Below are 56,060 nucleotides of genomic sequence, written 5' to 3'. Positions count from 1 at the left end.
TGGTGGCCTGGTGGCCCGGCGAGTGCCCGCAGGTGCCCGCCAAGGACCCGATCGGGCTGCTGGCCCAGCGCCGGATCACCGACGCCAGGGCGTCCGCCGACTCGGTCAAGGCGATCATGAGCAGGTCCCGGGGCTACGTCCCCGGTGACACCGATCTGGCCTGGACCCGGATCACGCCCTGGCGCAGCCTGCTGGCCACCGCGTTCGACCAGCCGGTGGGCACGGTCGAGTCGGGTGTGGTGGAGGGCTCGCCCGGGCACGCCAGCGCGCCGCTGCTCGCGGCGTGGCTGTCGGAGCGGCTGGACGCGCCGATCGAGATCGCCGAGTCGGAGGGGCCGGGCCTGACCAGCGTACGGCTGGCGACCTCCGCGGGCGACGTGTCGGTGACCAGGTCCGATTCCCGCCTGGCCACGCTGGTCCGGCCGGGCCAGCCCGACCGCAGGGTGGCGCTCGCCCGGCGGCCGACCTCGGAGCTGCTGGCCGAGGAGCTGCGCAGGCTCGACCCCGACGACCTGTACGGGTCGGCGATCCGCCACCTGGCCGCCTGACCGCCCGCGAAACCACCTTGTGAAAGGCACCACCGTGAACCTGCCCGGCGTTGTCGTCCACCGGGACGCCGACGTGCTCGCCAAGGCCGTCGCCGCCCGCCTGATCACCCGTCTGGTGGACCGCCAGTCCGCCGCGGGTACCGCCTCGGTGGTGCTCACCGGCGGCGGGGTGGGGCACGCGACGCTCGCCGAGGTGGCCGCCACCCCGGCGCGGGACGCGGTGGACTGGCGGAAGCTGGACGTCTGGTGGGGCGATGAGCGTTTCGTCCCCACCGGGCACGCCGACCGCAACGAGACCGGCGCCCGCGCGGCGCTGCTCGACCACGTCGATCTCGACCCGGAGCGGGTACACGTGATGCGGGGGCCCGATTCGGGCCTTTCCGCCGAGGCGGCGGCCGACGCCTACGCCGAGGAACTGCGCCGGGCGGCCCGTCCCGAAGACCACGGGCCGGTGCCGTCGTTCGACGTGCTGTTGCTCGGCATGGGGCCGGACGGGCACGTGGCCTCGCTGTTCCCCGAGCTGCCCGCCCTGTACGACGAGCGTCCGGTGGTGGCCGTGCACGGCTCGCCCAAGCCGCCCCCGACGCGGATCTCGCTGACCCTGTCGGCGATCAGGGCGGCCAGGGAGGTGTGGGTGATCGCGGCCGGCGAGGCGAAGGCGAAGGCGGCCCGCCTGGCGCTGTCGGGGGCCGGGCCCATGCAGGTCCCGGCCGCGGGTGCGCGCGGCGGGCGGACGCTGTTCCTGCTGGATCGCGCCGCCGCCGCCAAGATCCCGCCGGACCTCGGCCGGTTCGCCGTCGTCGCCTGAGCCCCGCCGTACCGGGTCGTCAGGCCGGGGTCGCGGTCAGTGCGTCGATCTCGGCGTGGATCGCCCGCTTGCCCGCCTCGTCCAGGAACGACGCGTTCACCGCGTTGCGGGCGAGGGCGGCCAGGTCGGCCTCGCCGAGGCCGAAGACCTCCGCGGCCACGTGGTATTCGCGGCTCAGCGTGGTGCTGAACATCGGCGGGTCGTCGCTGTTCAGCGTGACGTACAGGCCCTCGCCGAGCAGTGCGGGCAGCGGGTGGGCGGAGATGTCGGCGACCTGGCCGGTGCAGACGTTGGAGGTCGGGCAGACCTCCAGCGGGATCTGCGTCTCGCGCAGGTGCGCCACCAGCCTGGGGTCGGCCAGGCAACTGATCCCGTGGCCGACGCGCTCGGCGGCGAGCCCTTCGATGATCTCCCAGATGGTCTCCGGGCCGCTCATCTCGCCGCCGTGCGGCAGGCTGTGCAGGCCGGCGGCGCGGGCCGCGCGGAAGGCGTCCCGGAAGGCGTCCCGGTGCGGCGGACGGCTCTGCTCGATCCCGGCCAGGCCGAGCCCGATGAGCGCGGCGGGCGGGTGGCCGAGCGCGTGGTCGAGGGTGATCTTGACGGCCTCTTCGGCGTATTCGCCGGGGATGTCGAAGATGTAGGCCACGCTCACGCCGTGCTCCTCGGCGGCCGTGCGGGCGGCGATGTCCAGCGCCTCGGTCACCGCGGCGGCGGGCATGCCGACGATGTGGTGCGCGTACGGCGTGACCTGCAACTCCACGTGCCGGCCGCGCTGCGCGGCGAGGTCCCTGGCCAGGCCGGTCACCAAGGTGGCGACGTCCTCGGGCTCGCGGACCAGCGCGTTGACGGCCATGTAGATCTCGGCGAAGTGCGGGAAGTCGCGGAAGGTGTAGAACGCCCGGAGTTCTTCCTCGTTGGTGGGGACGCCGCTGCCCGGGTGGCGGCGGGAGAGTTCGAGCACGGTGGGCACCGAGGCCGAGCCCACGAGGTGTACGTGGAGCTCGACCTTCGGCAGTGCGTCGATGAATTCTTCGGTGGTTCGTACGTCCATTCGGCCGACCCTATGCACCCTTATCCCTACAAAGCGAGACATGGAGCCGGTATCTAACATCAGATTGTCAGAATTTCCAGCGGTACAGCTTGGTGCCCCTGGTGTAGTAGAGGTCGCCGTCCCGGCCTTCGGCAAGGTGGGACACGCCGTCGCCGGTCAGCCGCTCACCCTTCAGCGCGCGCAGGTCCAGCCGCCACAGCGAGCCCGCCATCGAGGCGTAGGCCGCCCTGGCCGCCGCGCGCCGCCACGGGTTGCCGCGGTTCGTGCACGTGAGCACGATGGCGGTGTTCGGCGACTACGGTGTCCGGCCGGTGGACGTGACCCGGCCGCCGGAGGCGAGCGAGCCGTACGGGCTGTCCAAGCGGCTGGCCGAGGAGGTCTGCCGCACCTTCGCGGCGGGCGGCGGCATCACGGCGCTGTCCCTGCGGCCGGCCTACCCGCCCCCGGACGCCGACTGGCCGCTGTGGCGCCCCCCGGCCGGCCGCCCGCCGCGGCGGCTCACTCTGGCGGACGGCACGCCGATCGCCGCCCTGGCCGCCACCGGCACCGCGGCGGCGCTGGAGGCGGCGCTGCGCTACGAGGGCCCCTGGCGCGGCTTCGCGATCACCGCCGCCCCGGCGACCGTGACCGGCGACGACACCCCCGCCGCCCTCGGCCGGCGCCCGTCCAGAACGACCCGGCAGCCCGCCGGCTCCGCGTGACAGGTCCGGTCCCGGCCCTCCGCGAAAGACGCCCTGGCATGGCCGGAGGCGCGGGGCCGCGCCGAACGGCACGGACCTCTCCGGGAAAGGCGCGCCCTGAGTAACGGCAGGGACCGTCCAGAAGGGGCGTCCGCCGCGAACGACGCCCCCGGCCGCCGGGGAGTCCGCGCCCGCCGTACCGGGTGGGGTCAGCGGGAGGCCGCGGGGAGGACCTTGGCCAGGGCCTCGGCCACCTGGGTGGCCGCGCCGGGTTCGGCCATCAGCATGGACTGGCGCACCCAGACCACCTCGGCCGCCGCCTTCCCGGCCGCCGGGCACGGCCCGGTCCGTACGCCTGCCGCGTGCAACGCCGGCAGGGAGCCGAGCGGCGGGTAGCCGCCGTCCAGCGGCACGCCCTCGGCGGCCATCGCCCTCAGCAGGAAGTCCCGGTCCACAGGGACCTCCAGGCGGAGCATGAGCAGGAGCCGGGAGTCCGCCGTGGTGCCCTCGGGCCGGGGCACGGCCCGCACCGGCAACCCGGCCACCGCGCGCAGTTCGCCCGGCGAGGTCTCGGCGAAGTCGATGGCGACCGGCAGGCCGAGTTCCGCGAGCCAGTCCAGCGCGGCGGGACCGGTCAGCTCGAAGCGGTGGCGGGCCGGGCACAGCCGTACCATCCGGACGCCCCAGGCGGCGACGTCCCGGGGGCGGTCCGGCGCGTCCGCCCCCGGTACGCCGGGCAGTACGACCGGCACGGGGATCAGGCGAGGGTCATCGAGCCGCAGGAGGGCGTCGTTGCCATCCTGGGCGTCGGCGTAGAGGCTCAGCGTGTGCGTGACCCAGGCCGCCTCGATACCGAGCCGGTCCATCTCCGGCCGCGGATCCTCCGGCAGGTCGTCGAACGGCACCGGCCCGGCCAGCCGGTGCGCGTCCACCACCCGGCACGAACTCGATTTCGGCACAGACCGAAACTGGTCCTGTGCCACAGCCTCGGTCAACGCCCCGGGCAACCTTTTCTCCCGCGGCTCTCGTCTAGACCTGCGACAGACTGAGGACGGCGAACGCCGGAGGAGACGGACTAGGAATGGACGACGACGACTTCGAGGATTTCGTCCGCGCTCGGACCACCTCGTTGCTGCGCTCGGCGTACCTGCTGACCGGCGACCAGCACCTGGCTGAGGACCTGGTGCAGTCGGCGCTGGCCCGCACGCACGGGGCCTGGCGCAGGCTGCGGCGCAGCGGGAACGCCGACGCCTACACACGGAGGACGATGTACAACCTCCAGGTCAACTGGTGGCGGCGACGGCGCTTCACCGAGACCGGCCTGGATGTCGCGCCCGAGCGCGCCCATCCGGACGGGACGGATGAGGGCGCGCTCCGCATGGACCTGCGGCGGGCGCTGCTGTGCCTGCCGCCGCGCCAGCGGGCCGTGCTCGTGCTGCGCTACCTGGAGGACCGCTCCGAGGCGGAGGCCGCGGACCTGCTCGGCTGCACGGTCGGAACGATCAAGAGCCAGGCCGCCAAGGGCCTGGCCAGGCTCCGCCGGGAAATGCCCGGCGTCCTGGACGCACAGGAGGTGAACCGCTGATGGGGGACATCGACACCGAGCGGCTGCGCTCCGCCATGCGGGGGCTGGCGGACCAGGCGCACCCTTCCGACCTGAGCGGGCGCGTTCGCGCAACGTCCCGGCGGCGCCGTACCCGGCGTATCGCGACCGTCGCGGCCGGCTGCGCCGCGGCGCTGGCCGTGGCCGCCGGAAGCCTCTCCGCGCTCACCCCGCCGGACGTGGAAGACAAGGTCGTACCGATGCCGCCCTCCGACTCGGGGCTGCATGTACCGCCGACCCGGCAGGAGGGCGGCAAAGAGATCATGTCACTGGTCCTGCCCGACCGCACCAGGGTCGATGTCAGCTACCCCGCCGGCCTGCGGCTGGCCGCCATGGGCTGGACCGCGCTGCGTAGCCCCAGCGGCGGTGACGGCTGCTGCTTCGCCACCCGCCGGTTGAACGACGGCGCCCGCCGCATCGGCACGGCGAAGGACGCCAAGGGGCGCGTGCTGCCGATCTGGACGGCCAGGGAGACGACCGGCGAGGAGTCCGACACCGTCGCGACCTACGCGCAGGTCGGCCGCTGGTACGTGCACCTGACCGGCAAGCCTCCCGGCTGGAAGGCGTTGCGCAAGCTGGCCGGCGGTCTGGTACTGGAGGAGACCCGTGAGGGCTTCCTGGTGATCGACGCCGAAAGGCCCGGATTCCTGGCGCGGAACGACAGCGCGGAGGGGGACGTGTGGGCCCAGGGCCCGAAACTGGAGTCCAACGTGGTCTTGAAGCGCGGGCTGACCCGTGTCATCGAGGTGCAGCGGGTCGACAGGTGCGTCACGGTGGAGCAGGTCGGCATGGAGCTGACCGGGCGTCAGACCTGCCGGGACGGCGTGGCCGTGCGGTTCCTCGCGGCCAAGACCGACCAGGACTGGATCCGCCAGGTATGGAAGGGCCTGCGCATCGAAAAGGTGTACTGAGCCTCCCCCGCACCCCTGGCCTCCGCGGCAAGCCGCGGAGGCCAGGGGGCATTTAGGGTCATGACCGATATAGGGAGTCCGGGCGACGGGGGCGGGATGACGGCTTTCGACTCGGAGGCACTGCTCGGCGACCTCGCCGTGAGCCTCGACATCGACGTGCTGGTCGGCGCGTACCCCGACCGGGAGGGGCCGGACGGCACGCCGGAGGCGGTGCGCGGGGTGCTCGGCCGCCACCGGAACGCCGCCGGGGCGGTGGCGAGCCTGCGGGCGGCGCTGTTCGACATGAGGTCGGGCAACGACGAGGTGCTGGCGCTGCCCCGCCCGGCATTCGTGCCGGTCGGGACCGTGGACCTGCGCGACCCCGTGGGCAGCGCGGCCGAACTCGAACGGCTGGCCGCCGCGTCCGTCCGCGCCGTCCGGCTCTTCCCCGACGAGCAGGGCGTGGAGGCGGGCTTCCCCTCGGTGCGGCACGTCGTGAAACGGGCCACCGCGTTCGGCATGACCATCCTCACCGGCGGCGACGTGCGGCGGTTCTGGGCCCCGTGCGGCGGCGTCGGCGCCACCGTGGTCTTCCTGGACACGCACTTCTACCACCTCGGCGACTTCCTGGTCGCCGCCGCCGACGAACCGGGCTTCCACACCTCCACCCGGCTGCTCAACTCCCCCGACGCCCTGGAGATCGCGCTGCACGCCGTCGGCGCGGCCCGCCTGCTGTTCGGCTCGCGCGCCCCGCACGCCGAACCGCTGGTGCCGCTGCTGCGGCTGGCCACCAGCGGGCTGACGCCCGCGCAGGCCGCCGCGGTGGCCGGTGGCAACGCCGCCCGCCTGCTGGGGGCCGCCGCGTGATCATCGACGTGCACGCCCACTGGGGGCCGCGGTTCTTCACGATGGACGTGGCCGGGGCGACCCACGCCGCGATGGACCGCTACGGCATCGACGTGGCGATCGTGTCGGCCACCGAGGCGGTGATCTACGACGCGCCCGCGGGCAACCGCGCGCTCGCCGCCGCCATCGCCGGCGACGAACGGCTCTACGGATACGTCACCGTGAACCCGCGCCGCCTCGCCGAGACCGAGCGCGACCTGCGCGAGTACCTTTCCACCGGCCGGTTCGCCGGTATCGAGATCCACACCGACTACACCGGATCGCCGATCACCTCCCCGCAGACGCGTGACGCGCTCGCCATGGCCGCCGAGTTCGGCTGCCCGGCGCTGGTGCACACCTGGGGCACGTCGGTACTGGACCTGTCCGAGGTGTGCACGGCGACCCCGGGACTGCAGGCCATCGCCGGGCCACATGGGCGCGGACGGCCATCGGCACGCGATCGAGGCGGCGCGCCACTGCGACCGGCTCTACCTGGAACCATGCTGGTCGCACGCGCCCGGCGGGCGGTTCGCCCGGGTCGCGGCGGAGGTGGACGCGAGCCGGCTGCTCTTCGGCACCGACGCAACGCTGATCGACCCGGCCTCGGCGTTCGGCGCGGTCGCCGCCGCCGGGCTCACCGAGGCCCTCGCCGAAAGGGTCGCCTGGCGCAACGCGGCCGAGCTGTTCGGCCTGCCTATCCGGCCCTGAGCAGGTCGAGCAGGGCAGCCGTGGGTCCTTCGCCCGGCAGCGGCGGGCCGTACGGGTCGTGCGCGTGCGAGGCGGGGATGCGGCCCTCGGCGGCGGCCAGCCAGAGCATCCGCTGGACGTAGCCCTCCATCCCCGCGGTGAACTTCGCGGCGGCCAGCCGGTCCAGCCGCAGGGACGCCTCGGTGAAGCGGGGCAGGTCGTCACCCGCGAAGGCGCGCAGTACCTCGGCGGTGACGCCGACCGCCGCCGCGCCCAGCCCCACCAGCGCCGACTCGGCCCCCCACAGCAGGGAGGGGGCGAACATCCGGTCCTCGCCGGTGATCGCCAGCCGGCCGCGGCCTCGCGGGCGATGGCGAGCGCCTCCTGACAGGCCATGGCGTCCGACAGCAGCGCGGACTTCAGGCCGGCCGCCTTGAGGTCGAGCAGGTACTGCAGGGCGGTGACGCCCTCGGGGCCGTTGAAGGCGGCGCTCTTGCCGTCGGCGGCGAAGACGCTGCCGCCGTTGGCCCACAGCAGCGGGTAGAACGTGAGGTTCAGCGTCCCCTCCGGCGCGCCCGCGTACGCCAGCACCGCGACGCCCTTGGCGGCCAGCCTGGGCGCAGTCCTCGATCAGGGTCAGCCCGTGCTCGTCGGCCAGCGCGCGCAACTCCCCCGTCCGGGCCGGGGCGCCGAACAGGTGGACCGCCATGATGGCCCGGGTGCGGGGCCGATCAGGGCGGCGACCGCGGCGGGATCGAGATTGCCGTCGGCGGGATCGACGTCGGCGAAGACAGGAACGGCGTTCTGCGCCAAGATGGGGGCCACGGTCCCGAAGTCCGGGATCGGTGTCGTGATGATCTCGTCTCCGGGGTCCGGCGCGGCGGCCACCACCGAAAGGTGCAGTGCGGCGGTACCGGAGCTGCAGGCGATCGCGTGGCGGGAGCCGTACATCTCCCGCATCGCGCGTTCGAGTTCCCGCGCCTCGGTGCCCCAGACCGAGTTCAGCATGCCGGAACGGATCACCCGCTCGGCCGCGGCGACCTCTTCGTCACCGAGGGTCCGCCCGCCGGGTTCGGTCATGGTCGGGAACTTCAGGGGCCAACGGATACCTCACAAGATAGAATTGCGGTCTTGACCGTAATAATGAGCCCCTGGGAGGCGCGGGTGGGAATCGTCATCGGTGTCGTCGGCCCGCACGATCTGGTCGACGACGTCGCCGCCACCTGCGAGGAGCAGCCCGGCACGTCCGCGCTGCGGCTGGACTACGACCACGAGTCGCAGGCCACCTCGATCGTGGAGGCGCACTCCGCCGCGGTGGAGGGCTGGCTGTTCACCGGGATCGTGCCCTACATGCTGACCCGCGACGCCGACGCGCTCACCCGGCCGGCGGCATTCGTCGACTACACCGGCTCGACGCTGCTCAGCGCGCTGATCCGGCTCCAGCGCGAGGGTCAGGACGTGACCACGCTGTCGATCGACACCCTCTCCCCCGCCGACGTGGCGGCCACCTTCACCGAGGCGGGGCTGCCCATCGACGGCCTGCGCACCCTCCCCTACCGCTCCGGGATGACCTCGGCCAAGGCCGTCGCCTTCCACCGGCGCGGCCCCGAGCACGCCGCGATCACCTGCCTCAGCTCGGTGCACGAGGCGCTGCGCGGCGAGATGCACGTGCTGCGCCTGGCCCCGTCCCCGCACTCGGTGCGGGTGGCGCTGCGCCAGTTGCTGCTCACGGCCGAGGGCCAGGCCCAGGAAGACGCGCAGATCGCGCTCGGGCTGATCGAGGTGGAAAGCGACGAGGGGCTGCTGCGCGAGGCGGCTGCCCTCGGCGGCACCGTGGCCGCCTTCCGCGGCGGCACCCACCTGCTGGTCACCACCCGCGGGCCGCTGCACGACGCCACCCGCGGCTTTTCCGGACTGCCGATGCTGTCCCGGCTGGCCGTCCACAACGCGGTCGTCCGGGTGGGTTTCGGGCTGGGACGCAGTGCCGCCGAGGCGGAGAGCCTGGCCCGCAGGGCGCTGGCCAGGGCGCGGCGCATCGGGGAGGTGGCGGCCGTGCTGTCGCTGCGCGCCGACACCGACATCGTGCTGGAATCGGTGCCCTCGGCCGGGCCCGCCCAGCAGAACCTCGCGGTGATCGCGCGCCGGGTCGGCCTGTCCGTTCCGACCCTGGAAAAGCTCATCGACGCCCGGACGGCCGCCGGCGGCAAGCCGCTGACCACCCGGGAGATCGCCGACCGGCTCGCTGTACAGCAGCGGACCGCGCGCCGGATGCTGCACCGCCTGGAACTCGCCGGGCTCGCCGAGCGCACCGGCAACCTGACCAGCGGGACGAGCGGCCGTCCGCTCACCCTCTACCGGCTGACGCTCTAGGAAAGCCACCGGGAAAGGCCCTCGGCGACGAAGTCGTCGTCGCGCAGCCACGGGTAGGCCGCCCAGATCCGGTCGATCTCGGCGAGCTGCCCCGGGGACAGGTCCTCGGCCGGGTCCAGGCACCAGCGCCCGGCCAGCAGCCCCTGCCGCCGCAGCACCTCGTGGATGCCCAGGATGCACCCGTGGAAGCCGTGCACGACGTCGAAGATGGCGGCGTGGGCGTCGGTGAGGTGCCCGTCCAGGGTGAGCAGCCGCCGTACCGCGCCGTCGTCGCCGGCGCGGGCCCCGTGCGCCTCGTCCAGCAGTTCCACCACGCGCCGTACCCACACCGCCCACTGGCCGAGCAGCCCGCCGACGAACTCGACCTCGACCTCGCGGCCGTCCACGACCACCCGGTGCGGGGTGATCAGGTCGGCCAGGATGTGGTCGTCGTTGCCGGTGTAGAGGGCGAGATCGGCCTCGCGCCCGGCACGGCAGACGCCGTGCAGTACGTCCAGCGTGCGGTAGCGGTCGAAGGGGGCGACCTTGATCCCGGCCACCGACTCGATCGCGGCCAGCCTGGTCCAGAAGTCCAGGGACAGGACGCGCCCGCCGACCGCCGGTTGCAGGTAGAAGCCGATCACCGGCAGCACCTCGCCGACCGCCCGCGCCCGCTCGATCAGCGCGTCCTCGGTCAGCTCGCGGTGCGGGCTGAGCAGCACCATGTGGTAGCCCAGCGAGGCGGCGAGCCCGGCCTCGGCGACCGCCTGTGCGGTGTCACCGGTCGCGCCCGCGATCAGCACCACGTCACGGCCCTTCGGGCCGCTCTGCCAGCGGGCCTGATCCCGCTCGCCCAGCGCAGCGCCAGCACCCCGGTGTCCTCCGAGCGCAGGCCGTGGTGGCGGTGGGTGGCGCAGGCGGCACCGGCCAGCCGTACATCGGGGCCGAACAGCCCGACCAGCAGCTCGACGCCGTGGACGCCCATCGTGACCAGGGTCCCGCCGCCCTCGGCCGGATCGTCCTGCTAGCGGTTGTAGCCGATGGTCCACAGGCCGACGTCGTGGCGCACGGTCGCGCGTACGGCGTGCACCTCGCCCCGGGCGGCGAGGTCGCGCAGCTCATCGGCCCGCGCGGCGAACGCCGGGGAGAAGCGCAGCACCGAAGCGGACAGGATCCGCTCGGCCGCCGGGGCCGCCACCGCCTCCAGCTCCGCCAACTGCGCGCGCGTGGCGGCGGCCGGCTTGTTGACGAAGCACGGCGGCCCGGCGGCCACCACCTTGGCGAGCACCCCGGCCAGCCGCGGCGTCGGCACCGTCAGCACGACCCCGTCGGGCCACGCCGCCAGCAACTCCTCCGGACCGCCACCACCCGCGCCCCGGGATGCTCGCCGGCGAACCTGGCCGGACGTTCCTCGTCCTGCTCCCACACCACCAGGTCGGCGTGCGGCGCGATCGAGCGCGCGTCGGTGAAGGGATGGCTGGTGGCGAGCCCGGCACTCGCCCCAGAGCGCCTGACCACAGGCACCAGCGGCAGCCGAGCCGAGCCCAGGCCGAACGACACACGCGCCAACGGCCCGGCCCACGCCCCCTGCTGACCCCGCCTGGCCACAGGCGTCGGCGGCCCGCGGCCCCGAACGACGTACAGGCCCATACGATGCCGCTTGGTCACAGGCGTCGATGACAGCCCGAACAAGCCCCCACAACCCGAACGGCGTATAGGACCTGACGGCGAGGGTCCGGCAGACGCGGCCCCCTGTTGGCCCCGCAGAACCAAGACCCGTGGTGGGGTGCGTTCCGTTTCAGGTGTGCAGGGCGCGGGCGGCCTGGGTGGCGGTGTGGCGGGCGGTGGCGGCGGCGCGGCGGGCGCGTTCCTCGTCGCGGGCGGCGACGTCGCGGCGGTGTTCGGCGGCGGCGAGGTGCTGGCGGGCCTCGGCGAGTTGCCGGGTCAATGACTCCACCCTGGCCGCCGCCCGGTCGTGCTCGGCCGTGGCCTCGGCGAGTTCGCCGGCCCATTCCCCGTGGCCGCGCTCGGCCTCCTCGGCGGCTCGTTCGGCGGCGGCAAGGGCCTGCTCGAGCTCCTTGCGGCGGCGGTCTTCCGGCTCGCGTTCAGGGCGCTTCCCCGCAGGCCGCTTGGCGGTCGCCTTGCCGGTCGCGGTCTTGGCGCGCGGGGCCGCAGGGGCGGGGGCCGGGGTGAAGCCGGTGTAGCTGAGCGGGCGGGTCAGACGCCCCCGCCGTACCTCCTGCGCGGCCCCCTCGTCCACCGTGGCCGCGTCGAGGGTCTGCTCCATCTCCGTGGCGGCGCCGCCGGCCAGCGGGCGTCCGGCCCGTTCGGCGTGCTCGCGCACCAGCCGCGCCAGCCGTGCCGTGAGCGGCCCGCGTTCCCGGGTCAGCTCGGCGATGGCGGCCGGGTCCTGGTCGGCCCAGGCGGCCCGGAGCCGGCCGCCCAGGTCGGCCAGGTCGGCGAACGCATCGGGCGCGGCGCGGGCCGCGTGGTTGACCGCCCACGCCGCCACGGTGGGCTTGCGCAGCCTGCCGATCTCCTTGGCCAGCGAGGCGTCCCCGGCCTGCCTGGCCGCCCTGGCCAGCGACTCGCGCTCCCCGGTGAAGTCGTCGGGGTCGAGCGCGTAGAGCCGGTCCGCCGCCTCTTCCAGATCCACGCCTGAAAGCTACCCACAATTTGCGCGCCGCCCGCGTCCATTCCCCCGGGGCCCGCGCCTGTGGCGCATAGTGGAAGCACAGAATTGGCACAGCCCCGCTGGAGGCTCTCCGTGTTCGAGCGATTCTCCGACCGTGCACGCCGCGTGGTGGTCCTCGCCCAGGAGGAGGCGAAAGCGCTGGAACACGGCTATATCGGCACCGAACACATTCTGCTGGGCCTGATCGGCGAGGAGGAGGGCCGGGCCTCGGTCGTCATCCGCGAGGCGGGGATCGACCTCGACGGCGCGCGGAGCGAGGTACTGCGGATCGTCGGGCGCGGCGAGGGCCCGGCCGCGGAGCACATCCCGTTCACCCCGCGGGCCAAGAAGGTGCTCGAACTCGCCCTGCGGGAGGCGCTGGTGCTCGGCCACAACTACATCGGCACCGGCCACATCCTGCTCGGCGTGATCCGCGACGGTGAGGGGGTGGCGGTGAAGGTGCTCACCAAGAGCGGCCTCGGCCTGCCGCTCTTCCGGGAGCGGATGATCGACATACTGCGGACCACCCCGGCCGAGGCCGGAGAGCCGTCCGCGCCCCACCCCCAGGCACCGCCGTTCGCCGGTCCCGGCCTGATCCAGCGCCTCGAACGCCTGCAGCGTAGCGTCGACCGGATCGAGCGGCGCCTGGACGCGATGGGCGCGCCGGCCGACCCGTCGCCGCCCCGGGAGGACCGGCCCTCCGGCGAGGACGACGACTGAACACCGGGTTCAGGATGCGGTGGCCAGTTTCGTCACGGCGCCGAGCGGAAGCCTGCCGGTGAGCACTCCCGGCTCGTCGGTGTAGGCGAGTGCGGCGCCGAGCGCGATCAGCAGTCGCCGCATGCGGGTGTTGTCGGAGAGCAGGGTGGCGCGCACCTCGGTGAGTCCGCGGTCGCGCGCCTCGCGCAGCAGCATGCGCGCCAACGCCGTACCGAGGCCCATGCCCTGCCGGCGGTCCTCGATGAGGAAGGCCATCTCGGCGACGCCGGGGTCGGCGGTGATCAGGAGCGAGGCCAGCCCGACCAGGCGGTCCTCATGGCAGGCGACCAGCGAGTGGGCCGGGGCGAGGCCGCGCAGCCGGGGCGGCAGTGTGGGCGCCGTGGTGAAGTAGCGGAACCTGCGGCTCTCGGGTGAGCAGCGCTCGTGCAGGTCGCGTACCGCCTCCCGGTCGAGGGAGGTGAGCGGCGCGACGGTCACCTGCGTGCCGTCGGCCAGGCGGACCGCGCGACCGGCGGGCTCGGCGGGCGGGCGGGCCAGCCGCACGAAGGCGGCGGCCCGGGCGGCTTCCACAGGGGTGAACGGCCGGTCCGCCCGACGCAGCCGTACCGCCTGACGGGGGCCGACCGGCACCGTGAGCTGCGCCGGGTCGAGCGGGCGCGTCTCCCCGGCCCGACCGGCCGCGCCGCCGTACACCCAACGGGCGCTGTCGGCGCGCAACAGTTCGGCCAGGAGTTCGGGCAGCCGCCACGGCACCGCGCGCAACCGGGCCGAAAGCAGCAACACCCGCGTCGGCTCATCCGTCTGCGTCACAGCCGGAATCACCCGCCCACCACCCGGCATCCGCCCGTCCAGATCCGACCCGGCGGACATCTGCGGCGAGATCGGCATATCGGCAAAGGACGCATCCACTGAACCGCTCTCGGCCAAGCCGACGTCCGCCTCGGCAAAGCCGTCCCGCTCGCCGAGCGGCATCCGCCTCCGCCCAGGCGCCTCGGCCGAAGACCCGTCGCCCACGTCATCCACGGCCGGACCGGCACCCGCCGCCGGAAGCCCGTCCTCTTCGCGCGCCGGCATCCGCGACGACGCGGACGCCCCGGCCCAGGACTTCCCCGCCGTACCAGCCACATCCGACGCGGCGGGGACGTCGGCGAAAGAGTCGTTCGCCGCACCGTCCCCGGCCAGGACGACACCCGCCTCGGCCGGACCGGCACCCGCCGCCGGAAAGCCGTCGCCCTCACCGACCGGCATCCAGTCGGGAACCTCGCTGAAGGGGCCGAGCGTCGTGGTGTTCGGGCCTGGGGCGGCGGCGCCGAGGGGCAGGGCGGTGAGAGAGGCGCCCACCCTGTCATCGCGATCCGGATCGACGTGCCCCTTGCCGACCGGCGTGGCCTGTACGGGTCGTTCGTCCACGGTCGTGCGGATCCGCCAGAATGCCATGCGGTCTTCTCCCTCCGTCACCCCAAGGGTGCCGCAGGGCTGTTACGCCCCTGCTACACGACGATGAGCCCGCCGTTTCGGCACGCCGGACAACGTCTGAAAGATCCGGCGGGCGACCGCGAAAGGCCCCCGTGCGGTCACACCGCCCGAGGACCGCGATCGCTCGCGCCGCGCGCCAGGGCGCGGCGCGTCAGTAAATGGTGCGGGGGGAGGTGCGCAGGCGCTCAAGCGCCTCGGCCAGGATCGCCGCGCCGTCCTTGTCGCTGCGGCGCTCCTTCACGTAGGCCAGGTGCGTCTTGTAGGGCTCGTTCCTTGGCGGCGCGGGCGGGTTGTTCTGGTCCTGCCCGGCGGGCAGGCCGCAGCGCGGGCAGTCCCAGAACTCGGGGACCGCCGCGTCACTGGCGAAGCTGGGGCGCGTCTCGTGCATGTTGGCACACCAGAACGGGACCCGGACACGTGGAGCTGCCTCGCCGCGCTCGGCCTCCCCCATCGGGCCGGCGCCGACTCGGCTGCCACGGATCGCGTTGCCACTACCCACGGATGAACTCCTCGCTCGATCGCCCCGCGACCACGCGGGGGAGAATCTCTGTCACAGGCCGCCCCTTTCGCGCCAGGGCGGCCGAATCCGGCCGTCACCGGCCCGCGACGGGGTCGCGGGCGGGATTCGGGCTCCGGTTTCAGGGGCGAAGTATCAGGCCCAGCGCGATGATGCAGATGAGCCACACCGCGCCCGTGATGACGGTGAGCCGGTCGAGGTTGCGCTCGACCACAGAAGACCCGCCGAACGACGAGGAGAACCCGCCGCCGAACATGTCCGAGAGGCCACCGCCCTTGCCCTTGTGCAGCAGGACGAGCAGCACCATGAGCATGCTCGACAGGATCAGCGCGATGGAGATTCCGATTGTCACCGTAGACCTGTTCCCTTGTGCGCGTCCCCGCGTCCGGGGCGCGATCCCTAACACGACGTCGCCGGCGTGACGATTCAAACCTGCTCTACGAGGGTACGACGCGAACACGCGCCGCACCCTCCGAACGGCTTAGTTAACCTGACAATTCGCCAAAACGGCAAATTTTCACAAACTCCGCGGGATCAAGACTGGCGCCACCGACAAGAGCGCCGTCCACGTCGGGCATCGCCATGATCCCGGCGACGTTGTCAGACTTCACCGAGCCACCGTAAAGAATACGGATCCCGGCGGCGACATCGCCGTCGTACAGCTCGGCGAGTCGCACGCGCAGCGCCCCGCAGACCTCCTGCGCGTCTTCGGGGGTGGCGACCTCACCGGTACCGATCGCCCAGACCGGCTCATAGGCCACCACCAGCGAGGCGGCCTGCTCGGCGGTGACCTTCGCCAGCGCGCCGTCGAGCTGGGCGACGCTGTGCGCCACCTGGCCGCCCGCCTGGCGGACCGGCAGCCCTTCGCCGACGCACAGGATGGGCGTGAGCGAGTGCCGGTACGCCGCCAGGACCTTGGCGTTGACGAGCTCGTCGCCCTCGCCGTGGTACTGGCGCCGCTCGGAGTGGCCGATCGTCGCGTAGGTGCAGCCCAGCTTGGCGAGCATGGCCGCGGAGATCTCGCCGGTGTAGGCGCCGGAGTCGTGCGGGGACACGTCCTGCGCGCCGTACACGATGCGCAGTTTGTCGCCGTCCACGAGGGTCTGCACGCTGCGCAGGTCCGTGAACGGCGGCAGCACGGCCACCTCGACCGCGTCGAAGTCCTTGCCGGTGAACGAAAAAGCCAGCTTCTGCACATGGTTGATGGCCTCAAGGTGGTTGAGGTTCATCTTCCAGTTACCGGCGAACAAGGGTGTGCGCGCCATGATCGTCAGTCCTCCAGCGCCGCGAGACCGGGCAGGGTCTTGCCCTCAAGGTATTCCAGGCTGGCTCCGCCGCCCGTGGAGATGTGGGAGAACCCGTCTTCGGGGAAGCCCAGCGTGCGGACCGCGGCGACCACGTCACCGCCGCCGACCACGGTGAAGGCGTCGGACGCGACCAGTGCCTCGGCCACCGCGCGGGTGCCTCCGGCGAACGCGTCGAACTCGAAGACGCCCATCGGGCCGTTCCAGAACACCGTGCCCGCCCCGGCCAGCTTGGCGGCGAACAGCTCACGGGTGCGCGGGCCGATGTCCAGGCCCTCGCGGTCGGCCGGGATGGCCGTGGCGTCCACCACCTTGTGCGGCGCGTCGGCTGCGAACTCCGTCGCGGCCAGCACGTCCACCGGCAACACCAGCTCCACGCCGCGCTTGGCCGCCTCGTCGATGAAGCCGCGCACCTGGTCGAGCTGGTCCTTCTGCAGGATCGAACCGCCCACCTCATGGCCCTGGGCCGCGAGGAAGGTGTAGGCCATGCCGCCGCCGACCAGCAGCCGGTCGACCTTGGCGAGCAGGTTGGCGATCACGCCGAGCTTGTCGGAGACCTTCGCGCCGCCCAGCACCACCGCGTACGGCCGGGCCGGCTCGACGGTGAGCCGGCGCAGCACCTCGACCTCGGCCAGCACCAGGCCGCCCGCCGCGTGCGGCAGGATCTTCGGCACGTCGTAGACGCTGGCGTGCTTGCGATGCACCGCGCCGAAGCCGTCGCCGACGTACAGCTCGGCCAGGGCGGCCAGCTTCGCGGCGAACGCGCCGCGCTCGGCGTCGTCCTTGGACTCCTCGCCCGGCTCGAACCGGAGGTTCTCCAGCAGGGCCACCTGGCCGTCGGCCAGGCCGTCCACCGTGCTTCGCGCGGACTCGCCGACCACGTCGGCGGCGAAGGCGACCTCCCCGGCGACGCCCTCGGCGGCCAGCAGCTCGCCGAGGCGCGCGGCGACCGGCCGCAGGGAGTACTTCGCGTTGGGCGATCCCTTGGGCCTGCCCAGGTGGGCGCAGACGATGACCCGCGCGCCGCGGGCGGCGAGGTCCTTGATCGTCGGCACCGAGGCCCGGATCCGGCCGTCGTCGGTGATGGTCTCCCCGTCGAGCGGCACGTTGAGGTCGGCGCGTACCAGGACGCGCCGCCCCTTCACGTCGAGTTCGCTGGCCGCGCGCATCAGAGGTTCGCGCCCACCAGCGTGACCAGGTCGGCCAGGCGGTTGGAGTAGCCCCACTCGTTGTCGTACCAGCCGACGACCTTGACCTGGTTGCCGATCACGCGGGTCAGGCCGGCGTCGAAGATGCAGGAGGCCGGGTCGGTGACGATGTCGGCCGAGACGATCTCGTCCTCGGTGTAGGTGAGGATGCCCCGCAGCGGGCCCTCGGCGGCGGCCTTGAGCGCGCCGTTGACCTCGTCCACGCTCACCTCGCGCGAGACGTCGACGGTCAGGTCGGTGGCCGAGCCGGTCGGGATCGGCACGCGCAGCGCGAAGCCGTCCAGCCTGCCCTTCAGCTCGGGCAGCACCAGGCCGATGGCCTTGGCCGCGCCGGTCGAGGTCGGCACGATGTTCAGCGCGGCGGCCCGGGCCCTGCGCAGGTCCTTGTGCGGGCCGTCCTGGAGGTTCTGGTCCTGGGTGTAGGCGTGGATGGTGGTCATCAGACCCTTCTCGATACCGAAGGTGTCGTTGATGACCTTGGCCATCGGGGCCAGGCAGTTGGTCGTGCAGGAGGCGTTGGAGATGATCGTGTGCGCGGCGGGGTCATAGAGCTCGTGGTTGACCCCCATCACGATCGTGACGTCCTCGTTCTTGGCGGGGGCGGAGATGATGACCTTCTTCGCGCCGTTGTCGGCGTGCACCTTGGCCTTGCTCGCGTCGGTGAACAGGCCGGTCGACTCCACGACGACATCGACGCCGAGGTCGCCCCACGGGAGCTTGGCGGGGTCGCGCTCGGCGAACGCCTTGATGGTCTTGCCGTCCACGTTGATCTCGTCGGCCGAGGACTTCACCTCGTACGGCAGACGGCCAAGGATGCTGTCGTACTTGAGCAAGTGGGCGAGGGTCGCGTTGTCGGTCAGGTCGTTGACCGCAACGATCTCGATGTCCTTGCCGCTTGCCGCAACTGCACGCCAGAAGTTGCGGCCGATACGGCCGAAGCCGTTGACGCCTACGCGGATGCTCACGGCACCGATCTCCTCGTACATCGGGGTGCGCCGGACCGGGACCGGCGCTGTCCACAGGTTATGAATCTCAATCACGCACCCTATCGAACTTAAATTGGTGTAGACCACTTCTGGGTCCCCGATTGAGATCGCGATTCCCGGACGCGTGGGGCAGCGGTGAAGTAGAGTGCCCGCCCTGTCCATATTCACGACAACTGTCCGAGGAACCCCCCATGGCACACAGCGACACCACACCCCGATCCGGCCTCGTCGCCGGGATCGCGGTCGGCCTCATCGCGACCGTGGTCGGGGCGGGCGCCTACGGCGCGATAGTCGTCATCACCGGTCGCGAACTCGGCATCGCCGCGATCGGCATCGGCGCCATCATCGGCGTGGCCATGATGGCCGTGCAGCCCACCAGCCCGGTACTTCCCGCGCTGGCGGCGCTGTTCGCCCTCATCGGCTGCGCCCTTGGCCAGATCGGCGCCGTCACCCAGCTCCTCATCAACGAACTGGCCAAGGAGAACATCGCGATGGGCCACGCCGAGGCCCTGACGAACGTCATCGGCGGCTTCGGCGCGTTCATCGCCAAGGAACCGATCATCCTGCTCTTCTGGGTGATCAGCGCGGCGGCCGGGTTCAGCTTCGTCAACAACAAGGTCAAGGCCGCTCGCGCCGCCCACCTGGAGCCCCAGGCGGGCGTCAAGGGCCCCGGCGGGCCGATGCCGGGCTCCTTCGGCGCGCCGGGTCAGGCCCCGGCGGGCACGCCCCCGCAGGACGGCGGGGCGAAGCACCCCGGCGCCTGACCGTCGCACAGCGCGACCCCGGGCGGCCCCGGACCCCGCCCGCCCGCCCGGGCACATCGGCCGCTACGCCGTCACGACGAGAGCATCTCGACCGTCAGATTGGCCTCGGTGTTGGGCACGCCCAGCTCCACCGCGCGCTTGTCGGCCATGGCCAGCAGCCGCCGGATCCGCCCGGCGATCGCGTCCTTGGTGAGCGGCGGGTCGGCGATCTGCCCCAGTTCCTCCAGTGACGCCTGCTTGTGCTCGACCCGCAGCCGCCCGGCGACCACCAGGTGCTCGGGGGCGTCGTCGCCGAGGATCTCCAGCGCCCGCTGCACCCTGGCGCCGGCGGCCACCGCCGCGCGCGCCGACCTGCGCAGGTTGGCGTCGTCGAAGTTGGCCAGCCGGTTGGCGGTGGCGCGCACCTCGCGGCGCATCCGCCGCTCCTCCCAGGCCAGCACGCTGTCGTGGGCGCCGAGCCGGGTCAGCAGCGCGCTGATGGCGTCGCCGTCGCGGACCACCACGCGGTCCACGCCGCGCACCTCGCGCGCCTTGGCGTGGATCTTCAGCCGCCGCGCCGCGCCCACCAGCGCGAGCGCCGCCTCCGGACCGGGGCAGGTCACCTCCAGTGACATCGACCTGCCGGGCTCGGTGAGCGACCCGTGCGCCAGGAACGCGCCCCGCCACGCGGCCTCGGCGTCGCACGTCGCCCCCGCGACGACCTGCCGGGGCAGCCCGCGCACCGGACGCCCGTGGTTGTCGATCAAGCCGGTCTGCCGGGCCAGCGCCTCGCCGTCGCGGTAGACGCGCACGACGTACCGAGACCCCTTGCGCAACCCGGCGGGCGCGAGGACCAGGACCTCGGCCTTGTGCCCGAAGACCTCCCCGATGTCCCTGATCAGCCGGCGGGCCGTGGCGTTGGTGTCGAGCTCGGCCTCGATCACGATGCGGCCGCCCACCAGGTGCAGGCCGCTGGCGAAGCGGAGCAGCGTCGAGACCTCCGCCTTGCGGCAACAGGGCTTGAGCACCGATAGGCGGCTCAGCTCGTCTTTCACCACACCTGTCATGGCCATGTGCGTTAGTCCTCCCCCATACAGACCCGGCTCACAGCAGTCTCTCGCACTCGCCGCGCGCACTGACCAGGATCAACGCTTCTCATGGAAAATCTCGTCAAGGACCGATGCAAGACGTCGTGCATCGTGCCTGGGCGAGCCGTCGGACCTGGCGACCTCCGCCGTGACCAGCCGGGCGCCCATCGCGACCGCGGCCTTCTCCAGTTCCTCGTGGTCGTCGACCACCCCGGTGTCGGCGAGCACAACGTCCAGGTGCAGCGCGGGGGCGTGCTGCCGCAGGACCTCCAGGTGCTGCTGGGGGGAGAAGCCGTCGGTCTCGCCCTGCTGGGGGGCGAGGTTGAGCGCGACCAGCCGCCTGGCCCGCGTCTCGTGCAGGGCCTGGGCCAGCTTGGGGACCATCAGGTGCGGCAGCACGCTGGTGAACCACGAACCCGGTCCGAAGATCACCCAGTCGGCCTCCCGCACCGCCTTGATGGCCTGCGGCGAGGCCGGGGGGTCGGGCGGGACCAGCGAGATCGCCCGCACCCGGCCCGGGGTGGAGGCGCAGGCCACCTGCCCGCGAACGGTCGAGATCCGGCCCTCCAGCTCCACCTCGGCCACGATGTCGAGCGGTACCGAGGCCATCGGCAGCACCCGGCCGTGCGCCCCGAGCAGCCGCCCCACCCAGTCCAGGCCGGCCACCGGGTCGTCCAGCAGCTCCCACAGGGCCACGATGAGCAGGTTGCCCACCGCGTGCCCGTGCAGGTCGCCCTCGCTGCGGAAGCGGTGCTGCACCACCTCGCTCCAGGTGCGGCCCCAGTCGTCGTCGCCGCACAGCGCGGCCAGCGCCATCCGCAGGTCGCCGGGGGGCAGTACGCCGAGCTCCCGGCGCAGCCGGCCGCTGGACCCGCCGTCGTCGGCCACCGTCACCACGGCGGACAGCTCAGAGGTCACCCGGCGTAACGCGGACAGCGAGGCGTACAGCCCGTGCCCTCCACCGAGCGCCACCACCCGTGGCCCCGCGGCGACCCGGTAGGCCCCCGACGACTCGGGCGACGCCGATGGCCCAGCGGACCCCGGCCCGCCGGGCGCGGGCGAGGCGGATGACCCGGGCGGCTTCGGGCGGGCCGGCGGGCCGCCTGGCACCGGTGGCGGGGGTGAGCCCGGGCGCGCGGGCGCGGGGGGATCGTCGTTCGGCCGGCTCACTCCCGGCCCACATCCCGGTGACTCACCTGGACCTCCATCTGCCGGTCGCGCAACCGCCCGGCGAGCTGCTCCGCCATGGCGACACTCCGGTGCTTTCCACCGGTACATCCCACCGCAAGCGTGGCATAGCCCTTGCCCTCGCGCGAATAGCCCGCCGCGACGATGCCGAGGACCTCCTCGTACGCGTCCAGGAACTGCTTGGCGCCCGGCTGGTTGAGGACGTAGTCGCGCACCGGGGCGTCCAGCCCGTTCATCGGCCGAAGCTCGGGAACCCAGTGCGGATTGGGCAGGAACCGGCAGTCGATCACCAGGTCGGCATCGACCGGCATGCCGTACTTGTAGCCGAAGGAGACCACGTTGATCCGCAGCCCCGGCCGGTCCTCCCCGCCGAAGAACGCCACGATCTTGTGGCGCAGCTCGTGCACGTTGAGCGACGAGGTGTCGATCACCAGGTCGGCGTTGGCCCGGACATCGCGCAGGATGCCCCGCTCGCGGGCGATGCCGTCGACCAGCCGCCCCTCCCCCTGTAGCGGGTGCGGCCTGCGGACGTTTTCGAACCGCCGGACCAGCTCATCGTCACCCGCCTCCAGGAAGACGACGCGCACCCTCACGCCGCGCCCCTCCAGCTCCTCGATGGCCACGTTGAGGTCGCTGGTGAAGGCGAGGCTGCGCACGTCGACCACGGCGGCGACCTTGTCGGCCGCCAGTTTGGCCCGGCCGACCTCCTCCGCCAGGGAGAACAGCATCCCGGGCGGCAGGTTGTCGATGACGAACCAGCCAAGGTCTTCCAGGGCCTTGGCGGCGGTGCTTCGCCCCGCGCCGGACATGCCGGTGACGATGACGAACGCCGGTTCGCCCCCTTTGGCGGTGGCGTTCATGGCTCTTCCCCCCTCATGAGGACCTCAGTGAGGACATGATCACCTCGGCCAGCGCGGGCCCGATGCCGGGCACCTCGCAGATATCCTCCACCGTGGCGTCACGCAGCCGTTTGACCGAACCGAAGTGCCGCAACAGCGCCTGCCTGCGGGCGGGGCCCAGCCCCGGCACCCCGTCCAGCTCGCTCTCCTTGACGCCCTTGGCGCGCTTGGACCGATGGTAGGTGATGGCGAAGCGGTGCGCCTCGTCACGGACCCGCTGGAGCAGGTAAAGGCCCTCGCTCGTCCTGGGCAGGATCACCGGCTGGTCATCGCCCGCCGGCCAGACCTCCTCCAGCCGCTTGGCCAGGCCGCACACCGCCACGTCATCGACGCCCAGCTCGTCGAGCGCGCGCTGGGCGGCGGCGGCCTGGGCCGGGCCGCCGTCGACGACCACGAGGTTGGGCGGGTAGGCGAACTTGCGCGGGCGGCCGGTCTCGGGATCGATCGGCTCGCCGCCGGGCTCGGGCCCCAGCTCGCCCGTGGCGCTGCGCTCCTCCAGGTAGCGCTTGAAGCGCCGCGAGATCACCTCGTGGATCGAGGGGACGTCACCCTGCCCGGACATGCCGCGGATCGCGAAGCGGCGGTATTCGCTCTTGCGGGCCAGGCCGTCTTCGAAGACGACCATCGAGGCCACCACGTCGTCGCCCATGGTGTGCGACACGTCATAGCACTCGATGCGCAGCGGCGCCTGGTCCAGGCCGAGCCCGTCGGCGATCTCCTGGAGCGCCTTGCTGCGGGTGGTCAGATCGCTGGCCCGGCGCAGCTTGTGCTGGGCCAGCGCCTCCTTGGCGTTGCGCTCGACCGTCTCCATCAGGGTCTTCTTGTCGCCGCGCTGCGGCACCCTGACCTCGACCCTGGCCTTGCGCTGCTCGCCGAGCAGCTCGGCCACCGCGTCGGCGTCGGGCGGCAGCGCGGGCACCAGCACCTCGCGGGGCAGCGCCTCCGGCGCCGCATCGCCGTACATCTGCAGCAGGAAGTGCTCGACCAGCTCGCCCGCGGAGGTCTCCTCGACCTTGTCGACGACCCAGCCGCGCTGCCCGCGGATGCGCCCGCCGCGCACGTAGAAGACCTGGACGGCGGCTTCGAGCTGGTCGTCGGCCAGCGCGATGACGTCGGCGTCGGTGCCCTCGCCGAGGACCACCGACTGCTTTTCCAGCGCCCGTTGCAGGGCCTGCACGTCGTCGCGCAGCCGGGCCGCGCGCTCGAACTCCTCCGCCGCCGCGGCCTCGCGCATCTCGCGCTCCAGGCGCTTGATGAAGCGGCCGGTGTTGCCCGCCATGAAGTCGCAGAAGTCATCGGCGAGCGCCCGGTGCTCCTGCTCGGTCACCCGGGCCACGCAGGGCGCGGAGCACTTGTCGATGTATCCCAGCAGGCAGGGACGGCCGATCTGGCCCGCCCGCCTGAAGACGCCCGCCGAGCAGGTGCGGACGGGGAACACCCGCAGCAGCAGGTCGACGGTCTCGCGGATCGCCCACGCGTGCGAGTAGGGGCCGAAGTAGCGGGTGCCCTTGCGCTTGGCGCCGCGCATCACCTGGACCCGGGGGAAGGTCTCGTCCATGGTGACGGCGAGGTAGGGGTAGGACTTGTCGTCGCGGTACTTGACGTTGAACCGGGGGTCGAACTCCTTGATCCAGGAGTATTCGAGCTGGAGCGCCTCGACCTCGGTGTTGACCACCGTCCAGTCGACCGCCGCGGCGGTGGTGAGCATGGTCTGCGTGCGAGGGTGCAGGCCGGCGAAGTCGGCGAAGTAGGAGTTGAGCCGCTGGCGCAGGCTCTTGGCCTTGCCCACGTAGATGACCCGGCCGCCGGGGTCGGTGAAGCGGTAGACACCCGGCGACTCCGGTATCGACCCGGTCGCCGGGCGGAAGCTCAAGGGGCTGCTCGCGGTTCTCGCCACGATTCAAAGCCTATCGGCCCCCACCGACAGAGCGGCGCGCCCGAATGCCTGTCCCGCCTGCCCTCGCGCGCCCCCGGACCCGCGTGCGCCCATGCCGCATGCCCCTGTCCGGAAGGGCGGTGCGCCTTCCCGGACCAGGGGCATGCGGCACGGCTCAGGCCAGGGAGATCGCGTCGCCCTCGACCTTGATCTGCTTTTCCGGGAGCGGTTTCGTCGCGGGCCCGGCCGCCACCGAACCGTCGGCGATCTTGAACTTACTGCCGTGGCAGGCGCAGTTGATCGTCCCGCCGCTGACGTCCTCGACCGCGCACCCCTTGTGCGTGCAGGTCACGCTGAACGCCTTGTACTCGCCCGCGGTGGGCTGCGTGACCACGATCCGCTGCTCCTTGAAGATCGCGCCACCGCCCTCGGGGATGTCGGACGTCCGTGCGAACCCGCCCTCGCCGCCCTCGCCACTGTCGTCGCCGCTGCCCTGGCTCGTCGCCGGAGCCGGCGGGCCGGACGCGGTGGCCGAGTCGGTGCCGGCCGCGCCGCCGGGATCGCCGTACGACGAGCACGCGGCCAGCACGGCCACAAGGCCCGCCCCTCCCGCGCCCACGACCAGCACGCGGCGCGTGGGGTCCGAGGCCCCTGTGTACGTCTGCGCGGCATCCCGCCCAGGCGAGAGGTCGCTCATCGCACGCCTCCCCGAAGACCGGACCCGACGTTCGGTGCGTGTCGCCACCTGTTCCTCACAAGCCCCTCCAAGCTGTTTCCTTACATTGACGTACGGATCAAACCGTCCGAATGGTTCAGCTTGCTCGGACCGGATTCCCCGGTTCCACGCACATTTACCGATAGGGGCAGGATGTCGTGGTCGACGTCAGCCGACGACGATGCCGTCGTTCTGCACCTTCAGCGGGAAGGCCACCAGGGGCGCCTCCGCCGGACCGGCCACGCACTTGCCGGACTCGATGGCGAACTGGCTGCCGTGGCAGGGGCACTCGATCACGCCGTCCCCGACCTTCCCGACGGAGCAGCCCGCGTGGGGGCAGGTCGCGGTGTACGCCTTGAACACCCCCGCGCTCGGCTGGGCGACCACCAGTTTCCAGTCGTCGAACACCTTGCCGCCACCGACCGGGATGTCCGTGGTCTTGGCGATGACCTTGCCCTTGATCCCCGGCGGCACGGCGGGTGTGGCGGGGGCGTTCGAGCCGCAGGCCCCCAGCACGGCGGCCCCGCAGGTCACGCCCACGGCGCCGAGTGCGCCACGGCGCGTCAGATCGCGTCCGGGCATGACGAAACCACGCGTCGAATCCGACATGATGTTGCGGCCCTCCTCGCAACTCCCCCGATCAACCGGGCTCGCACCAGCGTATTGACCGCCCCCCTCGCCCCCGGATCCAGCCCTCTCCCGGCGCGGCGGCGAAACCGGTCACCGCGAAACTGTCGGTGCCGGGGGCCATGCTCGTCCCATGGGCGAGACGGAGAGCGAGGGCGTGCGACTGCGGGCGGTCCGGCGCGGCGACCTGAAGGCGTTCCTGGCCCAGGAGCACGACCCGGAGGCGGTGCGGCGAGCGAGGTTCGCGCCGCGGCCGGAGGCCGCCTTCATGACCCACTGGACCGAGCGCATCCTGGCCGATCCCGCCGTCCTGGTGCGCACCATCGCGGTGGACGGCGAGCCCGGGGGCCATGTCATCTCATGGTGGGACGACGAGCGGCGTTTCATCGGATACTGGCTCGGCCGTTCCTACTGGGGCCGCGGCATCGGCACCACGGCTCTGACCCTCTTCCTCAACGAGGAGCCGGTCCGCCCGCTGTACGCCGACCCCTTCGCCGGCAACACCGCCTCGGTGCGCCTGCTGGAAAGACTCGGCTTCCTGCGGCAGGGCCGCATAGCCCACGGCGCCGCCGAGCACATCCTCCTCGCCCTGCACGGCACGCCATGACCGCGGCCCCCACCCGACCGGGCCGGGAAACCCCGCGCGCGGGACGCAGGTGGCCCCGCCGCCCTCGGGGAGGGCGACGGGGCGGAGCGGGCCGGTCAGCCGGGGAGGATCTTGCGCAGGAAGCGGCCGGTGTGGCTGGCGTCGACCTGGGCCAGGTCTTCGGGGATGCCGGTGGCGACGACGGTGCCGCCCCGGGAGCCGCCCTCCGGCCCCATGTCGATGACCCAGTCGGCGGTCTTGATCACATCGAGGTTGTGCTCGATGACGATCACCGTGTTACCGCCGTCCACCAGGCGGCCGAGGACGCCGAGCAGCCGGCGGATGTCCTCGAAGTGCAGGCCGGTGGTCGGCTCGTCGAGCACGTAGACCGTGCGGCCGGTGGAGCGGCGCTGCAGCTCCGAGGCGAGCTTGACGCGCTGCGCCTCACCGCCCGATAGGGTGGTGGCCGGCTGGCCCAGCCGCACGTAGCCGAGGCCGACGTCGTTGAGGGTCTTGAGGTGCCGCTTGATCGCGGGGATCGCGTCGAAGAACGACAGGCCCTCCTCGATCGGCATGTCGAGGATCTCGGCGATGGTCTTGCCCTTGTAGTGGACCTCCAGCGTCTCCCGGTTGTACCGGGCGCCGTGGCAGACCTCGCACGGCACGTAGACGTCGGGCAGGAAGTTCATTTCGATCTTGATGGTGCCGTCGCCGGCGCACGCCTCGCAGCGCCCGCCCTTGACGTTGAAGCTGAACCTGCCCGGCTGGTAGCCGCGCACCTTCGCCTCGCTGGTGGCCGCGAAGAGCTTCCTGACGTGGTCGAAGACGCCGGTGTAGGTGGCGGGGTTGGAGCGCGGGGTGCGGCCGATGGGCGACTGGTCGACGTGGACGACCTTGTCCACCAGGTCCATCCCGTTGATCCGGGAGTGGCGGCCGGGCACCGTGCGCGCCCCGTGCAGCTCCTTGGCCAGCGAGGTGTAGAGGATGTCGTTGACCAGGGTCGACTTGCCCGACCCTGACACGCCGGTGACCGCGGTGAAGACGCCGAGCGGGAACTCGACGTCCACGCCCTTCAGGTTGTGCTCCCGTGCGCCCTTGACCACGATCTGCCGCTTCTTGTCGCGCTTGCGCCGCTCGGCGGGCACCGCGATGGACCGCCGCCCGCTGAGGTAGGCGCCGGTCAGCGACTCCTCGCTGGACAGCAGCTCACTGACGGTGCCGGAGACGACGACCTGCCCGCCGTGCTCACCGGCCCCCGGGCCGATGTCGACGACCCAGTCGGCGGCGGCGATGGTGTCCTCGTCGTGCTCCACCACGATGAGCGTGTTGCCCATGTCGCGCAGCCGGATCAGCGTCTCCAGCAGCCGCTGGTTGTCGCGCTGGTGCAGGCCGATGGACGGCTCGTCGAGGACGTAGAGGACGCCGACCAGGCCCGACCCGATCTGCGTGGCCAGCCGGATGCGCTGGGCCTCGCCGCCCGCCAGGGTGGCCGCCGCCCGGTCCATGGTGAGGTAGTCGAGCCCGACGTCGAGCAGGAACCCCATCCGGGCGTTGATCTCCTTGACCACCCGGGCGGCGATCTGCGCGTCGCGCTCGGACAGCGTGAGGTCGGACAGGAACTTGGCGCACTCGCCGATGGACATCGACGCGACGTCGGCGATCGACCGGTCGCTCACGGTGACCGCGAGCGTGACGGGCTTGAGCCGCGCGCCCTTGCAGGCCGGGCACGGGATCTCCCGCATGTAGCCCTCGAACCGCTCGCGGCTGGTGTCGCTCTCGGCCTCGGCGTGCCGGCGCTGCACCCAGGGGATGATCCCCTCGAAGGTGGTGTAGTAGGAGCGCTGCCTGCCGTAGCGGTTGCTGTAGCGGACGTGGACCTGCTCGTCGTGCCCGTGGAGCAGCGCCTTCTGGGCCTTCTTGGACAGCCGGCCCCACGGGGTGGCCAGGGTGAACCCCATCGCGTTGCCCAGCGCCTCGACCAGCCGGTTGAAGTAGTCGCTGGTGTGGCCGTTGGACCACGGCGAGATGGCGCCCTCGCCCAGGCTCTTGTCCGGGTCGGGCACCACCAGGTCGGGATCGACCTCCATGCGGGTGCCGAGGCCGGTGCACTCGGGGCAGGCCCCGAACGGGGAGTTGAAGGAGAACGACCGCGGCTCCAGCTCCTCGAACGACATGTCGTCGTAGGGGCAGTAGAGATGCTCGGAGTAGAAGCGCTCCCGGCCGGGGTCGTCTTCCGGCAGATCGACGAATTCGAGAGTGATCGTGCCGCCGGAGAGCTGGAGCGCGGTCTCCACCGAGTCGTTGAGCCTGCGGCGTGCCGACTCCTTGACCGCCAGCCGGTCGACGATCACCTCGATGTCGTGCTTTTCGTACTTTTTCAGGGTGGGCGGCTCCTCAAGCCGCACCACCGTGCCGTCGACCCGCGCCCGGGCGAAGCCCTTGGCCTGAAGCTGGGAGAACAGCTCCGCGTACTCGCCCTTGCGCCCGCGCACGACCGGCGCGAGCACCTGGAAGCGGGTGCCCTCCGCGAGCTCCAGCACCCGGTCGACGATCTGCTGCGGGCTCTGCCTGGCGATCGGCCTGCCGCAGGCCGGGCAGTGCGGCTTGCCGATCCGCGCCCACAGCAGGCGCAGGTAGTCATAGACCTCGGTGATGGTGCCGACGGTGGACCGCGGGTTGCGGCTGGTGGACTTCTGGTCGATGGAGACCGCGGGCGAGAGCCCTTCGATGAAGTCGACGTCGGGTTTGTCCATCTGGCCGAGGAACTGCCTGGCGTATGCCGACAGTGACTCGACATAGCGCCGCTGGCCCTCGGCGAAGATGGTGTCGAAGGCCAGGCTGGACTTACCGGAGCCGGACAGGCCGGTGAAGACGATGAGCGAGTCTCGTGGCAGATCCAGCGAGACGTCTTTGAGGTTGTGTTCGCGTGCGCCACGCACGATCAGGCGATCAGCCACGGTGATCCCGATGTAGGAGGTTGGAAGGGTCGATCCTGCTGCACGGGCAGGTTAGCGGGAGGCACCGACAAAATCTCGCCGACGGCCGCCGGCGCCGTCCACACACTCGGGCGCACAACACCCCACCGCAGGTCACTGGCTTCAACGCGGGGAAGGGGCGGGTTATGCCCGGTGAGCATGATCCGGGTGGGGGAGGATGGGGCGGACCATGTGGGCGGTACGCCCCGACGGCAGCGAGGAGGATCTCCGTGACCTATTCCGGCGACGTCAGCCAGGGCGGCCCCGCCGACGTCCGTGAGCTGGACGACATCACGATCGGCAAGCTGGAGGTGGGCGGCTTCGGCAACAACGCCTACCTGCTGCGCTGCAAGGAGACCGGCGACGGCCTGCTGATCGACGCCGCGGCCGAGCCGGACCGGCTGCTGGAGTGGATCGGCGACGCACCGATCAGCAAGATCGTGACCACGCACCGGCACCAGGACCACTGGCAGGCGCTGGCGCAGGTGCACCGGGCGACCGGCGCGACCGTGGTCGCCCATCCGCTGGACGCGCCGCACCTGCCGGTGCCCGCCGGGCTGGAGGTCGAGCACGGCGACCACGTCACGCTGGGGGTGCTCACGCTGGAGGTGATCCACCTGCGCGGGCACACGCCCGGCTCGATCGCGCTGCTCTACCAGGACGGCCATCTGTTCACCGGCGACTCGCTGTTCCCCGGCGGAGTGGGCAACACCGAACGCGACCCGGCGCGGTTCGCCCGGCTCTTCGGCGACGTCAAAGAGCGGATCTTCGCGCGGCTGCCCGACTCGACGTGGGTCTACCCGGGGCACGGCAAGGACACCACACTGGGCGCCGAGCGCGCGTCGCTGCCCGAGTGGGAGGCCCGCGGCTGGTAGCCCGGGCAGCGGTGCCGCGGGCCCGCCTGGGCGCTCAGCCCAGCCGGGCCCGCTGCTCGCGGCGCTGTTCGCGCTTGAACATCAGCACCCGCAGCGGAATGGCGGTCACCAGCGCGATCTGCATGCTGGCCCCCACCTTGATCAGCGTGTCGCCGCCCTCCGGCCAGGCGGCCCAGATGGTGAGGCAGGCCACGTTGATCATTATCCAGGCGAGCACCACGGCGGCGAGCTGCCCCTTGGGCTTGGGGTACTCGATCCGGCTGACCATCAGCCAGGCCACCGCGAAGATGGCCAGCAACGCGAAGTAGGACGGCGGGAACAGCAGCACCACCGACACCACCGTCATCGCGCCCATCGGGATGGGCAGGCCCATGAAGTCGCCGCTCTTGGTCTTGACGCAGGCGAATCTGGCCAGCCGTACGACGCCGCCGATCAGCACCGAACCGGCCGCGGCGAGCACCAGCCACAGCGGCAGCGCCGAGGAGAACCCCGCCCACATCACCACCATGAACGCCGGCGCCAGCCCGAAGCTGATCACGTCGGCCAGGTTGTCCAGCTCCGCGCCCATCGCCGAGGCCCGAAACCGCCGGGCCACCAGGCCGTCGAACAGGTCGCAGGTGGCGCCGATCAGCAACAGCACCACCGCGGTGGCGAAGTAGCGCGAGTCGGGGGCGAAGGTCCGGGTCTCCTGGAGCTGGCTGATGGCCGACCAGGCGAGCACGCACACCGCCAGGAACCCGCACAGCGCGTTGCCCAGCGACAGCGAGTCGGCGGCCGAGAGGCGGAACGCCTTGCCCACCGGCCCCTTCGGCTCGTCGTCGACTTCACCGGCGGTGTCCACCCGGTGGACGTCGTCCACCGGCCACCCCGCGTCAGCCGTGGTCAAGTCCGGTCACCCCCGCTATGGTCTTCTCACCGACGGTCACCGCAGGGATGATCCCCTCCGGTAGGTAGGTGTCCACCCGTGAGCCCAGGCGGATGAGCCCGATCCGCTCACCGCGCGCCACCTTGGCCCCCGGCGTCAAGTAGGGCACGACCCTGCGCGCCATCGCCCCGGCGATCTGCACCAGCTCGATGTCCCCGAGTGCGGTGTCGAAGTGCCACACAACGCGCTCATTCGCTTCGCTGTCCTTGTTGAAGGCAGGGAGGAACCCACCCGAGACATGCTCTACCGACGTGACGGTTCCAGCAAGAGGCGCACGGTTCACGTGTACGTCCAGCGGGCTCATGAAGATCGCCACCCGGGTGCGGCCGTCCGGCTGCGGGTCGACGCTCAGTACGACGCCGTCGGCGGGCGCCAGCACGCGGGCGGTCCCGGGGACGCGCTCCGGGTCGCGGAAGAACCAGAGCATGCCACCGGTGACCGCCGCCAGCGGGGCCGCCGCGAACGCCCAGCGGCGATCGCGGCGGGTCAGAAGCGACGTCACCGCGGTGGCCGCCACGACGGGCCCGAGCCAGGGCGAGACACCTCGGGCCAGCCGCACTCGACGGGAGAAAGTGGTTCGTGCTGAATCGTGGGACACGGGGAACCTTATGTGAGGATTTCCGGCTATTTGGTCGCCGCCTTCAGAAGGATGTTACCGATCCCACACCCCATAGTTGGCGCAATGAGACAAGCAAAGAGCCTGATACCCCGGGTCGGCTACCCCTGCTGAGTGGTCTGCGGACTGGTGGGAGCGTCCACATCACCGCCCTTGCGCGCGTCGCTGCGCGCCTTGAGCAGGCTGGCCACCGTGGTGACGACCATGGTGACCCCGATGACCGTCAGGGACAGCCAGATCGGCACTTCGGGGGCCCAGGAGACGTGGTTGGAGTGCAGTGCCTCCAGAAGCAGCTTAACCCCGATGAAGGCCAGGATGAACGCCAGACCGTAGCTGATGTACACCAACCGCTGCAGAAGACCGCCCAGCAGGAAGTAGAGCTGGCGCAACCCCATCAGCGCGAACGCGTTGGCGGTGAAGACGATGAAGGCGTCCTGGGTGAGGCCGAAGATGGCCGGGATCGAGTCGATCGCGAACATCAGGTCGGTGGTGCCGATCGCGATCATGACGATCAGCATCGGGGTGACCATGCGCCGGCCGTCCACCTTGACGGTGACCTTGGAGCCCACGTAGTCGTCGGTGGTCGGCAGCGCCCGCCGCGCCCACCTCAGCACGATGTTCTCGTTGACCTCCTCCTCCTTGCCGTGCTGGCGGACGATGCCGTAGGCGGTGTAGAGGAGGAAGACCCCGAACACGTAGAACAGCCAGCTGAAGTTGGCCAGGGCGGCGGCGCCGAGCGCGATGAAGATGCCGCGCATCACCAGGGCGATCAGGATGCCGATCAGCAGCACCTTGTGCTGGTACGCCTTGGGGACGGCGAACCGGCTCATGATGATGAAGAAGACGAAGAGGTTGTCGACGCTGAGGCTGTACTCGGTCAGATATCCGGCGAAGAACTCGCCCGCCTTCGCGCCTCCCGCCAGCACCCACATGCCGATCCCGAAGAGGGCGGCGAGGGCCACATAGAATCCGACCCAGAACCCGGCCTGGCGCATGGAGAACTCTCGGGGTTCTCCCCTGTCCACGATCCAGAGGTCCACGGCCAGCACGACAAGAAGGCCGCCGATCACGGCGGCCCATGCCCACACGGATACGTCCACGTTCGATTAACCTCCGGCGTGCGTGACAGACTGCCGGAGGTCTCTCCCGCCCGCGGAAAAGGCATGGCGGACCGACAGCCCCGGGGGCCTCGTGGGGTGAGGCGGCACCGTGATGACGAGACAGTCGCGAAAGGGATACTCCCCCCCTAACCCACGCAGTATAGGTGACAGGCGGGGTGGTACCTAATCTCGCAGGCCCGAAGCCGTCCCCAGGATAGACCGGTAGACGGCCAGGGCCGCAACCACCGCGTCGTCCTCGCCGGGAAGCGCCGCGCCGCGCCGCGCCGACGCCTCGGCCAGCCGCGCGGCGAGGCCGGGTTCGCCGAGCACCCGCCGTACCGCCCCGGCCAGCGCCGCGACGTCGCCGTACGGCACCAGCAGCCCCGCCTCCCCGACCATGCCGGGAAGCCCGCCCACCGCGGTCGCGATGACCGGGCGACCCGCCCGCAACGCCTCCTGAAGGCTGAGCGGCTGGCCCTCCCAGCGGCTCGGCACGACCACGGCGTCGGCCGCCGCGAGCAGGTCGGGGATGTCGGCGCGGTCGCCGAGCAGCCGCACCGGCAGGCCCTCGGCGGCGATCCTGGCTTCCAGCGGCCCGCGCAGCGGCCCGTCGCCGGCCACCACGAACAGCGCGTCCGGCACCGCCGCGGCCACGTCGAGCAACGTCTCCAGCCCCTTCTGCTGGGCGAGCCTGGCCACGGTCAGCAGCAGCGGGCGGCCCGCGGGCACGCCCAGCTCGTCCCGGGTCCGTCCCGGCGAACGGCCCGCGGCCGGCAACGGCGGCGCCGGGACGACGGCGGGCACCACCCGGCGCGCCCCCAGGCCGGTCATCCGCGCCCCCAGATCCGGGGAGACCGGCAGGACCACCTCGGCCCTCCTGGCCACGACCCGCTCCAGCGCCCGGTACACCGCTCCCACCGCTCCTCCGGCGGTGAGCGCGTTGTGCAGCGTCACCGCGACGGGCACCCGCCGCCCGGTGAGGGCGAGCGCGGCCAGCGCCCCGGCGCGCAGGCCGTGCGCGTGCACCAGGTCCGCCCCCGCCCCGCGCAGCGCCGCCATGGCCCGCAGGTCGCTTCCCGGACGCGGCCGGTCCGCGATCGGCACCGCCAGGAAACTCGCGCCCACCTCGGTGAAGGCGAACCGCTCCTGGGTCTCGCGCGGCCCGGCCACCCCCACCCGGTGCCCCCGGCGCGCCAGGCCGGACGCCAGGGTCCGCACATGCCGTCCGACGCCGCCCGCGCTGGTCCCCAGCACGAGCAGAATCCGCGCGTCATCCATCCACTCGCTCCTCGATCGCCTCGCCGCGCCCGCCGGGCCGTACCTTCGCAAGGGCCGCCAGCGCGTCGCGCCGGTCCACCAGCACCGCCACCGCGCCGCCGGCCACCGCCGCCGCCAGGCCCGCGAGCAGGGCGGGCGGCACGTTGGCCCACACCCCCGCGGGCGTACCGGACAGGGCCACCACACCGGCCCCCGCCGCGTACGCGGCCAGCCCGCCGAGCAGCGCGGCGGCCCCCGCCCTGCCCATCCCGCGCAGCGCGGCCCGCCCGCGCGTCCGCAGCACCGCGACCGCGAGCACCAGCCCGCCCGCCGACATGCCCACGGCCGCGCCGAGCGCCAGCCCGGCGATGCCCCAGCCTGGCGGCATGGTCAGCGTGAACACCGTCTGGGCGGCCATCATCACCAGCCAGCCCGCGACCGTGCCGACGGCGGCGGCCCGGCCGTGCCCGGCCGCGTACAGGACCTTGCCCAGATGCGCCATCAGCGCGTATCCGGCCAGGCCGGGCGCGAACAGCGTGAGCGCCCGGGTCAGCTCGCCCGGATCGACCTCGCTGACCGCGCCGCCCAGGAAGATCGGCGCCACCGGTGTGGCCACCGCCGCCAGCATCCCCGCCGCGAGGCCGGAGACCAGCAGCACCGCCCGGCTGGTGGCGGCCGACGCCGCCGCGAACCCCGCCGTGTCGCCGCCCTGCGCGCGGGTGGACAGCAGCGGGAACGCGCTGGTCGCGATCGGCAGGGCGAGCACCGCGTACGGTACGTGATAGATCGCCCACGCGAAGTTGTAGACGACGATCGCCCCCCCGCCGACCCCCCGGTTGGCCAGCACGACGGTCAGCGCCATCGCGGCCTGCTGGGCGAGCAACGCGGCGAGCCCGGCCATCGCCAGCCGCCTGACCACCGGCCCGACCCCCTCGGGGAACCGGAACGTCGGCCGCAGCCGCAGCCCGAGCCGGGCCGCCGGACCGATCACGGTGAGCACGAGGGCCAGTACGCCGAGCGTCGTGCCCACGGAGAGCACCAGCTCGGCGGGCCGCGGCACCACGAGCGGATCGGTCACCTCACCACGGAACGGAACGAACAACAGGTAGGCCACGATCATCACGATGCTCGACACCAGCGGCGCCACGGCGGCACCGGCGAACCGCCGGTGGGCCTGGAGCACGCCGTACAGCACCACGGCCACCCCGTACAGCGGGATCTGCGGGGCGAAGACGACGAGCATCCGCGTGGCCACCGCCACCACGGCAGCCGGGTCGCAGTTGTCGGGATGGCCGGTGAACAGCCGGATCACCGGCTCGGCCGCCAGCGCGGCGACCACGGCGAGCGGCACCAGCACGGCCACCACCCAGGTCAGCAGCGCCGAGGTGACATGCCGCACCGTGGCGCGGTCGGCCGCCGACGAACGGGCCGCGGCGGCGGCCAGCACCGGCACCACCATCCCGGTCAGCGCCCCGCCGACCACCACCTCGAAGACCATGTTCGGGATGTGGTTGGCGGTGAAGTAGGCGGTGGACAGGCAGTTGGTGCCCACGGTGCGGGCCAGGGCGAGCTGCTTGCCGAATCCGGCCAGCCGGGCCACGACCGTGATGACGCCGATGAGCACCGCCGCCCCGGCCACTCCCTGCCCGAGCCGCCGCAACACGGTCTGTTCAGACCCCCGAAGGCTCGACCGAATCGACCGGCTCGACCGGCTCGGCCTGGTCGGCCTTCTTGGGCTCCACCGGACGGCGGCCGAGCATGTCGAGCCGGTTGAGGGTCGGGTTGGCGGCGATGACCTTGGTGAAGCTGACCTTCTCCGAGGCCGCGGTCAGCGCCGCGACGGTGCCGAGCACCGCCAGCCGGCCCGGCCGGCCGAGCGTGGTCACCGCGGCCAGGCCGAGCAGCGCGCCCAGCGCGTTGGCGCCCGCGTCGCCGAGCATGGCCCGCTCGCCGAGGTCTTCGGGCAGCAGGGCCGCGGCGGCGCCCAGCGGCACGGCGACCGCGACCGCGGCGGCCGGGGAGCCGCGCAGCACCGAGGCGGCGAGCAGCGGCCCGCCGGTCAGCAGACCGACCTTGATCGCCCGGCCGGGACGCAGGTCGAACAGGTTGGCCAGGTTGGCGCAGCCGGCGATGGCCGCGCCGTTGAGGACCGTGTCCAGCGGCCCGCGCGAGACCAGGGCGGCGGCGGCCAGGCCGGCCCCGCCGATGCCGAGGATCTTCACGGCGCCGCTGGTCACCTCACCCCTGGCCAGCGCGCCGAGGTGGCCTTTGAAGCCCTTGGAGGACGCCGCGCCGTACAGGTCGTCGTAGGCACCGAGGGCGCCGCTGCCCACGCCGGCCAGCAGCGCGGCGGCGCGGACCTTGGGCGGCAGGCCGGGGACGACGGCCGCCGCCGCGCCTGCGCCCGCCGCGAACGCGGGACCCTCCAGCAGGGTGATCGGTTCGCCACGGTGGTTGGTCCTGGTCCAGGTCGCCTCGCCGCGGGGCGGACGCCGGCGCAGGGCGGCGTAGGCGGTGCGGGCGGCGACCGCGCCGAGCACGGTGCCGAGCACGGCGCGGGCGGCGGCGGACAGTCGGGGACGGGCGGCCATGGTCAGCCTCCGGATGAGCTGCTGGGGGTGGACGTGGGTACGGGCGACGGCCCGACGGACGAGGCACCGGTGCCGATGCCGTACTGCCCCGCGCCGCCGGAGAGCTGCTCGCGCAGAGCGTAGACCAGTGTGACGCGTCCTGTGGGTTGTTCGCCGTTGTCGACGCTGGAGACCGCGGCCGCCGCCTCACTGGAGTCGCGCAGCGCGGCCACGATCCCGCCGGGCGAGGCCGAGGCCACCGGCCCGGTGAGCACCGTGCCCCGGTCGGCCGCGTCGAGCCCGCGGGCCAGGGCCACGACCGCGGCGTTCTGTGCCTCGGCGTGCTCGCCCTCGAACGGCTCGCCGGGCGCGAGCACCACGGCCAGCGAGGCCCGCAGCGCGGGATCGCCGCGCATCGTGATCAGCGCCCCCTCCTGGAAGGCCCCGAGCACGCCGGCCGCCGCCGGGTTCTCCCTGCCCACCTGGGCGCTGTCAGAGGTGACCACCGCCGCCGCGAGCACCGCCGCCGCCTTCTCGTACGGCGTGGCGTCCACCGGGAACGTCATCTCGGCGGGCTTGGCGGTCATCGCGAGCTGGTCGATCACCCCGCTCTGCCGCGGGTCGAGGGACTTCTCGGTCAGCGCGACCTGACCGCTGACCGCCGCGTCCGCGTCCTCCAGCACCTCCTGCACCGCCTCGCGGTCGCTGGTGGTGACCCCGGGCAGCTCCACGATCAGGACACGCTCGCCGTCCAGCTCTCCCTGGACGAGCCTGCGGGTCTGCCCGGAGATCAGCGCGTCGTTGCCGCGCTCGCGAAGCTGCAGATCGGTGATCTGCTCCTGCAGCCCGGCGTTGCGCTGGCGCACCTGCTCGACGGCGGTGTTGGCCACGTAGATGGCCGGGTCCTGGAGGAACGTCGAACCGAGCACGATCCCCACCGAAAGGGCGAGGAAGACCGCGACGATGGAGACGAGGTGATAACGGAAATCGATCACGAGAAGAGTCCGACCAGCCAGAAGATGAAGGCGTTCCAGAAGTCCCGCAGGCCCTCCAGCCAGATCTGGCCGACCGGCGAGATCCGCAGCGCGACTCCGAAGGTGACCAGCGTGGTGATGACGAGCAGCAGGAGGGAGGAGTTGGAGATCCGGCTCCGGTAGAGCCTGCTGACGCCCTTGGCCTCGATGAGCTTGCCGCCCACCCGGAGCCGGGTCAGGAAGGTGCTCGCCATGCCCGAGCGGCCCTTGTCCAGGAACTCCACGAGCGTGTTGTGCGTGCCGACGGCCACGATCAGGTCGGCGCCCTTGTCGTCGGCGAGCAGCATGGCGATGTCCTCGCTGGTGCCGAGCGCGGGAAAGACCACCGCGTCGCGGCCCAGCCTGCGCACCCGCTCCAGGCCGGGGGCGCGGCCGTCCCGGTAGGCGTGCACGACCAGCTCGGCCCCGCAGGTGAGGGCCTTGGTGGAGACGGAGTCGAAGTCACCGACGATGACGTCGGGAAGGTAACCGGCCTCCAGCAGCGCGTCCGCGCCGCCGTCCACGCCCATCAGGACCGGCCGGTACTCCCTGATGTAGGGACGCAGCGTGGCGAGGTCTTCTTTGTAGTGGTAGCCCCGCACCACGATCAGGACGTGCCTGCCCTCCAGCGAGGTGCGGATCTGTGGCACGCCCACGCCGTCGATGAGCAGGTCGCGCTCGCGCCTGACGTATTCCATGGTGTTGGCGGCGAACGCCTCGATCTGCACCGACAGCCCGGCCCTGGCCTCGGCCATCGCCGCCTCGACGGTCTCGGTGGTCTGGACGTCGCCCTTGCCCACGACCTCGTCGCCGAGGTAGATCACGCCGTCGTTGACCCGGACCACGTCGCCGTCTCTGATCCGCTCGAACAGCTCGGGGCTCGCGTTGTCCACGAACGGCACGCCCGACTCGATGACGATCTGCGGGCCCAGGTTGGGATAACGCCCGCTGATGCCGGCCGCGACGTTGACGACGGCCGCCGCCCCGCACGCCACGAGCGCCTCCGCGCTGACCCGGTCGACGTCGACGTGATCGATGATCGCGATCTCACCGGACTTGAGGCGCTTGGTCAGCCTCTTGGTCCGCCGATCGATCCTCGCCACTGCCGTCACCCCGGGAAGGTCGTCTGCCTTCCAGCGGCGGAGGCCCGGAACCCTCATGGTCGGCACCTTCATCACGCCCATCCTGCCAGAGTGAACGACTTCACCGGCGCCGCACGGCGTGGCGTGTCGGATATGTCACATGGAGTAATGGAATCGAATCGCCTCGGTGCACAGAAGCGGACAATGCCCGGGAACTCCTGCGTCATGCGCGATCGGCGGCGGCGATCGCGAGGAGTTCTTCGGCGTGCGCCCGGCCCAGCTCGGAGTCCTCCAGCCCGGCGAGCATCCGGGACAGCTCCTTGACCCGGCCCTCGTGGTCGAGGGTGACCACGCCGCTGCGGACCACGCTGCCGTCGCTCGCCTTCTCCACCACCAGGTGCTGGTCGGCGAACGCGGCCACCTGCGGCAGGTGGGTCACCACGATGACCTGCGCGGTACGGGCCAGGCTGGCGAGCCTGCGGCCGATCTCGACCGCCGCCTTGCCGCCCACCCCCGCGTCCACCTCGTCGAAGACGAACGTGGGCACCGGGTCGGCACCCGCGAACACCACCTCGATGGCCAGCATGACCCGGCTCAGCTCGCCGCCCGAGGCGCCCTTGCCGAGCGGCAGCGGCGGCGCGGCGGGGTGCGCCGACAGGCGCAGTTCCACTTCGTCGAGCCCGTGCGGGGCGAAGTCGGCGGCCTGGGAGAGCTGCACCACGATCCGGGCGTGCGGCATCGCGAGAGCGGCCAGCTCCCTGGTCACCGCCTCGCCGAAGCGCTGCGCCGCCGCGGTGCGGACCCGCGTCAGATCGCCCGCCAGGGCGGTGAGCCGGTCGGTCAGCTCGTCGTACTCGCGGGTCAGCTCCTCGATGCGGTCGTCGTCGCCCTCCAGCTCGGCCATCCGGGCGGCGGCGCGCCCGGCCCATTCGAGCACGGCCGCGGCGTCTTCGCCGTACTTGCGGGTCAGGCCCGCGAGCTGCGCCCTGCGCTCCTGCACGGCGGCCAGCCGCAGCGGGTCGGCGTCGACCGACTCGGCGTAGGCGGCCAGTTCGGTCGCCACGTCGGAGACCAGGTATCCGGCCTCCGCGAGCCGGTCGCCCAGCCCGCCGAGGGCGGGGTCGAAGTCGCGTACCGCGTCCACGGCGGCGCGGGCCGCGCCGAGCAGCGAGATCGCGTCCTGGCCGGTCTCGGCGCCGCTCATCGGGTCGCCGAGCAGCGCGCCGTGCGCCGTGGTGGCGGCCGTGCGCAGCGCGTCGGAGTGGGACAGCCGCTCCTCCTCCTCGCGCAGCTCGGTGTCCTCGCCGGCCTTGGGATCGACCTTCTCGATCTCCTCCAGGCCGAACCTCAGCACGTCGGCCTCCTGGGCGCGCTCGCGCGCCTTGGTGGTCAGCTCGGCGAGCCGGCCCGCGACCTGCCGGTGGCGGTTGTAGGCCAGCTCGTAGGCGCGCAGCGGTTTCACCAGCTCCTCGCCCGCGTAGCGGTCGAGGGCGGCGCGCTGCCTGGCGGGCTGGAGCAGCCGCTGCTGGTCCATCTGGCCGTGTACGGCCACGAGGTCGTCGGCGAGGTAGGTGAGGGTGCCGACGGGCACCGTGCGCCCGCCCAGCCAGGCGCGGCTGCGGCCCTCGGCCGAGACCGTGCGGGCGATGATGAGCTGCCCGTCGTCGACCTCGCCTCCGGCGTCCTCCACCTGCTGGGCGACCCGGCCACCGGCCTCGACCAGCAGGGTGCCCTCGACCCTGGCCCGATCGGCCCCCGGCCGCACCCGCGAGGGATCGGCGCGCCCGCCGAACAACAGGCCGAGCCCGGTCACCACCATCGTCTTGCCCGCGCCGGTCTCGCCCGTCACGACGGTGAAGCCCGGCGAAAGCTCCAGCACGGCCTCGTCGATCACGCCGAGACCGCCGATACGGACCTCCTCGACCCTTGGTCGCACTGGTCCCTCCCGTCACATACCAGCCACCGAACGCGTGTGCGGCGCGTGCCAGACGATCCTACGCGCTTCCGGCCCTCCCGAACCTGAACGCGGGCGTCACAGCACGCGCACCCTCGGTGTTCCCGGTGCTCAAAACCCCCGTGTACGGCCACGCCAGCCCTGAACGGGCAGGTCGAACTTGGCCACCAGGCGGTCGGTGAAGGGTGCTCCGGTGTCGTCGATCCCGTGCAGGCGGGCCAGGCGGACCGGTACGTCGGCACGCCGTATCTCGACGCGCGCGCCGGAGGGCAGGTCGAAGCGGCGGCGTCCGTCGCACCACAGCACGCCGCCCGGCGTTTTCGGGAGGATCTCCACGGCCAGGGAGGCACGCGGCGAGACCACCAGCGGCCGGGCGAACAGGGCGTGCGCGCTGATCGGCACCAGCAGCAGGGCCTCCACCTCCGGCCAGACCACGGGTCCTCCGGCAGAGAACGCGTAGGCGGTGGAACCGGTGGGGGTCGCGCAGATGACGCCGTCGCAGCCGTAGCGGGACAGCGGCCTGCCGTCGATCTCGGTGACGACCTCCAGCATGCGGTCCCGCTTTTCCACGGTGGCCTCGTTGAGCGCCCAGGTCTCGGCGATGACCTCCCCGTTGAGCCGGGCGACCACTTCGAGCGTGAGGCGTTCCTCCACGTCGTACCGGCCGCGCACGACGCTGTCCACGGCGTCGGCCAGGTCGTCGACCTCGGTCTCGGCCAGGAATCCGACATGGCCGAGGTTGACCCCGAGCAACGGGACGCCGCTGGGCCTGGCCATCTCGGCGGCGCGCAGGATCGTGCCGTCGCCGCCCAGCACGATGATCATCTCGGCGTCGTCGGCGGCGCCCTCCGTGGCCGGGACGACCTCCGCTCCCGGGCAGGCCACGCCCTCCGCCTCGGAGTCCAGGACGCGCACGTGCATCCCCGCAGCCACGAGCCTTTCGATCACCTGCCGGGCCGCGTCGATCGCGGCCCCGCGCCCGGTGTGGGTCGTGATCAGGATGGTTCGCTTGGTCGTCACTACCGTGGCCCTTCCGCCACCGCCCGCTCGATCTCCGCCGCGAGGTCGGGGACGGGCGGCGCCCCCTCTCCCTTGCCCAGCCACAGCAGATATTCGACGTTGCCCGACGGGCCCGGCAGGGGGCTCGCGGTCACCCCGCGCACCACCAGGCCCAGGGTGCGCGCGGCGTCCGCCGCATCCCGTACGGCCTGCGCGCGCAACTCGGGATCGCGTACCACTCCTCCCGCGCCGACCCGGTCCTTGCCCACCTCGAACTGCGGCTTGACCAGCATGACGAAGTCGGCGGCCGGCGCGGCGCAGGCGTGCAGCGCGGGCAGCACCAGCCGCAGTGAGATGAACGACAGGTCGCCCACCACCAGCGTCGGCGGCTCTCCCACGTCGCCGGGGGCCAGGTCTCTGACGTTGACGCGCTCCATCACGGTCACGCGCTCGTCGGTGCGCAGGGACCAGGCGAGCTGGCCGTACCCGACGTCCACCGCGACGACGTGCGCGGCGCCCTCGCGCAGCAGGACGTCGGTGAAGCCGCCGGTCGAGGCGCCCGCGTCCAGGCAGCGGCGGCCCCGCACGGTCAGCCCGAGGGGGCCGAACGCGGCGAGCGCGCCGAGCAGCTTGTGCGCGCCGCGCGAGACGTAGTCGGGGCCGCCCTCGGCCTGCTCGGCGACGACGATCGCGGCGGCGGTGTCGACCTGGCTGGCGGCCTTGGCGGCCACCTGCCCGCCGACGCTGACGCGCCGGTCGGCGATGAGCCGGCCGGCGTGCTCACGCGAACGTGCCAGCCCCCTGCGCACCAGCTCGCTGTCCAGCCGGACCCGTCTGCTCACCCGCGGCCCCGCTCATGCGGGTACCCGGGCACGGGCTCCCGGCGATCCACCTCGCCGGCCGGCCCCTCGTGCCCGTCGGCGGAGGCCAGCGCGCGTTCGAGGCGCGCGTGGACCTCCTGGAACACCGCGACATGCTCGCCGACGGGCAGTGCGGCGAGCCGGTCCAGCCCGGCCAGTGCCTCCTCGGCCGTGCCGCCGGCCCGCTGCGGCAGATCCGTCATTCGCCCCCTCCGGGAAGGTCGTACGATCGCGCGTGTGCGCCGCTGTCCCGACCGTATCCGACGGCCGCCCCCACCTGGCGCGCCAACCTGGCGTTGCGGCGCCCACGAGCGGCGGATTTGCCGTAGTAGTTGATTGGAACGCTACCGTCCCTGGACAAGGACGGTTTCGGGCGGTCCGCACGAGAAGGGAACGCGATCTATGGCGACCGTCGAGGAATGCCGGGCGGCGCTGCGCAAGCTCGCCGAGCAGTTCGACGAAGTCGATGAGGAGACCAAGGCGAAGCATGTGGTCGAGCGGTCGGTGAGCTGTCACGTGCCCGACCTCGACACGACCTTCTACGGCCGCATCCATCACGGCGGCCTGGAGTCCCTCGACGGCGACGGCGGCGTGCCCGGCCGCCAGGCCGACATCCGCCTCACGATCAGCAGTGACGACCTGGTCTCGCTGGTGGACGGAGAGCTCGACATGGCCCGCGCGCTGCTCGGCGGCAGGGTCAAGGTGGAGGCGAGCATCGGCGACCTGTTCCGCCTGCGCCGCCTCCTCTGACCATCCGCCGCACGAGGCCGCCGCCGCCCAGAGGGCATCATGTTCCCGGCCGGCGGGCCTCAGTGCCCCAGGGCGGCGAGGGCCGGTTTCACCGAGTCCGTGGTCAGGCCGTCGTCGCCCGCGGCCTGCCAGGCGGCCTGTGCGGCCGCGCGCAGCCCGTCCACGGGGTCTCCGGAGCCCGACAGGTGCAGCCGGTCCGATTCCCAGCGGGCGTGCCAGCCGGCGCAGGACCAGCCGCGCTCGCCGGCCGCCTGCCGTACGGCAGGGTAGGGCAGGTGCAGCGCCGACAGGTCGGCGGCGATGTAGGTGGGGCGATGCGCGGGGACGGCGGTGAGGACGTCGAGCGGGGTGGCGACCCCGGTCAGCACCAGCAGGCTGTCCACACCCGCGTTGGCGGCGCCCTCGATGTCGGTGTCCAGGCGGTCGCCCACGACCAGCGGGCGGCGGGCCCCGGTACGGATCATGGACTCGCGGTGCATCGGGGGCAGCGGCTTGCCCGCCACGATCGGCTCGACGCCGGTGGCGGTGGCGATCACCCGGGTCATGGCTCCGTTGCCCGGCATCTCGCCGCGGCCCGACGGCATCGTGGCGTCGGCGTTGGAGGCGACGAACAGCGCGCCGCCCCGTACGGCGAGCGCCCCTTCGGCGAGCAGGCCGTACGACATGCCGGGCGAATAGCCCTGGACCACCGCGACCGGGCCGTCCGCGGCCGTGGTCACCGGGCGCAGGCCATGGTCGCGTACCGCCTGGCGCAGCCCCATGCCGCCCACCACGAGCACCGGCGCGCCCGGCTCCACCCGCTCGGCGATGAGCCGCGCGGCGGCCTGGGCGGAGGTGACCAGATCCGCCGCTTCGGCGGGGATGCCCAGTGAGGTGAGGTGTTCGGCGATGGCGCTGGGGGTCCGGGAGGCGTTGTTGGTGGCGTACGCCAGCCGCACACCCGCCGCCTTCGCCGCCACCAGGGCCTCAGCGGCCTTCGGCACGGGCCTGGGCCCCAGGTAGACCACGCCGTCGAGATCCAGCAGCAGCGTGTCGTAGCCCTCGACCAGAACGGTTGTCAGCACGGTCGCAGATCCTACGTCCCCGCGCCGCCCTCCGGCCGCGCCGCCCTTGGCAGGGGTGGGCGCCGCGGTGCTCCAGGGCCGCTCCCGGCGACGCTCACCGGTCACATGGCCTCACGGGCGCGCAGGGTGGCGCGGACGTTCTTCAGCGCCGTCACGTAGTCCTTGTGGTCCGGGCGCATCGCCACGGCGATGGTCAGGGGCTCGTGGGCCGCCTCCATGTCGCCGGTCCGCCACAGGGCGAGGCCCAGGCCGAAGTAGGCGTAGTCCTCGGTGGGGTTGGCGTCGACGATGGACCGGAAGCTGTCGGCGGCCTTCTCGTACTGCCGGGAGTTGAACTGGGCACGGGCCAGCCCCTCACGGACGCTGCGGGAGCCGGGCTCGGCCTCGGCCGCGCGTTCGAGCAGCGCCGCCGCGGCGGCCGGGCTGCCCTCGCGCAGCAGCTTCATCCCACGCTGGAACCACTCGTAGACGCCTCCGCCGGGGACGCCCTGCGCCGGCTCACGGGCCTCATCCGGAGTGTTTCGGCCTTCCACCATTCGTCAATCCCTTCCATCTGGACGCGGACAAGACCAGTGGCAGCGTGTTCGCGGGCAGGTGCGGGAGGCGGGACGAGCCCTTTCGGGGTGGGCTCTGGACGATTCAGAACTCTGTGGGAGCATGCCCGATATGGCGAATCCTGAACTGCCGGTACCTGATGGACTGGTCCTGCGCCCGTTCCGAGGAGTGCGCTTTTCCGGCGGGTCCCCCGGCGGCGCGAACGGCGTCGAGGAGACGGCCAAGGTCACCTCTCCGCCATACGATCTGATCTCCGACGACGATGTCCGCGAGTTGCTTGCCGTTCATCCCAACAACGTGGTGCGGCTGATCCTTCCCGGTGTGGATCACCACGACTATCCTCGGGCGCGTGACACGCTGCGCGACTGGCTCGATGCCGGTGTGCTCGCCCTGGACGGCGAGCCCGCGGTGTACGTCTACGAACAGGCGGCGGGCGATCACGTACTGCAGCGGGGGCTGATCGGCGCGGTCGCCCTGGCCGACCCCGAGCGGCGGATCATCCTGCCGCACGAGGACGTCATGCCCGGCCCGGTGGCCGACCGGCTGGCGCTGATGCGCGTCACCGAGGCCAACCTGGAGCCCATCTTCCTGGTCTACGACGGCGGCGGGCCCGCCACGCACCTGGTGGACGACATCGCCACGACGCGCGTCCCGCTGGTGCAGGCGGACACGGACGACGGGCTGCGGCACCGGCTGTGGGCGGTGACCGACGCGGCCGAACTGACCCTGCTCGGCGATGACCTGCGCCCCCGCCAGGCCCTGATCGCCGACGGGCACCACCGTTACGCCACCTACCGCGCGTTGCAGGCCGAGCGCCACGCACAGGCCGGTGCGCGCGAGGAGGCGGCCGGCCCCTGGGACTACGGGCTCGCCCTCATCGTGGACGCCAGCGCCTACCCGCCCGACCTCAACCCCATCCACCGGGTCATCCCCGGCCTGCCGCTGGCACAGGCGGTGAGCAGGGCCAAGGGCGCGTGCCAGGCGCACGAGCACGCCGACCTGGCGGCGGGACTGGCCGCGCTGGCGGCGGCCGACGAGCCCGCCTACCTGCTCGCGGGCGAGGGTACGACCTGCCACCTGCTCACCGGGCCCGACCCGTTGCAGCTCAAGCACGCCATGCCGGCCGCGCGATCGGCCCGGTGGGCGGCGCTGAACACCTCGATCCTGGCGGAGTTCCTGCTGCCGAAGGTGTGGGGGCTGAGCGACGACGAGCAGGCCGTGCGGATCGTGCACCACGACGCGCGGGCCGCCGTACGGCAGGCCCGCGACACCGGCGGCACCGCGGTGATCCTCAATCCCCTGTCGCTGGACCAGGTGCTCGCGGTCGCGGCGGGGGGCGAGCGGGTGCCGCGCAAGTCCACCTCGTTCGGGCCCAAACCGCGGACGGGCCTGGTGATGCGCACCTTCGACGGCGGCTGACCTTCGCAAGCAAGGACGGAAAACCGCTGGAATTGCCGGTCTCGTGAGCACCGGCGGCCGATCCGGCGGCCGGAATACCTTCGGGTGGCGGGGACGGCCCCGGCATGGGGCCGGGCCGCATCCTTGTGGCAACGAAGGGAAACCGTCATGGACATGCGACTCACAGGCCGCGTCGCGGTGGTCACCGGCGCCTCGAAGGGGATCGGGCTGGCCGTGACCCGCGCGCTGCTGGCGGAAGGCGCGAAGGTGGTCGCCGCCTCCCGTACGGCCGGGCCGGAACTGACCGCGCTCACCGGACCGGACCTGGTGCACGAGGCCGTCGATCTGATGGACCCCGAGGCGCCCGCCCGGACCGTGGCACGCGTCGTGCGGGAGTTCGGCGGCCTGGACATCCTGGTGAACAACGCGGGCGGGCCGCCGCCCGGAGTGGATCTGCCGCGCGCCTCCTTCTTCGACGCGAGCGATGAGGACTGGCGGGCGATGTTCGAGTTCAACCTCTTCTCGGCGGTGCGGACGGTACGGGCGGCCATCCCGCACATGCTGAGCGGGGGCGGCGGCTCGATCGTCAACGTCTCGTCGGCCAACGCGCGGCAGCCTTCCCAGATCAATGTGGACTACGGGGCGGCGAAGGCGGCGATGAACAACCTCACCAAGGCGTTGTCGGAGGAGTTCGGGCCGCAGGGCATCCGGGTCAACACCGTCTCCCCCGGGCCGGTGCTGACCCCCTGGTGGACCGACCCGGGTGGCGTCGCCGACCGGCTCGCCGGTCAGGCGGGGACCGACCGCACCGGCGTCCTGGACAAGCTGGTCCCCGAGACCATGCGCCTGACGACGGGCCGCCTGGCCGACCCTGAGGAGATCGCCGACGTGGTGGTACTGCTCGCCTCGCCCCGCTCGGCCAGCACCACCGGCGCGGAGTTCACCGTGGACTCGGGTTTCGTCAAGGCGGTGTGACCCTCCTCTCGGGGGTGGCCTCATGGGTGACCTCATGGGTGGAAGGTGTTGAAGTAGTCCGCGGGCAGCTTGTTGAGCCAGGCATGGGTGACGCCGGTCCAGCCGATGCGCACGAAGTCGGCCTTGCCGTCGCCGTCCATGTCCGCGAACTGGACGTCCTTGGACGGTACCTCGGCGTCTCCGGCGATCCTGCCGATGTCGCGATAGGTGCCGCCCGCGCCCCTGGCCCCTTCGTTGATCCAGGCCCGTGCCCCGCCCTTGGCCGTGATCAGGATGCGGTCGGCGCGTTTGTCGCCGTTGATGTCGGCGTAGCGGATCTCCCGGGGGCTGGCCAGGGCGTTGGCGATCTTCGCCGGAGGGGTCCAGTCCAGCCACCTGCGGCCGTCCTTGTCCTGAAAGTCCCTGTTGTACGCGGCGGTCGTCGTACCGTCCGGCTTGATCAGCAGGTAGTCGTCCCGGCCGCCCCCGGTGACGTCGGCGAAACGGATCTTGGTGGCCGGGTCGATGTCAAGGATCTCGCCCTGTGACCCCCCGTCGAAGACGCTCGCCTCGCCGCCGTATTTGTTCATGCACATGCGCGAGCCGGAGGGATTGTCGCCCTTCCAGGTGTAGGCGTCGATCCGCCCGGTCAGCCAGACCACCATGCAGTCGGGGAAACCGTCGCCGTCGACGTCACCGAAACGCAGCATGTTGCCGACCGCCCCGGGGGCGGGCCGGTAGGAGTTCTGGCCTTCGACGAAGGGCGTCCAGTTCTTGCCCGAGGGGCCGCTGTTCCACCAGAACCGGAAGTTCTGGTGCTTGTCCACCGTGACGAATTCGGCCTTACCGTCCTTGTTGATGTCGACCAGCCAGAACCGGTTGGTGTTGGGGTACTGCTTGTCCTGGATGACGCTACGGTCTTCCCAGCCCTGCCCCAGCTTGTTGGGGTTGCTCTCCTCGGTCTGTAAGCCGTCGCCGTCGTCCTGCATTCCGCAGGGGTCGGACGTCGCGTCCGGCGCCTGCGGGCGCGTCTTGCGGAGCCATCCTCGATCGTTGGCCTGGTTCGCCGCCTTCACGAACGCGGCGGCGATCTTGTCGTATCCCTGGTCGGTGGGGTGGATGCCATCGACGCCGATATCGGACAGGGTCAGTGCGGTCGTGTCGGCGTACACCACACGCAGGCCACGCGCCACGAGGCGGTCCACCATCGCGGGGATCCGCGCGGTGAACGCCTGTCCTCGTGCGTTCCTGCCGGGGTCGTTGGGCGGGTCGCGGAACGGCTGCATTCCGGCCACCAGGACGGCCACCCCCGGGTCGTCGAAGTCGACCTGCTCGATCAAGGACTCCAGCCGCCCGATCGCGCCGTCCATCTGGTAGTTCTTGATGACGTCGTTGCCGCCCGCGATGAGGGTGATCAGGTTGGGCTGGTAGGCCCTGACCGCGCATTTCGCCTTGTCGGCGATCTCATGGATCAGGCGCCCCCGCCAGCCTTCGATCTCCCGGTCCGCCATCGTCCCCACCCGCACGGAGCCGACCCAGTCCACGCGCGTGGTGTCATCGGCGGCGCTCGCGGCCATCGATGATGCCCCGGAGTCGCCGCTGTCTTCGGCGTTGCGGTCGGCGAGGTCGCTGAATCCCCGGTCGGCGGTGTCGCGGTAGCCGTTGCCGTCCGAGCTGCCCTCGCCGTAGGTGCTGGACGACCCCAGCCCCATCGTGCGCAGGGCATCCGCGGCCTCCTCGGTCTCGGTGCCGGAGTCGGTGGTCACCCAGCCTGCCAGGAACGCCCCGACGATGCCGTCGGCGAAGGCGATGGCCATCTTCTGCTGACCGGTCTCATTGGGGGACAGGCCGTCGTCGGACAGGTCGGCGGTGGACAGGTGGTTCATCGGCACCAGCACGACGTGCTTGCCCGCCGCCCGCCGTTGGGCCACCACCTCCGGGACGCGCTCGTTGAACGCCTCGATCCTGCCCTGGACGGCCGGGTCGGCGGCCGGGGGCAGGGTGGCCACCAGCACCAGGGCCTTGGGGGCGTCTTCGAGGATCTGGTCGATCAGACGCCCCAACCGGCCGGGCGCCCCGGCCACGTCGGTGTCCTGCTCCATGTCTTCGGTACCGGCGAGTAATGTCACCACGTTCGGCCGCAACTGGGCGACGGTGTCGTCCACTCGCTCGGCGATCTGGTCGATCTCGTGGTCCGGGTACCCCTCGTGGTCGGGGTCGGGCATGTCACCGTCGCGCTGCGTGCCCACCATGTCCAGCGATGGCGCGAGCCGGACCTCTTTCACCTCCTCCACCTCTTCCTCATCGTCGGCCGGAGCGGCCTCCCCTGCGCCACTGTGCAGCGGACGGCCGGACGCGCGCTGCACATAGAAGTAGGTCTTCGTCCCCAGCTCGTCGTAGAGGGGCCGCCGGTGATTCACGAAGACGCTGTCGTTCCTGCCCCGGGTGCTCCCGTCGCCCGTCGGCATCAGGTCGATTCGCGTCTGGGGATGCCAGGAGCGGAACGGCCCGATCCCGACCGCGTAGTGGTCGGGGCCGGCGCCATCGAACCGCTGAGCCCGTTGCCGGGCGACGGTGCCGTTGTCGGCGATGAAGTAGTCGTACTCCCCGCCGTTCTGGTGGGTGGCCAGGCCGGTGGTGAAGCGCCGTACCTCCCCTCTCGGGTAGTTCGCCCTGCCCTGCAGAACGTCAGGATCCGCGTTGAAGTCGCCCCCGATGACGAAGTGTCGTTCCCCTCCGACGTTTCTGACCCACGCCGCGATATCCCGCACCAGGCTCGCGGCATAGGCTCCTCCACGGGTCAGCGCGTGAATGGTGAAGTACCAGGTGTCTCCGAATCGCACTCCCAGCGCCGGCCGGGGAATCTCCCGGTGCCAGGCGGGGGACGGCATGCTCATGGTTGGGAGGTGCGAGGCCAGTCCGGGGCGGCTGGAACATACCCACGGCGGTCGAACCAATAAGCAGTTACGTGAGCCTGGGTACCCCTGCCCGCCGATTGCCCCCACCGCTGGAGGAGCCCCGCCAAGTGACATAAACGGCGAAACTCACACCGAACACCCCACAAACCACCCACCCCAACCGCGGGCACGAACCACCACAGCGAAAAACCCCGCCAGACCATTAAGACGCCAACCCGCCGACCACCCCACCACAGAACGAGACCCCACCAAACGACGTAAACGGCGAAATCCACACCGAACACCCCACAAACCACCCACCCCGACTGCCGCCCGCGAACCGCCGCTACGATCCGGTCCGCCCGGAAGCCCCGGTCGGCTGGCGTGTGCGGCACCAGGCCATGCGGTACCAGCGGCCGTCGGCCATGAGCAGCCCACCCGGTTCCACGACGCGGTCGATCTCAGGGCTGGCCGCGTCGGCGCGGCACCGTGCGGGCGGCGAGGGCTGGGGCCGCCTCAGCCGCTGGCTCGGCGACAGCCGTCAACCCACCGCCCCAGAACCAGCGTGAAGGCATCTCGATGGCGGCGTCGATGATGGCCTATCGCCACTCGACGCCACGAACGCCACGAACGCCACGAACGCCACGAACGCCACGACGCGGGACCTTACCCCTTTACCCTTGCCATGAGCAGAACCTTTACGGCCATTCGGAATCGCTCGGCGGATGCGCTTGGGCGCGATAGCGGCTACGCCTCTACTACCTGCGCTCCTTCACCTCCCTGCGTGTCGAATGCCCCGGCCCTTTGCCCGCCAGATGGGTGGATTACTCCTGAAGATTGTGACCGATAGTCGCTATGTGGCCCGCCGCCATGCGTAAGCGGAATAGGCGTCTTCTGTTCTCCTCAAAGGGCATTCAGGATAACGATGGCCGCGCACGGCGATCCGCTTCCTTTTCTCGAACCCCCTTGACCCCGCTCCGGCGTGCCGGCCCGCCCGGTGAACCGCTGGGCGATCTTTGCCTGGGGACGGTGGGACGGGCCGTCCCCGGCCTCGGAGCAGGGTCGGCTTCGGTAGGGCCGACGGTGGGGGGTGATTCCTCGAAGGTGACCGTGACGGTGCGTTCGAGGACGCGCACGGAGTCGGCGAGGATCGAATGCACGCTCGCCCTGCCGTACGCGGTCGTGAAGAAGCGACGCCGCAGGGTGCCCCGCACCTCGATGACGTCTCGTGGCCGGAGATCGGCCACGGATCTGCCTAGCGGGCCGTCGAAGGTCATGCACTCGAAGGTCTCGGTGACGCACTCGCGTGTGCGGCCCGGCCGTCGCACGGTCAGCTTCCAGGTGGTCAGCGTGTCGCCGCTGGGCAGTGGTTTCACCCCTGGCGTTCCGGAAAGCCGGCCGGACAGGACGACCTCATTGCGGTCGATATTGCGGTTGATGTCACGGTTGATGTCGTGGTCGCGGTCCGTGGTGTCTTCCATGATGGCCCTCCTCGCAGTTTGCGAACCAGGACCACTCTCTACGATGTGAGGTGCGGCGCGTTCGCCCGAACGCCATTCTGGGGATAACGCCGCTCCTGCGACGAGGGAGACCTGTGGACAACATCACCGCGCTCGGCGGAGACGTGTACGAGATCGACACACGCATGGCCGGCTACTCGGGAATCACCGCCGGCTACCTCATCCTCGGGGACAGGCCCTGCCTCGTGGAGACCGGTACATCGACCTCCGCGCCCATCGTTCGGGACTCGCTGGCCGCGCTCGGCGTCGGCCCGGACGACCTGGCCACCGTGGTCGTCACGCACATCCACCTCGACCACGCGGGCGGCGTCGGCGACATCGCCCGGTTCTTCCCCTCCGCCGAAGTCGTCGTACACGAGAAGGGCGCGCGGCACCTGGCCGACCCCACCCGGCTGATGGCCAGCGCCAAGATGGTGTGGGGCGACCGGCTCGACACGCTGTTCGGCGAGCTGTCACCGACCGAGGCGTCCAGGATCAGGGCCCTCGGCGACACCGGCGCCATCGACCTCGGCGCCGGGCGTACCTTGAGCAGCCACTACTCCCCCGGCCACGCCAAGCACCACGTGGGCCTGATCGACTCGGCGACCGGTGACCTGTACGTCGGCGACGCCGCCGGCGTCTACCTGCCCGAAACCGGCGACCTGCGGCCCGCCACACCCCCGCCCGACTTCGACCTGCGCACGGCGCTCGACTCCATCGCGTTGTTCGGCGACCTCCAGCCACAGCGGCTGCTGTTCAGCCACTATGGCCCGGTCGACGACGTCGCCACGACCCTGGAACGATCGGCCGAAGAACTACGGGTATGGGTTGATCTGACCAAGCAGGCGCACTCCGCCGGAATGGACCTGGACCACGCGGTCGCCATGGTCAGGGACCGGACGCGCGAGCGCTATGCCGCGCTGCGCGCCGATCCCGAAATCGCCGAGCAGTTCGAGCTGCTCAGCGGCGCTCCCTCGAACGTCGCCGGCATCCTGCACTGGCTGGGCAAGGAGAACCTCTGAGCGCACCGCCGCGTACCCCCATCGACAGCGGGGGTACGCGAACGGCCGAATAGATCGTCAGATGGTCCGCTTGCCCTGCTCGCCGCCGGTTTCGCGGTCAGACTCGCCCGCGCCCGGTGCTTCCTCGTCGGACCCATCGACGTCGGACTCGTCATCATCGGGGTCTTCGTCGGCCAGGTCACCGAAATCCGGTGCGATGAAGGCGGGCACTGCCGGGGCCTCCACCTCGATCTTGCGCTCGGCCGGGCCGTCCTCCTTCTTCGCCGGCTCTGTCACCGTCCCTCGGTCGGGCACGTCCTCAAAGCCGCCCGAGGGCTCGGCCGGGAAGGGGGCCGACTCGGCGGGTGGAGCCTGCTCCTCGAAGTCGAGCTCGTCCAGGTCGTCCTCGTCCTCGATCTGCCGGTCGAGGGTGGCCAGGTCGTCGATCTCCTCGTCCTCGTCCTCGTCCTCGGCCTGCTCAACGCCTTCAGCGGACTCCGCCTCCAGCGCGTCCGGCTCGACGCCCTCTTCGATGTCCTCGATGTCCGCGACGCTCTCGCCGGTGAGTTCGGAGTAGCGGGCCGCCGCGTCGGTCTCCCCGGCGTCGTCGAAGCCCATCGCGCGCCCGAACCAGTCGGCCGCCGCCGCCTCATGCCCGGCCTCGGCCAGGGCATCCGCGTACGCGAAGGCCAGACGGGCCGACCATGGGTGCGGCCGGGGGTCGCGAAGCTCGGGCAGGCGCTGCAAGGTCACCAGCGCGGCGTCGTGCTGGCCGAGATCACGGCGCGCGCCCGACTCCACGATGGTCAGCTCGATGTGCCCCGCCCGGTCCAGGCGTTCCGCCTCGCGCGAGCGCACGAGGTCCAGCGCACGTTCCGGGCGGCCGAGGCCGCGCTCGCAGTCCGCCATGATCGGGAGATACTCATCCGATCCGGTCATCCTGCGCGCCGCACGCAGATCGCCCAGCGCCTCCGAGAACTGCCCGGCGCGGTACGCCGTCACTCCCGCCGCCTCGCGTACCACGCCGATCCTGGCCGCGAACCTCCGCGCGACCTTGGCGTGCTCGTACGCCCGCTCCGGATCGTCGTCACCGAGCGCACGCTCGGCGGCGACCAGGTGACGAGAGATCAGGTCGGCGAGGTCGCCCGGCAGCGAGCCGAGCTCGTCACGGATCTCGCTGTCGAGTTCGTCGGCCGTAATGTCCGGGGCCACCTCAGGCAGCTCCTCGCGCTCGCGCGGGGCCTCATCCTCGCGTCCTCCGAACCTTGCGCGAGACGAGTAGCCGGGCGCGTCCTGGTCCGGCCTACGGTCGTCGCGCTGGTACGGCCGGCGGTCGTCGCGGTCGTCGCGCTGGTAGGGGCGGCGCTCGCGGTCGCCGTAGCCGCCTCCTCCCGGACGGTCCTCCCGGCGGAACGGCGGGCGATCAGAGCCGCGGTCGTTCCAGTCGCGGCGGGGGGCACGGTCACCGCGGTCATCGCGGCGTCCGCCGAATCCACGCCGGGCCTCGTCGCGGTCGCGGTACCGCGCGGGGCGCTCGTCTTCCCTGCCGCCACCATAGGAGCGGGGCGCGCGGTCGTCACGTCGTTCGTACGGCCGACGCTCACGGTCACCGTAGGAGGAGCCTCCGCCTCGCTCGGGGCGGTCACGGTAGGGCCGATCGCCCCGATCGCCCCGATCGTCCCGGTTCCCGCCGCGGCTATCGCGCTCGCCCGCCCGGAACGGACGCCCTTCGCGGGAGCCACGGTCATCCCGGTACGGTCGACCCTCGCGGCCTCCCTGGCCCGGAGCCCGGTCATCGCGACGGAATGGACGGTCGCCACCAGGCCGCTCACCACGGTCATCACGCCTGAACGGGCGATCCCCACCAGGCCGCTCACCACGATCGTCACGCCTGAACGGACGATCCCCACCAGGCCGCTCACCACGATCGTCACGCCTGAACGGGCGATCCCCACCAGGCCGCTCACCACGGTCATCACGGCGGAACGGGCGATCCCCACCGCGCCCTTCGCCACGATCGTCACGCCTGAACGGGCGATCCCCACCAGGCCGCTCACCACGATCGTCACGCCTGAACGGACGATCCCCACCGCGCCCTTCGCCACGATCGTCACGGCGGAACGGACGATCCCCACCAGGCCGCTCACCACGGTCATCGCGACGGTAGGGGCGGTCACCGCCCCCGCGGAAGGCTCCGCCGCTCCGGCGGTCGTCGCGGTCGTCTCGCCCACCGGGGCCGCGGCGCTCGCCAGGACCCCCTTCACCACGGCCACGCTCGAATGGACGCCCGCCACGGTCATCTGAACGCCTCTCGAAGCGTCCTCCGCCGGATCCTCCACCACGCCGCTCACCAGACCGTGAGTCGCGATCCTGCCATCGGTCGCCGCCACGGCCGCGATCCCGGTCGCCTTCCCGGCTAGAGCTTCGGTCACGATCACGGTCACGCGGCGCGTATGAGCGCCCTTCGCCGCCTTCGCGCCGTTCGTGCCTTTCGCGGCGCTCGCCGTATCGGGGCCCGTCCCCCGGCATACCACGGTCTCCGCGGTAACCACCACCGCGCGTCGGCCTCTCACCACCGGCGTCCGGACCGCGCTGCCCGCTTTCTCCGCGCCGGCCCGCGTCATCAGGTCCTTGGTCTCTGTTCACTTCTGTATGTCCATTTCATTGGCTCGATCAGCGAGCCGGCCGCGGGCCGCTCTTCCGCAATTGGTCGCCCGCCTCATGGTCCGACGCGACAAGGGCCACCCGCGGTGGGGTGGCCCGACACTTCCAGCCTAGCAAGTCGGCAGAACCCTCCCGGCCATTCGCGTAGACCTCCAAGACCTCCGCGTCCTTAGGCCGGTCGAGTATGTGCGGCGGTGCGAGCCGTTCCCTGTTGCTCAGTTTTCAGTACGGCCAGGCAGCGCACTGTCCGGCCCGTCGGAGACGGTCAGATCTCGCACGTCCTCGCCAACGCCCCGGGCCGCGGATTTCAGCGAACGAAGGTCGGCGGCCACAGCGGTGCAGGAGCCACCGAGCTGGGCGGAGGTGAGAACGAAGAGGTCTTCTCCAGTGTCGATCTCCAAGTGCTCCCAGCGCCTGCCGTACCTGTGCCGGACGTCCACCGCGATCTGCTCCACCGCGTCCCACGGCACCAACCGCCGATCGGCGAACCAGCGCACCACGACGACCCCCTCAGGGCCGGCCGAAAGCCGTACGGGGACGAGCAGGTCACGTCCGACGAGCACGGCGAGCACGAATGCGGCGATCCCGCACAGGATGATGGCTCGCCGGTCGTCGAGGTTCAGCACGATAAGAGCGATGGCCAGCAGCAGTCCCAGCGCCTTGAGCACGACGAAGTCTCGCCTTACCCGCCACTCCAGCGAGGTTCCCATGGGTTCGCTCACGTCTCGTACGTTACCTTGCCACCAGGCAAAACGAAGAGGGCCTTGTTGTAGAGAGACGGGCAATAACAACCCGTACCCCTACAACAAGGCCCTCATATTCAATGATTGTGCGGCAGCGACCTACTCTCCCACACCGTCCCCAGTGCAGTACCATCAGCGCAGGCAGGCTTAACTTCCGGGTTCGGAATGTAACCGGGTGTCTCCCCACCGCCATAACCACCG

56 protein-coding genes, 1 rRNA gene and 4 pseudogenes (1 of these 61 running past the window's edge) are annotated in these 56,060 nt (G+C 71.9%); 17 read left to right on the top strand and 44 right to left on the bottom strand.

The features are described from left to right. Both ACH34R_RS30365 and pgl read left to right on the top strand, forming a co-directional pair. On the top strand, nucleotides 1–548 hold the 3' portion of the coding sequence (locus tag ACH34R_RS30365; RefSeq protein WP_397564948.1) for a glucose-6-phosphate dehydrogenase assembly protein OpcA. The gene continues 352 nt to the left of window position 1, outside the view; 548 of the gene's 900 nt are visible here — the last part of the coding sequence; the start codon falls outside the window, past its left edge; its stop codon occupies nucleotides 546–548. A gap of 34 nt (nucleotides 549–582) precedes the next feature. Then, nucleotides 583–1,356: a 6-phosphogluconolactonase gene (pgl, locus tag ACH34R_RS30360; protein WP_397564947.1), complete on the top strand. Its 774-nt coding sequence runs from the start codon at nucleotides 583–585 to the stop codon at nucleotides 1,354–1,356. A 19-nt stretch (nucleotides 1,357–1,375) separates the two neighbouring features. Here pgl and add read toward each other — a convergent pair whose 3' ends face one another. Both add and ACH34R_RS30350 read right to left on the bottom strand, forming a co-directional pair. Continuing rightward, entirely contained in the window at nucleotides 1,376–2,407 is a 1,032-nt protein-coding gene (gene add / locus ACH34R_RS30355; RefSeq protein ID WP_397564946.1) for an adenosine deaminase, read from the bottom strand. A 67-nt stretch (nucleotides 2,408–2,474) separates the two neighbouring features. Next, entirely contained in the window at nucleotides 2,475–2,684 is a 210-nt protein-coding gene (locus ACH34R_RS30350; protein ID WP_397564945.1) for a hypothetical protein, read from the bottom strand. A gap of 1 nt (nucleotide 2,685) precedes the next feature. Here ACH34R_RS30350 and ACH34R_RS30345 point away from each other — a divergent pair, with 1 nt between their 5' ends. Beyond that, the gene (locus tag ACH34R_RS30345; protein WP_397565165.1) at nucleotides 2,686–3,108 is read left to right on the top strand and encodes an NAD-dependent epimerase/dehydratase family protein; all 423 of its coding nucleotides are present in this window, start codon (nucleotides 2,686–2,688) and stop codon (nucleotides 3,106–3,108) included. Nucleotides 3,109–3,296: 188 nt separating this feature from the next. Here ACH34R_RS30345 and ACH34R_RS30340 read toward each other — a convergent pair whose 3' ends face one another. Next, nucleotides 3,297–4,046: a hypothetical protein gene (locus ACH34R_RS30340; RefSeq protein ID WP_397564944.1), complete on the bottom strand. Its 750-nt coding sequence runs from the start codon at nucleotides 4,044–4,046 to the stop codon at nucleotides 3,297–3,299. Nucleotides 4,047–4,168: 122 nt separating this feature from the next. On the opposite strand from ACH34R_RS30340, the gene ACH34R_RS30335 reads away from it, so the two are divergent. From ACH34R_RS30335 to ACH34R_RS30325, 3 genes are all read left to right on the top strand, one after another. Then, the gene (locus tag ACH34R_RS30335) at nucleotides 4,169–4,672 is read left to right on the top strand and encodes a SigE family RNA polymerase sigma factor (protein WP_397564943.1); all 504 of its coding nucleotides are present in this window, start codon (nucleotides 4,169–4,171) and stop codon (nucleotides 4,670–4,672) included. Then, entirely contained in the window at nucleotides 4,672–5,601 is a 930-nt protein-coding gene (locus tag ACH34R_RS30330) for a hypothetical protein (RefSeq protein WP_397564942.1), read from the top strand. Before ACH34R_RS30335 ends, ACH34R_RS30330 begins: the two co-directional genes overlap by 1 nt. A 96-nt stretch (nucleotides 5,602–5,697) precedes the next feature. Then, nucleotides 5,698–6,447, top strand: a complete 750-nt coding sequence (locus ACH34R_RS30325; RefSeq protein ID WP_397564941.1) for a hypothetical protein — start codon at nucleotides 5,698–5,700, stop codon at nucleotides 6,445–6,447. Between the two features lie 289 nt (nucleotides 6,448–6,736). Here ACH34R_RS30325 and ACH34R_RS30320 read toward each other — a convergent pair whose 3' ends face one another. Next, nucleotides 6,737–6,886, bottom strand: a complete 150-nt coding sequence (locus ACH34R_RS30320; RefSeq protein WP_397564940.1) for a hypothetical protein — start codon at nucleotides 6,884–6,886, stop codon at nucleotides 6,737–6,739. Nucleotides 6,887–6,897: 11 nt separating this feature from the next. On the opposite strand from ACH34R_RS30320, the gene ACH34R_RS30315 reads away from it, so the two are divergent. Further along, nucleotides 6,898–7,173 (top strand): amidohydrolase family protein, encoded by a 276-nt coding sequence (locus ACH34R_RS30315; RefSeq protein ID WP_397564939.1) that lies wholly within the window; start codon nucleotides 6,898–6,900, stop codon nucleotides 7,171–7,173. Here ACH34R_RS30315 and ACH34R_RS30310 read toward each other — a convergent pair. The 3 genes and pseudogenes from ACH34R_RS30310 to ACH34R_RS30300 form a co-directional block, all read right to left on the bottom strand. Beyond that, entirely contained in the window at nucleotides 7,160–7,477 is a 318-nt protein-coding gene (locus ACH34R_RS30310; protein ID WP_397565180.1) for a hypothetical protein, read from the bottom strand. The two genes, ACH34R_RS30315 and ACH34R_RS30310, sit on opposite strands and share 14 nt — an antisense overlap. Nucleotides 7,478–7,608: 131 nt before the next feature. Continuing rightward, nucleotides 7,609–7,743 (bottom strand): annotated as a pseudogene (locus ACH34R_RS30305) (sugar ABC transporter substrate-binding protein); the annotation flags it as partial. A 76-nt stretch (nucleotides 7,744–7,819) separates the two neighbouring features. Continuing rightward, a pseudogene (locus ACH34R_RS30300) lies at nucleotides 7,820–8,160 on the bottom strand (DegT/DnrJ/EryC1/StrS family aminotransferase); the annotation flags it as partial. Between the two features lie 123 nt (nucleotides 8,161–8,283). On the opposite strand from ACH34R_RS30300, the gene ACH34R_RS30295 reads away from it, so the two are divergent. Then, complete coding sequence (locus tag ACH34R_RS30295) at nucleotides 8,284–9,522, top strand: hypothetical protein (RefSeq protein WP_397564938.1); 1,239 nt, start codon at nucleotides 8,284–8,286, stop codon at nucleotides 9,520–9,522. On the opposite strand, the gene ACH34R_RS30290 is transcribed toward ACH34R_RS30295, so the two are convergent. The 5 genes and pseudogenes from ACH34R_RS30290 to ACH34R_RS30270 form a co-directional block, all read right to left on the bottom strand. Beyond that, nucleotides 9,519–10,307 carry a dihydrodipicolinate synthase family protein gene (locus ACH34R_RS30290; RefSeq protein WP_397564937.1) on the bottom strand — a complete coding sequence of 263 codons (789 nt, stop codon included), beginning with the start codon at nucleotides 10,305–10,307 and terminating at the stop codon, nucleotides 9,519–9,521. The genes ACH34R_RS30295 and ACH34R_RS30290 overlap by 4 nt on opposite strands. Beyond that, nucleotides 10,298–10,507, bottom strand: a pseudogene (locus ACH34R_RS30285) (hypothetical protein); the annotation flags it as partial. The gene ACH34R_RS30290 and the pseudogene ACH34R_RS30285, both read right to left, overlap by 10 nt. 18 nt (nucleotides 10,508–10,525) lie before the next feature. After that, a complete protein-coding gene (locus tag ACH34R_RS30280; protein WP_397564936.1) occupies nucleotides 10,526–10,849 on the bottom strand; it encodes a hypothetical protein in 324 nt (107 codons plus the stop codon). Further along, nucleotides 10,816–11,025, bottom strand: a complete 210-nt coding sequence (locus ACH34R_RS30275; protein ID WP_397564935.1) for a hypothetical protein — start codon at nucleotides 11,023–11,025, stop codon at nucleotides 10,816–10,818. Before ACH34R_RS30275 ends, ACH34R_RS30280 begins: the two co-directional genes overlap by 34 nt. A 274-nt stretch (nucleotides 11,026–11,299) precedes the next feature. Beyond that, nucleotides 11,300–12,157: a hypothetical protein gene (locus ACH34R_RS30270; RefSeq protein ID WP_397564934.1), complete on the bottom strand. Its 858-nt coding sequence runs from the start codon at nucleotides 12,155–12,157 to the stop codon at nucleotides 11,300–11,302. A 111-nt stretch (nucleotides 12,158–12,268) separates the two neighbouring features. Here ACH34R_RS30270 and ACH34R_RS30265 point away from each other — a divergent pair. Beyond that, a pseudogene (locus tag ACH34R_RS30265) lies at nucleotides 12,269–12,656 on the top strand (Clp protease N-terminal domain-containing protein); the annotation flags it as partial. A 248-nt stretch (nucleotides 12,657–12,904) separates the two neighbouring features. Here the strand turns inward: ACH34R_RS30265 and ACH34R_RS30260 are convergent. The 6 genes from ACH34R_RS30260 to gap form a co-directional block, all read right to left on the bottom strand. Next, entirely contained in the window at nucleotides 12,905–14,332 is a 1,428-nt protein-coding gene (locus ACH34R_RS30260; protein ID WP_397564933.1) for a GNAT family N-acetyltransferase, read from the bottom strand. Nucleotides 14,333–14,522: 190 nt separating this feature from the next. Continuing rightward, on the bottom strand, nucleotides 14,523–14,870 hold the full coding sequence (locus ACH34R_RS30255; RefSeq protein ID WP_111171012.1) for an RNA polymerase-binding protein RbpA: 348 nt from the start codon (nucleotides 14,868–14,870) through the stop codon (nucleotides 14,523–14,525). A 139-nt stretch (nucleotides 14,871–15,009) separates the two neighbouring features. Beyond that, the gene (gene secG / locus ACH34R_RS30250; RefSeq protein ID WP_397564932.1) at nucleotides 15,010–15,240 is read right to left on the bottom strand and encodes a preprotein translocase subunit SecG; all 231 of its coding nucleotides are present in this window, start codon (nucleotides 15,238–15,240) and stop codon (nucleotides 15,010–15,012) included. Nucleotides 15,241–15,373: 133 nt separating this feature from the next. After that, entirely contained in the window at nucleotides 15,374–16,153 is a 780-nt protein-coding gene (gene tpiA / locus ACH34R_RS30245; protein ID WP_397564931.1) for a triose-phosphate isomerase, read from the bottom strand. Nucleotides 16,154–16,158: 5 nt separating this feature from the next. Continuing rightward, complete coding sequence (locus ACH34R_RS30240) at nucleotides 16,159–17,361, bottom strand: phosphoglycerate kinase (RefSeq protein ID WP_397564930.1); 1,203 nt, start codon at nucleotides 17,359–17,361, stop codon at nucleotides 16,159–16,161. Next, entirely contained in the window at nucleotides 17,361–18,365 is a 1,005-nt protein-coding gene (gap, locus tag ACH34R_RS30235; RefSeq protein ID WP_397564929.1) for a type I glyceraldehyde-3-phosphate dehydrogenase, read from the bottom strand. Before gap ends, ACH34R_RS30240 begins: the two co-directional genes overlap by 1 nt. Before the next feature lie 212 nt (nucleotides 18,366–18,577). On the opposite strand from gap, the gene ACH34R_RS30230 reads away from it, so the two are divergent. Beyond that, nucleotides 18,578–19,150 (top strand): hypothetical protein, encoded by a 573-nt coding sequence (locus ACH34R_RS30230; RefSeq protein ID WP_397564928.1) that lies wholly within the window; start codon nucleotides 18,578–18,580, stop codon nucleotides 19,148–19,150. A 71-nt stretch (nucleotides 19,151–19,221) separates the two neighbouring features. On the opposite strand, the gene whiA is transcribed toward ACH34R_RS30230, so the two are convergent. The 6 genes from whiA to ACH34R_RS30200 form a co-directional block, all read right to left on the bottom strand. Then, complete coding sequence (whiA, locus tag ACH34R_RS30225; RefSeq protein WP_397564927.1) at nucleotides 19,222–20,202, bottom strand: DNA-binding protein WhiA; 981 nt, start codon at nucleotides 20,200–20,202, stop codon at nucleotides 19,222–19,224. 72 nt (nucleotides 20,203–20,274) lie between these two features. Further along, complete coding sequence (yvcK, locus tag ACH34R_RS30220; protein ID WP_111171018.1) at nucleotides 20,275–21,192, bottom strand: uridine diphosphate-N-acetylglucosamine-binding protein YvcK; 918 nt, start codon at nucleotides 21,190–21,192, stop codon at nucleotides 20,275–20,277. Between the two features lie 191 nt (nucleotides 21,193–21,383). After that, nucleotides 21,384–22,265: an RNase adapter RapZ gene (rapZ, locus tag ACH34R_RS30215; RefSeq protein WP_397564926.1), complete on the bottom strand. Its 882-nt coding sequence runs from the start codon at nucleotides 22,263–22,265 to the stop codon at nucleotides 21,384–21,386. Nucleotides 22,266–22,278: 13 nt separating this feature from the next. Next, on the bottom strand, nucleotides 22,279–24,177 hold the full coding sequence (gene uvrC, locus ACH34R_RS30210) for an excinuclease ABC subunit UvrC (RefSeq protein ID WP_397565164.1): 1,899 nt from the start codon (nucleotides 24,175–24,177) through the stop codon (nucleotides 22,279–22,281). 178 nt (nucleotides 24,178–24,355) lie between these two features. Continuing rightward, the gene (locus ACH34R_RS30205; protein WP_397564925.1) at nucleotides 24,356–24,877 is read right to left on the bottom strand and encodes a Rieske (2Fe-2S) protein; all 522 of its coding nucleotides are present in this window, start codon (nucleotides 24,875–24,877) and stop codon (nucleotides 24,356–24,358) included. Between the two features lie 186 nt (nucleotides 24,878–25,063). Then, a complete protein-coding gene (locus tag ACH34R_RS30200) occupies nucleotides 25,064–25,504 on the bottom strand; it encodes a Rieske (2Fe-2S) protein (protein ID WP_397564924.1) in 441 nt (146 codons plus the stop codon). Nucleotides 25,505–25,655: 151 nt separating this feature from the next. Between ACH34R_RS30200 and ACH34R_RS30195 the strand changes: the two genes are divergently transcribed. Then, on the top strand, nucleotides 25,656–26,129 hold the full coding sequence (locus tag ACH34R_RS30195) for a GNAT family N-acetyltransferase (protein WP_397564923.1): 474 nt from the start codon (nucleotides 25,656–25,658) through the stop codon (nucleotides 26,127–26,129). A gap of 95 nt (nucleotides 26,130–26,224) precedes the next feature. On the opposite strand, the gene uvrA is transcribed toward ACH34R_RS30195, so the two are convergent. After that, nucleotides 26,225–29,065, bottom strand: coding sequence for an excinuclease ABC subunit UvrA (gene uvrA / locus ACH34R_RS30190; protein ID WP_397564922.1), 2,841 nt, complete (start codon nucleotides 29,063–29,065; stop codon nucleotides 26,225–26,227). 248 nt (nucleotides 29,066–29,313) lie between these two features. Here uvrA and ACH34R_RS30185 point away from each other — a divergent pair, with 248 nt between their 5' ends. Further along, nucleotides 29,314–29,958 (top strand): MBL fold metallo-hydrolase, encoded by a 645-nt coding sequence (locus ACH34R_RS30185; protein WP_397564921.1) that lies wholly within the window; start codon nucleotides 29,314–29,316, stop codon nucleotides 29,956–29,958. 34 nt (nucleotides 29,959–29,992) lie between these two features. On the opposite strand, the gene pssA is transcribed toward ACH34R_RS30185, so the two are convergent. The 12 genes from pssA to ACH34R_RS30125 form a co-directional block, all read right to left on the bottom strand. After that, nucleotides 29,993–30,844, bottom strand: a complete 852-nt coding sequence (pssA, locus tag ACH34R_RS30180) for a CDP-diacylglycerol--serine O-phosphatidyltransferase (protein ID WP_397564920.1) — start codon at nucleotides 30,842–30,844, stop codon at nucleotides 29,993–29,995. Next, nucleotides 30,831–31,481: a phosphatidylserine decarboxylase gene (locus tag ACH34R_RS30175; RefSeq protein WP_111170558.1), complete on the bottom strand. Its 651-nt coding sequence runs from the start codon at nucleotides 31,479–31,481 to the stop codon at nucleotides 30,831–30,833. Before ACH34R_RS30175 ends, pssA begins: the two co-directional genes overlap by 14 nt. A 119-nt stretch (nucleotides 31,482–31,600) precedes the next feature. Next, entirely contained in the window at nucleotides 31,601–32,599 is a 999-nt protein-coding gene (locus ACH34R_RS30170; protein WP_397564919.1) for a TerC family protein, read from the bottom strand. Between the two features lie 183 nt (nucleotides 32,600–32,782). Further along, a complete protein-coding gene (locus ACH34R_RS30165; protein ID WP_397564918.1) occupies nucleotides 32,783–33,877 on the bottom strand; it encodes a glycosyltransferase family 4 protein in 1,095 nt (364 codons plus the stop codon). Continuing rightward, nucleotides 33,870–35,519 carry a murein biosynthesis integral membrane protein MurJ gene (murJ, locus tag ACH34R_RS30160; protein WP_397564917.1) on the bottom strand — a complete coding sequence of 550 codons (1,650 nt, stop codon included), beginning with the start codon at nucleotides 35,517–35,519 and terminating at the stop codon, nucleotides 33,870–33,872. The genes ACH34R_RS30165 and murJ overlap by 8 nt, the downstream gene beginning before the upstream one ends. 7 nt (nucleotides 35,520–35,526) lie before the next feature. Next, nucleotides 35,527–36,447: a hypothetical protein gene (locus ACH34R_RS30155; protein WP_397564916.1), complete on the bottom strand. Its 921-nt coding sequence runs from the start codon at nucleotides 36,445–36,447 to the stop codon at nucleotides 35,527–35,529. A gap of 2 nt (nucleotides 36,448–36,449) precedes the next feature. Then, a complete protein-coding gene (locus tag ACH34R_RS30150; protein ID WP_397564915.1) occupies nucleotides 36,450–37,421 on the bottom strand; it encodes a copper transporter in 972 nt (323 codons plus the stop codon). Beyond that, on the bottom strand, nucleotides 37,418–38,614 hold the full coding sequence (gene steA / locus ACH34R_RS30145) for a putative cytokinetic ring protein SteA (protein WP_111170383.1): 1,197 nt from the start codon (nucleotides 38,612–38,614) through the stop codon (nucleotides 37,418–37,420). Before steA ends, ACH34R_RS30150 begins: the two co-directional genes overlap by 4 nt. 130 nt (nucleotides 38,615–38,744) lie before the next feature. Then, nucleotides 38,745–40,457, bottom strand: coding sequence for a DNA repair protein RecN (recN, locus tag ACH34R_RS30140; RefSeq protein WP_397564914.1), 1,713 nt, complete (start codon nucleotides 40,455–40,457; stop codon nucleotides 38,745–38,747). A 129-nt stretch (nucleotides 40,458–40,586) separates the two neighbouring features. Then, a complete protein-coding gene (locus ACH34R_RS30135) occupies nucleotides 40,587–41,495 on the bottom strand; it encodes an NAD kinase (RefSeq protein ID WP_397564913.1) in 909 nt (302 codons plus the stop codon). Next, nucleotides 41,495–42,316, bottom strand: a complete 822-nt coding sequence (locus tag ACH34R_RS30130) for a TlyA family RNA methyltransferase (RefSeq protein ID WP_397564912.1) — start codon at nucleotides 42,314–42,316, stop codon at nucleotides 41,495–41,497. The genes ACH34R_RS30135 and ACH34R_RS30130 overlap by 1 nt, the downstream gene beginning before the upstream one ends. Next, a complete protein-coding gene (locus ACH34R_RS30125; protein ID WP_397564911.1) occupies nucleotides 42,313–42,537 on the bottom strand; it encodes a hypothetical protein in 225 nt (74 codons plus the stop codon). Before ACH34R_RS30125 ends, ACH34R_RS30130 begins: the two co-directional genes overlap by 4 nt. Nucleotides 42,538–42,736: 199 nt before the next feature. Here ACH34R_RS30125 and ACH34R_RS30120 point away from each other — a divergent pair, with 199 nt between their 5' ends. Then, entirely contained in the window at nucleotides 42,737–43,084 is a 348-nt protein-coding gene (locus tag ACH34R_RS30120) for an SCP2 sterol-binding domain-containing protein (protein ID WP_397564910.1), read from the top strand. 59 nt (nucleotides 43,085–43,143) lie between these two features. Here ACH34R_RS30120 and ACH34R_RS30115 read toward each other — a convergent pair whose 3' ends face one another. Continuing rightward, nucleotides 43,144–44,148, bottom strand: coding sequence for an HAD-IIA family hydrolase (locus ACH34R_RS30115; RefSeq protein ID WP_397564909.1), 1,005 nt, complete (start codon nucleotides 44,146–44,148; stop codon nucleotides 43,144–43,146). Nucleotides 44,149–44,249: 101 nt separating this feature from the next. Beyond that, nucleotides 44,250–44,684, bottom strand: a complete 435-nt coding sequence (locus ACH34R_RS30110; protein WP_397564908.1) for a tetratricopeptide repeat protein — start codon at nucleotides 44,682–44,684, stop codon at nucleotides 44,250–44,252. A 130-nt stretch (nucleotides 44,685–44,814) separates the two neighbouring features. Between ACH34R_RS30110 and ACH34R_RS30105 the strand changes: the two genes are divergently transcribed. Beyond that, nucleotides 44,815–46,122, top strand: a complete 1,308-nt coding sequence (locus ACH34R_RS30105) for a DUF1015 family protein (protein ID WP_397564907.1) — start codon at nucleotides 44,815–44,817, stop codon at nucleotides 46,120–46,122. A 147-nt stretch (nucleotides 46,123–46,269) separates the two neighbouring features. Then, nucleotides 46,270–47,076, top strand: coding sequence for an SDR family NAD(P)-dependent oxidoreductase (locus ACH34R_RS30100; RefSeq protein WP_397564906.1), 807 nt, complete (start codon nucleotides 46,270–46,272; stop codon nucleotides 47,074–47,076). Nucleotides 47,077–47,108: 32 nt separating this feature from the next. On the opposite strand, the gene ACH34R_RS30095 is transcribed toward ACH34R_RS30100, so the two are convergent. Then, nucleotides 47,109–49,952 carry a GDSL-type esterase/lipase family protein gene (locus ACH34R_RS30095; RefSeq protein ID WP_397564905.1) on the bottom strand — a complete coding sequence of 948 codons (2,844 nt, stop codon included), beginning with the start codon at nucleotides 49,950–49,952 and terminating at the stop codon, nucleotides 47,109–47,111. 914 nt (nucleotides 49,953–50,866) lie between these two features. Further along, on the bottom strand, nucleotides 50,867–51,433 hold the full coding sequence (locus tag ACH34R_RS30090; RefSeq protein WP_397564904.1) for a single-stranded DNA-binding protein: 567 nt from the start codon (nucleotides 51,431–51,433) through the stop codon (nucleotides 50,867–50,869). A 113-nt stretch (nucleotides 51,434–51,546) separates the two neighbouring features. On the opposite strand from ACH34R_RS30090, the gene ACH34R_RS30085 reads away from it, so the two are divergent. Next, nucleotides 51,547–52,473 carry an MBL fold metallo-hydrolase gene (locus ACH34R_RS30085; protein WP_397564903.1) on the top strand — a complete coding sequence of 309 codons (927 nt, stop codon included), beginning with the start codon at nucleotides 51,547–51,549 and terminating at the stop codon, nucleotides 52,471–52,473. A 57-nt stretch (nucleotides 52,474–52,530) separates the two neighbouring features. Here ACH34R_RS30085 and ACH34R_RS30080 read toward each other — a convergent pair whose 3' ends face one another. Further along, nucleotides 52,531–53,664, bottom strand: coding sequence for a hypothetical protein (locus ACH34R_RS30080; protein WP_397564902.1), 1,134 nt, complete (start codon nucleotides 53,662–53,664; stop codon nucleotides 52,531–52,533). On the opposite strand from ACH34R_RS30080, the gene ACH34R_RS30075 reads away from it, so the two are divergent. After that, entirely contained in the window at nucleotides 53,569–54,756 is a 1,188-nt protein-coding gene (locus ACH34R_RS30075; protein ID WP_397564901.1) for a hypothetical protein, read from the top strand. The two genes, ACH34R_RS30080 and ACH34R_RS30075, sit on opposite strands and share 96 nt — an antisense overlap. Before the next feature lie 575 nt (nucleotides 54,757–55,331). On the opposite strand, the gene ACH34R_RS30070 is transcribed toward ACH34R_RS30075, so the two are convergent. Continuing rightward, nucleotides 55,332–55,838: a PH domain-containing protein gene (locus ACH34R_RS30070; RefSeq protein WP_397564900.1), complete on the bottom strand. Its 507-nt coding sequence runs from the start codon at nucleotides 55,836–55,838 to the stop codon at nucleotides 55,332–55,334. Nucleotides 55,839–55,945: 107 nt separating this feature from the next. Further along, nucleotides 55,946–56,060: ribosomal RNA gene (rrf, locus tag ACH34R_RS30065) — 5S ribosomal RNA — on the bottom strand; the annotation flags it as partial.

Origin of the sequence: Spongiactinospora sp. 9N601, assembly GCF_044326295.1 — a bacterium.
GTDB lineage: Bacteria > Actinomycetota > Actinomycetes > Streptosporangiales > Streptosporangiaceae > Spongiactinospora > Spongiactinospora gelatinilytica.
This window is presented reverse-complemented; position numbering and strand designations above follow the sequence as displayed.

Coding starts and splice junctions, on each gene's coding strand:
- add (WP_397564946.1), bottom strand. CDS start 2,407: ATGGACGTACGAACCACCGAAGAATTCATCGACGCACTGCCGAAGGTC.
- ACH34R_RS30345 (WP_397565165.1), top strand. CDS start 2,686: ATGGCGGTGTTCGGCGACTACGGTGTCCGGCCGGTGGACGTGACCCGG.
- ACH34R_RS30335 (WP_397564943.1), top strand. CDS start 4,169: ATGGACGACGACGACTTCGAGGATTTCGTCCGCGCTCGGACCACCTCG.
- ACH34R_RS30330 (WP_397564942.1), top strand. CDS start 4,672: ATGGGGGACATCGACACCGAGCGGCTGCGCTCCGCCATGCGGGGGCTG.
- ACH34R_RS30325 (WP_397564941.1), top strand. CDS start 5,698: ATGACGGCTTTCGACTCGGAGGCACTGCTCGGCGACCTCGCCGTGAGC.
- ACH34R_RS30320 (WP_397564940.1), bottom strand. CDS start 6,886: ATGGCCTGCAGTCCCGGGGTCGCCGTGCACACCTCGGACAGGTCCAGT.
- ACH34R_RS30315 (WP_397564939.1), top strand. CDS start 6,898: ATGGGCGCGGACGGCCATCGGCACGCGATCGAGGCGGCGCGCCACTGC.
- ACH34R_RS30310 (WP_397565180.1), bottom strand. CDS start 7,477: ATGTTCGCCCCCTCCCTGCTGTGGGGGGCCGAGTCGGCGCTGGTGGGG.
- ACH34R_RS30260 (WP_397564933.1), bottom strand. CDS start 14,332: ATGGCATTCTGGCGGATCCGCACGACCGTGGACGAACGACCCGTACAG.
- tpiA (WP_397564931.1), bottom strand. CDS start 16,153: ATGGCGCGCACACCCTTGTTCGCCGGTAACTGGAAGATGAACCTCAAC.
- ACH34R_RS30240 (WP_397564930.1), bottom strand. CDS start 17,361: ATGCGCGCGGCCAGCGAACTCGACGTGAAGGGGCGGCGCGTCCTGGTA.
- ACH34R_RS30230 (WP_397564928.1), top strand. CDS start 18,578: ATGGCACACAGCGACACCACACCCCGATCCGGCCTCGTCGCCGGGATC.
- whiA (WP_397564927.1), bottom strand. CDS start 20,202: ATGGCCATGACAGGTGTGGTGAAAGACGAGCTGAGCCGCCTATCGGTG.
- rapZ (WP_397564926.1), bottom strand. CDS start 22,265: ATGAACGCCACCGCCAAAGGGGGCGAACCGGCGTTCGTCATCGTCACC.
- ACH34R_RS30205 (WP_397564925.1), bottom strand. CDS start 24,877: ATGAGCGACCTCTCGCCTGGGCGGGATGCCGCGCAGACGTACACAGGG.
- ACH34R_RS30200 (WP_397564924.1), bottom strand. CDS start 25,504: ATGTCGGATTCGACGCGTGGTTTCGTCATGCCCGGACGCGATCTGACG.
- ACH34R_RS30195 (WP_397564923.1), top strand. CDS start 25,656: ATGGGCGAGACGGAGAGCGAGGGCGTGCGACTGCGGGCGGTCCGGCGC.
- ACH34R_RS30165 (WP_397564918.1), bottom strand. CDS start 33,877: ATGGATGACGCGCGGATTCTGCTCGTGCTGGGGACCAGCGCGGGCGGC.
- ACH34R_RS30155 (WP_397564916.1), bottom strand. CDS start 36,447: ATGGCCGCCCGTCCCCGACTGTCCGCCGCCGCCCGCGCCGTGCTCGGC.
- steA (WP_111170383.1), bottom strand. CDS start 38,614: ATGAAGGTGCCGACCATGAGGGTTCCGGGCCTCCGCCGCTGGAAGGCA.
- ACH34R_RS30125 (WP_397564911.1), bottom strand. CDS start 42,537: ATGACGGATCTGCCGCAGCGGGCCGGCGGCACGGCCGAGGAGGCACTG.
- ACH34R_RS30120 (WP_397564910.1), top strand. CDS start 42,737: ATGGCGACCGTCGAGGAATGCCGGGCGGCGCTGCGCAAGCTCGCCGAG.
- ACH34R_RS30110 (WP_397564908.1), bottom strand. CDS start 44,684: ATGGTGGAAGGCCGAAACACTCCGGATGAGGCCCGTGAGCCGGCGCAG.
- ACH34R_RS30105 (WP_397564907.1), top strand. CDS start 44,815: ATGGCGAATCCTGAACTGCCGGTACCTGATGGACTGGTCCTGCGCCCG.
- ACH34R_RS30100 (WP_397564906.1), top strand. CDS start 46,270: ATGGACATGCGACTCACAGGCCGCGTCGCGGTGGTCACCGGCGCCTCG.
- ACH34R_RS30095 (WP_397564905.1), bottom strand. CDS start 49,952: ATGAGCATGCCGTCCCCCGCCTGGCACCGGGAGATTCCCCGGCCGGCG.
- ACH34R_RS30090 (WP_397564904.1), bottom strand. CDS start 51,433: ATGGAAGACACCACGGACCGCGACCACGACATCAACCGTGACATCAAC.